At 71.3% G+C, this 57,671-nt stretch carries 42 protein-coding genes, 1 tRNA gene and 1 pseudogene (2 of these 44 cut by a window edge); 29 read left to right on the forward strand and 15 right to left on the reverse strand.

The window, feature by feature from the left end; translation table 11 throughout:
• Together purE and ASG71_RS13645 are read right to left on the reverse strand one after the other, a co-directional pair.
• Positions 1-398, reverse strand: the 5' portion of a protein-coding gene (purE, locus tag ASG71_RS13640; RefSeq protein WP_056740758.1) for a 5-(carboxyamino)imidazole ribonucleotide mutase. 127 nt of this gene lie to the left of the window's left edge; 398 of the gene's 525 nt are visible here — the first part of the coding sequence; the start codon lies at positions 396-398; its stop codon lies beyond the left edge, outside the window.
• Positions 399-469: 71 nt separating this feature from the next.
• Positions 470-1,615: a 5-(carboxyamino)imidazole ribonucleotide synthase gene (locus ASG71_RS13645; RefSeq protein ID WP_056740760.1), complete on the reverse strand. Its 1,146-nt coding sequence runs from the start codon at positions 1,613-1,615 to the stop codon at positions 470-472.
• Positions 1,616-1,846: 231 nt separating this feature from the next.
• On the opposite strand from ASG71_RS13645, the gene ASG71_RS13650 reads away from it, so the two are divergent.
• On the forward strand, positions 1,847-2,416 hold the full coding sequence (locus ASG71_RS13650) for a GtrA family protein (RefSeq protein WP_056740213.1): 570 nt from the start codon (positions 1,847-1,849) through the stop codon (positions 2,414-2,416).
• 32 nt (positions 2,417-2,448) lie between these two features.
• On the opposite strand, the gene ASG71_RS13655 is transcribed toward ASG71_RS13650, so the two are convergent.
• Complete coding sequence (locus ASG71_RS13655) at positions 2,449-3,174, reverse strand: TIGR03089 family protein (RefSeq protein WP_056740215.1); 726 nt, start codon at positions 3,172-3,174, stop codon at positions 2,449-2,451.
• Positions 3,175-3,572: 398 nt separating this feature from the next.
• Here ASG71_RS13655 and ASG71_RS17010 point away from each other — a divergent pair, with 398 nt between their 5' ends.
• The 3 genes from ASG71_RS17010 to ASG71_RS13670 are packed head-to-tail and all read left to right on the forward strand — an operon-like array spanning position 3,573 to position 9,359.
• Entirely contained in the window at positions 3,573-4,118 is a 546-nt protein-coding gene (locus ASG71_RS17010; protein WP_082575178.1) for a WhiB family transcriptional regulator, read from the forward strand.
• 29 nt (positions 4,119-4,147) lie between these two features.
• Entirely contained in the window at positions 4,148-7,567 is a 3,420-nt protein-coding gene (locus ASG71_RS13665; protein WP_056740217.1) for a glycosyltransferase family 2 protein, read from the forward strand.
• Positions 7,560-9,359: a DUF5719 family protein gene (locus tag ASG71_RS13670; RefSeq protein WP_056740219.1), complete on the forward strand. Its 1,800-nt coding sequence runs from the start codon at positions 7,560-7,562 to the stop codon at positions 9,357-9,359. The genes ASG71_RS13665 and ASG71_RS13670 overlap by 8 nt, the downstream gene beginning before the upstream one ends.
• Positions 9,360-9,421: 62 nt before the next feature.
• Here ASG71_RS13670 and ASG71_RS13675 read toward each other — a convergent pair whose 3' ends face one another.
• Positions 9,422-9,919 (reverse strand): metallopeptidase family protein, encoded by a 498-nt coding sequence (locus ASG71_RS13675; RefSeq protein ID WP_056740221.1) that lies wholly within the window; start codon positions 9,917-9,919, stop codon positions 9,422-9,424.
• Between the two features lie 155 nt (positions 9,920-10,074).
• On the opposite strand from ASG71_RS13675, the gene ASG71_RS13680 reads away from it, so the two are divergent.
• The 5 genes from ASG71_RS13680 to ASG71_RS13700 all read left to right on the forward strand — a co-directional run bounded on the left by ASG71_RS13680 (position 10,075) and on the right by ASG71_RS13700 (position 15,071).
• Entirely contained in the window at positions 10,075-10,464 is a 390-nt protein-coding gene (locus tag ASG71_RS13680) for a DUF3499 domain-containing protein (RefSeq protein WP_056740224.1), read from the forward strand.
• An 82-nt stretch (positions 10,465-10,546) separates the two neighbouring features.
• Positions 10,547-10,789 carry a Trm112 family protein gene (locus ASG71_RS13685; protein WP_056740226.1) on the forward strand — a complete coding sequence of 81 codons (243 nt, stop codon included), beginning with the start codon at positions 10,547-10,549 and terminating at the stop codon, positions 10,787-10,789.
• A gap of 96 nt (positions 10,790-10,885) precedes the next feature.
• Entirely contained in the window at positions 10,886-12,364 is a 1,479-nt protein-coding gene (ahcY, locus tag ASG71_RS13690; protein ID WP_056740228.1) for an adenosylhomocysteinase, read from the forward strand.
• A 216-nt stretch (positions 12,365-12,580) separates the two neighbouring features.
• Positions 12,581-13,807 (forward strand): L,D-transpeptidase, encoded by a 1,227-nt coding sequence (locus ASG71_RS13695; RefSeq protein ID WP_235564102.1) that lies wholly within the window; start codon positions 12,581-12,583, stop codon positions 13,805-13,807.
• A 67-nt stretch (positions 13,808-13,874) separates the two neighbouring features.
• Positions 13,875-15,071, forward strand: coding sequence for a L,D-transpeptidase (locus ASG71_RS13700; protein WP_235564103.1), 1,197 nt, complete (start codon positions 13,875-13,877; stop codon positions 15,069-15,071).
• Positions 15,072-15,108: 37 nt separating this feature from the next.
• Here the strand turns inward: ASG71_RS13700 and ASG71_RS13705 are convergent, their stop codons facing one another.
• The gene (locus tag ASG71_RS13705) at positions 15,109-15,915 is read right to left on the reverse strand and encodes an RDD family protein (protein WP_056740232.1); all 807 of its coding nucleotides are present in this window, start codon (positions 15,913-15,915) and stop codon (positions 15,109-15,111) included.
• An 81-nt stretch (positions 15,916-15,996) separates the two neighbouring features.
• On the opposite strand from ASG71_RS13705, the gene ASG71_RS13710 reads away from it, so the two are divergent.
• Positions 15,997-16,989 carry a stage II sporulation protein M gene (locus ASG71_RS13710; RefSeq protein WP_200948001.1) on the forward strand — a complete coding sequence of 331 codons (993 nt, stop codon included), beginning with the start codon at positions 15,997-15,999 and terminating at the stop codon, positions 16,987-16,989.
• 125 nt (positions 16,990-17,114) lie between these two features.
• Positions 17,115-18,311 (forward strand): annotated as a pseudogene (locus ASG71_RS13715) (TIGR01906 family membrane protein); the annotation flags it as partial.
• 412 nt (positions 18,312-18,723) lie between these two features.
• On the opposite strand, the gene ASG71_RS13720 reads toward ASG71_RS13715, so the two are convergent.
• Together ASG71_RS13720 and ASG71_RS13725 are read right to left on the reverse strand one after the other, a co-directional pair.
• Positions 18,724-20,553, reverse strand: a complete 1,830-nt coding sequence (locus ASG71_RS13720; protein ID WP_056740234.1) for an AMP-dependent synthetase/ligase — start codon at positions 20,551-20,553, stop codon at positions 18,724-18,726.
• A gap of 63 nt (positions 20,554-20,616) precedes the next feature.
• Positions 20,617-22,335, reverse strand: a complete 1,719-nt coding sequence (locus ASG71_RS13725; protein WP_056740236.1) for a dolichyl-phosphate-mannose--protein mannosyltransferase — start codon at positions 22,333-22,335, stop codon at positions 20,617-20,619.
• Positions 22,336-22,429: 94 nt separating this feature from the next.
• Between ASG71_RS13725 and rsmI the strand changes: the two genes are divergently transcribed.
• Both rsmI and ASG71_RS13735 read left to right on the forward strand, forming a co-directional pair.
• The gene (rsmI, locus tag ASG71_RS13730) at positions 22,430-23,356 is read left to right on the forward strand and encodes a 16S rRNA (cytidine(1402)-2'-O)-methyltransferase (RefSeq protein ID WP_082575184.1); all 927 of its coding nucleotides are present in this window, start codon (positions 22,430-22,432) and stop codon (positions 23,354-23,356) included.
• Between the two features lie 212 nt (positions 23,357-23,568).
• Positions 23,569-25,068, forward strand: coding sequence for an NAD-dependent succinate-semialdehyde dehydrogenase (locus tag ASG71_RS13735; RefSeq protein ID WP_056740238.1), 1,500 nt, complete (start codon positions 23,569-23,571; stop codon positions 25,066-25,068).
• Here the strand turns inward: ASG71_RS13735 and ASG71_RS13740 are convergent.
• Genes ASG71_RS13740 through ASG71_RS13750 form a run of 3 tightly spaced genes read right to left on the reverse strand, consistent with a single transcriptional unit; the run spans position 25,065 to position 30,024 of the window.
• Positions 25,065-27,560, reverse strand: coding sequence for a DUF3488 and DUF4129 domain-containing transglutaminase family protein (locus ASG71_RS13740; protein ID WP_056740240.1), 2,496 nt, complete (start codon positions 27,558-27,560; stop codon positions 25,065-25,067). The genes ASG71_RS13735 and ASG71_RS13740 overlap by 4 nt on opposite strands.
• On the reverse strand, positions 27,557-28,927 hold the full coding sequence (locus ASG71_RS13745) for a DUF58 domain-containing protein (protein WP_056740242.1): 1,371 nt from the start codon (positions 28,925-28,927) through the stop codon (positions 27,557-27,559). The genes ASG71_RS13740 and ASG71_RS13745 overlap by 4 nt, the downstream gene beginning before the upstream one ends.
• Before the next feature lie 14 nt (positions 28,928-28,941).
• On the reverse strand, positions 28,942-30,024 hold the full coding sequence (locus tag ASG71_RS13750) for an AAA family ATPase (RefSeq protein WP_056740244.1): 1,083 nt from the start codon (positions 30,022-30,024) through the stop codon (positions 28,942-28,944).
• Between the two features lie 162 nt (positions 30,025-30,186).
• Here ASG71_RS13750 and ASG71_RS13755 point away from each other — a divergent pair, with 162 nt between their 5' ends.
• The 5 genes from ASG71_RS13755 (at position 30,187) to ASG71_RS13775 (ending at position 36,546) form a co-directional block, all read left to right on the forward strand.
• Entirely contained in the window at positions 30,187-31,113 is a 927-nt protein-coding gene (locus ASG71_RS13755) for a TatD family hydrolase (RefSeq protein ID WP_056740247.1), read from the forward strand.
• 282 nt (positions 31,114-31,395) lie between these two features.
• Entirely contained in the window at positions 31,396-32,577 is a 1,182-nt protein-coding gene (locus ASG71_RS13760) for a resuscitation-promoting factor (protein WP_200948002.1), read from the forward strand.
• A 205-nt stretch (positions 32,578-32,782) separates the two neighbouring features.
• Positions 32,783-33,622, forward strand: coding sequence for a 16S rRNA (adenine(1518)-N(6)/adenine(1519)-N(6))-dimethyltransferase RsmA (gene rsmA, locus ASG71_RS13765; RefSeq protein ID WP_056740773.1), 840 nt, complete (start codon positions 32,783-32,785; stop codon positions 33,620-33,622).
• A 49-nt stretch (positions 33,623-33,671) separates the two neighbouring features.
• Positions 33,672-34,634 (forward strand): 4-(cytidine 5'-diphospho)-2-C-methyl-D-erythritol kinase, encoded by a 963-nt coding sequence (locus ASG71_RS13770; RefSeq protein ID WP_056740252.1) that lies wholly within the window; start codon positions 33,672-33,674, stop codon positions 34,632-34,634.
• An 82-nt stretch (positions 34,635-34,716) separates the two neighbouring features.
• Positions 34,717-36,546, forward strand: a complete 1,830-nt coding sequence (locus tag ASG71_RS13775) for an ABC-F family ATP-binding cassette domain-containing protein (RefSeq protein ID WP_056740254.1) — start codon at positions 34,717-34,719, stop codon at positions 36,544-36,546.
• 274 nt (positions 36,547-36,820) lie between these two features.
• On the opposite strand, the gene ASG71_RS13780 is transcribed toward ASG71_RS13775, so the two are convergent.
• Positions 36,821-37,420 carry a TetR/AcrR family transcriptional regulator gene (locus tag ASG71_RS13780; RefSeq protein ID WP_056740256.1) on the reverse strand — a complete coding sequence of 200 codons (600 nt, stop codon included), beginning with the start codon at positions 37,418-37,420 and terminating at the stop codon, positions 36,821-36,823.
• Between the two features lie 222 nt (positions 37,421-37,642).
• Between ASG71_RS13780 and ASG71_RS13785 the strand changes: the two genes are divergently transcribed.
• The 11 genes from ASG71_RS13785 (at position 37,643) to sufU (ending at position 55,901) form a co-directional block, all read left to right on the forward strand.
• Positions 37,643-37,714, forward strand: a tRNA-Gln gene (locus ASG71_RS13785).
• Positions 37,715-37,933: 219 nt separating this feature from the next.
• Positions 37,934-39,418 carry a bifunctional UDP-N-acetylglucosamine diphosphorylase/glucosamine-1-phosphate N-acetyltransferase GlmU gene (glmU, locus tag ASG71_RS13790; protein ID WP_056740258.1) on the forward strand — a complete coding sequence of 495 codons (1,485 nt, stop codon included), beginning with the start codon at positions 37,934-37,936 and terminating at the stop codon, positions 39,416-39,418.
• 5 nt (positions 39,419-39,423) lie between these two features.
• On the forward strand, positions 39,424-40,404 hold the full coding sequence (locus ASG71_RS13795; protein WP_056740260.1) for a ribose-phosphate diphosphokinase: 981 nt from the start codon (positions 39,424-39,426) through the stop codon (positions 40,402-40,404).
• Between the two features lie 295 nt (positions 40,405-40,699).
• Positions 40,700-41,323, forward strand: coding sequence for a 50S ribosomal protein L25/general stress protein Ctc (locus ASG71_RS13800; RefSeq protein WP_056740262.1), 624 nt, complete (start codon positions 40,700-40,702; stop codon positions 41,321-41,323).
• Positions 41,324-41,425: 102 nt separating this feature from the next.
• Positions 41,426-42,013: an aminoacyl-tRNA hydrolase gene (pth, locus tag ASG71_RS13805; protein WP_056740264.1), complete on the forward strand. Its 588-nt coding sequence runs from the start codon at positions 41,426-41,428 to the stop codon at positions 42,011-42,013.
• Positions 42,014-42,156: 143 nt separating this feature from the next.
• Positions 42,157-44,916, forward strand: a complete 2,760-nt coding sequence (locus ASG71_RS13810) for a helix-turn-helix transcriptional regulator (RefSeq protein ID WP_056740265.1) — start codon at positions 42,157-42,159, stop codon at positions 44,914-44,916.
• Positions 44,903-47,623 carry a helix-turn-helix transcriptional regulator gene (locus tag ASG71_RS13815; RefSeq protein WP_157366454.1) on the forward strand — a complete coding sequence of 907 codons (2,721 nt, stop codon included), beginning with the start codon at positions 44,903-44,905 and terminating at the stop codon, positions 47,621-47,623. The genes ASG71_RS13810 and ASG71_RS13815 overlap by 14 nt, the downstream gene beginning before the upstream one ends.
• Positions 47,624-47,963: 340 nt before the next feature.
• Complete coding sequence (locus ASG71_RS13820; RefSeq protein ID WP_157366456.1) at positions 47,964-50,693, forward strand: helix-turn-helix transcriptional regulator; 2,730 nt, start codon at positions 47,964-47,966, stop codon at positions 50,691-50,693.
• 30 nt (positions 50,694-50,723) lie between these two features.
• Positions 50,724-53,447, forward strand: coding sequence for a LuxR C-terminal-related transcriptional regulator (locus ASG71_RS13825; RefSeq protein WP_056740272.1), 2,724 nt, complete (start codon positions 50,724-50,726; stop codon positions 53,445-53,447).
• Between the two features lie 651 nt (positions 53,448-54,098).
• The gene (locus ASG71_RS13830; RefSeq protein ID WP_056740274.1) at positions 54,099-55,412 is read left to right on the forward strand and encodes a SufS family cysteine desulfurase; all 1,314 of its coding nucleotides are present in this window, start codon (positions 54,099-54,101) and stop codon (positions 55,410-55,412) included.
• Positions 55,413-55,424: 12 nt separating this feature from the next.
• Complete coding sequence (gene sufU / locus ASG71_RS13835) at positions 55,425-55,901, forward strand: Fe-S cluster assembly sulfur transfer protein SufU (protein WP_056740275.1); 477 nt, start codon at positions 55,425-55,427, stop codon at positions 55,899-55,901.
• Positions 55,902-55,970: 69 nt separating this feature from the next.
• Here the strand turns inward: sufU and ASG71_RS13840 are convergent, their stop codons facing one another.
• The 4 genes from ASG71_RS13840 to ASG71_RS13855 all read right to left on the reverse strand — a co-directional run.
• Positions 55,971-56,384 (reverse strand): VanZ family protein, encoded by a 414-nt coding sequence (locus ASG71_RS13840; protein WP_235564105.1) that lies wholly within the window; start codon positions 56,382-56,384, stop codon positions 55,971-55,973.
• A gap of 84 nt (positions 56,385-56,468) precedes the next feature.
• Complete coding sequence (locus ASG71_RS13845) at positions 56,469-56,690, reverse strand: SCO4848 family membrane protein (protein ID WP_056740279.1); 222 nt, start codon at positions 56,688-56,690, stop codon at positions 56,469-56,471.
• Positions 56,691-56,693: 3 nt separating this feature from the next.
• Entirely contained in the window at positions 56,694-57,191 is a 498-nt protein-coding gene (locus tag ASG71_RS13850) for a DUF2505 domain-containing protein (RefSeq protein WP_056740281.1), read from the reverse strand.
• A gap of 47 nt (positions 57,192-57,238) precedes the next feature.
• On the reverse strand, positions 57,239-57,671 hold the final stretch of the coding sequence (locus tag ASG71_RS13855; protein ID WP_157366458.1) for an SDR family oxidoreductase. The gene runs 1,094 nt beyond the window's last position; the window shows 433 of its 1,527 coding nt (coding positions 1,095-1,527); its start codon lies beyond the right edge, outside the window; it ends in the stop codon at positions 57,239-57,241.

Genomic DNA, 57,671 nt, shown 5'->3' on the forward strand with positions numbered 1-57,671 from the left:
AGCTGCCGGGCGAGCGCGTCCGTGCCCGAGGCCAGCATCCGGACCGCCAGCAGGCCGGCGTTGCGGGCGCCGCCGATCGAGACCGTGGCGACCGGCACGCCGGCGGGCATCTGGACGATCGAGAGCAGGGAATCCATCCCGTCCAGGGTCTTCAGCGGCACGGGCACGCCGATCACCGGCAGGGGAGTGACGGAGGCGAGCATGCCGGGCAGGTGCGCGGCGCCGCCGGCGCCGGCGATGATCACGCGCAACCCGCGTTCGTGCGCGGTCTGCCCGTAGCGGATCATCTCGGCGGGCATCCGGTGGGCGGAGACGACGTCGGCCTCGAAGGGGATGCCGAACTCGGAAAGTGCCTCGGCGGCGGCTTCCATGACGGGCCAGTCGGAGTCCGATCCCATGACCAGCCCGACGATCGGGGCCTCGCGGCCGGAGGGGGCCGCCGCTGCGGCGTCGGGGGCTTCGGTGCGGTTCACGCGTTCTCCTCGGAGGTTCCGGCGGTACCGGCCTGCGGCCGCCCGTCCCGGATGATGTTGGCGACGGCGCCTGCCCGCTGGCGGACGGCGTCGACGTCGGCGGTGGAGCTGCCGACCAGGTTGACGTGGCCGATCTTGCGGCCCGGCCGGACGGCCTTGCCGTAGCAGTGGACCTTGGCCGCGGGTTCGGCGGCGAGGGCGGCGGGGTAGGCGGAATACAGGTTCTGGTTCGCGCCGCCCAGGAAGTTCTTCATGACCACGACCGGTCCCAGCAGGTCGGTGGCGCCTAGCGGCAGGTTCAGGATGGCGCGCAGGTGCTGCTCGAACTGGCTGGTGACTGACCCGTCCTGGGTCCAGTGGCCGGTGTTGTGCGGCCGCATGGCGAGTTCGTTGATCAGGAAGCCGGCGCCGGTGCCGGGGGTTTCGAACATCTCCACCGCCATGACCCCGGTCACGCCGAGCTCGTTGGCGATCCGGATGGCGGCGTCCTCGGCCGCGGCGGCCACCTCCACCGGAATGTCCAGGGCGGGGGCAATGACTTCGTCGCAGACGCCGTCGACCTGGATGGTGTGCACCACCGGCCAGGCACGGGTTTCACCGTCCGGGGTGCGGGCCACCATGGCGGAGAGCTCCCGGCTGAAGTCCACCTTGGCCTCGGCCAGCAGGGGGGACATGGCCTCGAACCAGTCCGCGGCGGCGGCCGCCTCGTCGGCGGAGCCGACGATCCGCACGCCCTTGCCGTCGTAGCCGCCGCGGGGGGTCTTCAGCACGACCGGCCAGCCGGTGTCGTCCCCGAACGCGACCAGGTCCGCAAGGCTGTGCACGGCGGCCCAGCGCGGGTTCGGCAGCTCCAGCCGGTCGACGGCGGCGCGCATCACCAGCTTGTCCTGGGCGTTGACGAGCGCGTCGGGGCCCGGGTGGACGTTGACGCCGGCGTCGATCAGCGCCCGCAGATGCCCGGTGGGCACATGCTCGTGGTCGAAGGTCAGCACGTCGAGGCCCCGGGAGAACTCCAGCAGGTGGTCGAGGTCGGTGTAGTCGCCGACCGGGGCGTTCGCGACGGCGGCGACCGCCGAAACGTCCGGGCCCTCGGCGAGGACGCGCAGTTCGAAGCCGAGGGCGGTCGCGGCAGGGGCCATCATGCGGGCGAGTTGGCCGCCGCCAACCACGCCGATTACAGGAAAAGTCACATCTCCCAGCCTACCGAACACCTCGGCGGAACCGGCCCGCGCGCGCCCGGCCGCCGACACGGCCGGCAAAAACCGGGGCATTCCGGGTCCCGGGAAGCCCGCTGGCGGGCGCCGGCACAGGGAACGGCGCTAAAATGGGCCGTCGGCCGCCTGGCCGCCGGATTCTATGGGCCTCGGAGGGTCATGACTAACTCACTAGCAGATCGTGCGCGCGGACTCGTTTCGCTCTTTTGGCGCGAAGTGGCCAAGTTCGGCGCCGTCGGCGGTGTCGCCTTCGTCATAGACAACGGGCTGACGTATTACCTGATGCACGGGCCCATGTCCGACAGCGAGGCCAAGGCCCGCTTTGTCGGGGCCACGGTCGCGACGATCTTCTCCTGGATCGCCAACCGCTTCTGGACCTTCCGGCACCGCCGCCAGGAGAACGTGTTGCGCGAGTTCGCCATGTTCGTCCTGATCAACGGCATCGGCATCGGCATCTCCACCGGCCTGACCGCCCTCGCCAAGTACGGCATGGGCATCACGGACAAGAACATGCTCTTCCTGGCCGGCGTCGTGGGCATCCTGGTGGCCACCGTCGTGCGCTTCTTCGCCTACCGGTTCCTGGTCTTCAATAAGGAACTCGACGACGAGCCGGAGTTCTCCCACGACCACGAGATCATCGAACGCCACCCGCACGGCCAGGAGCCGCTCGGTGTTCCGGGCCAGCGCGGCCGGGACGCGGACACCCCCGGTTCCACAGACCCCAGCTGACCCGCCGCGGCACGCGTCGCGCGCGACGCTGCTCAGCCGGCGTTGATCCGCTCGTCGGCAAGCAGCCGCTCGGTCACCGCAACCTCAGGGTGCACCAGCACCACTGAACCGTCCCGCCGCCACGCTCCGAGCGCCTGGGCGAGCACGGGACCGACGCCGTCCGCTGCCCGGAGCAGCACCCGTTCGGGCTCGTCCGTGCCGATCTGCCCAGCTTGTCCGGTCGCGGCAAAGTCCGTCAGCAGCGCCCCGTGGGCGTACGCCGTCCCATCGGCCCCGCGCACTGCGGGGCGGTCCGCCTCCGGTTCGACGAAGGGCATAAAGAAGTCACCGTGGGAGCGCACCTCCGCGGCGTAGTCCACGACGCCGGAGGGCAGGTCGCCGGGCCACCGCATGGCCAGCCCGCCGAGGGCCACGGCCAGGACGGCGTCGGAGCGGGCAGCGGCGGCCGCCGGTGCCGGATCCGCCGTGGCGAGCAGTTCCGCCTCGCCGCCGTCGAGCACCACTTCCATCCCCACCTGCCAGGCGCCGAGGGCGAGCACTACCGTTTTCCAGTGCGCCGGAAGGTCCAGGGACAGTCGCGTGCCCGGTTCGGCATCGAGTTCGTCCTGCAACAGGTTGCTGGTCTTGGCCACCCAGTTATCCAGCACCCGGCCGGAAAGCTCGACCCGTTCGGCGTCGGGGCCGTACCAGGTCAGCCGCGGCGCGGTGGACCGGCCCGAACGCAGGGCGGACATCAGTTCAAGGGCCGGGATACTCATGACCTCATCTTGCCACGACGGCTATGCCGCGGCTCCGGCGCCTGTGACGTTCGTCACCGCCGGACGCCGGCCGCGGGTGGCTGGCGCGGCGGCGCCGGATGCCCGGTGGAGGAAAAAGGCCGAAAACGCAGGAAAATCCCAGCGGAGACGCATCGTTCGCTCAAGAAAGTGCTCAGCAGGCTGTCTTTTACGGCGCGCGGCCGCGGCAGTGTCCGGAAAAAACCGGGCGTGGCGTGCCCGGAAAATCCGCCGGCCGCTGATTATTATCTCCGCTGCGGCTTGACTCCCGGAGACTTACACGCGTGTAATTAGGTATCGAAAGCCAATGCGCAAAAGCCGGCACACAACCGAGTGTCCGAGGGTCAGGCAAAGGCTGCCAAATCAGAGAGGGAACGCCAATGGGGCTTGCAGAGCGTATCCATGAAGATGAAGTCGTCGCCGGCCAGGCGACGGCAAAGTACCGGTCACGCGGGGTGCCCAGCGACTGGTACGTGGACCCGGCCGATCCGGACGCCGCGCAGCGGTACAACGAACACACCCAGGACTCGCTGCAGGACCAGGCCACGGCCTTCCTCGCAGCCCATGAGGCACTTCTGGCCGGGGACGCGGAGCCGGACAACGACCCGCTTGACCCGCCCATGGAACTGCAGACGCTGCACGCCGGAACCACCGCCCAGCCGGTGTGGATCGGACTGCCGCTCCGACAGGACTTCGATGACGAAGGCGAACTCGGGTGGCAGACGGACGCGCTGTGCGCGCAGACGGACCCCGAGGCCTTCTTCCCCGAAAAGGGCGGCTCCACCCGCGACGCCAAGAAGGTCTGCGGCGCCTGCAACGTCCGTTCGCAGTGCCTGGAATACGCCCTGGCTAACGATGAGCGCTTCGGTATCTGGGGCGGACTCTCCGAGCGGGAGCGCCGCCGGCTTAGGAAGCGGGCAGTCTAATTCTTCATGAAGTACGGGTCACCGCCGTCGTGGTAGCCCACGACGGCGGTGACTTTCTTCCCCGGACCCTCGCGGCCCTGGCCGCGCAGACGCGCCCGGCCGACGCCGCGATCGGCGTCGACACCGGATCCCGCGACCACTCCCTGGCGCTGCTCGGACAAGCGCTGGGGGCAGCCAACGTCACCGCCGTCGACCCGGGCCGCAGCGGCCTGGGCGGCGCGGTCCAGGCCGGCCTCGCGGCCCTCGAGCCCCGACCGGCCGGGTCCCCCGGCTCCGAATGGATCTGGCTGCTGCACGATGACGCCGCTCCGGCGCCGGAGGCCCTCGCCGAACTGCTGCACGCCGTGGAGCGGGCCCCGTCGGTCACCGTGGCGGGCTGCAAACAGCTCGACTGGCACGCGGAACGCCGGCTGATCGACGTCGGTCTGTCCACCAGCCGCTGGGCCGAGCGGCTCTCCCTGATCGAGGCCGACGAACTCGACCAGGGCCAGTACGACGGGCGCAGCGACACCTTCGCGGTGAACTCGGCCGGCATGCTGGTCCGCCGCGACGTCTGGGAGGACCTGCGCGGCTTCGACCCCGCCCTGCCGGGGACCGGGGACGACGTCGACTTCTGCTGGCGCAACCGCTTGGCCGGACACCGTGTGGTCGTGGTACCGAGCGCCCGCATGTTCCACGTCGCCCACCGCCCGCACGGCGCGGGCACCGCCAAGGCCGCCCGCAAGGCCCAGGTCCACCTGCGGCTCAAGCACGCCGCGGCCTGGAAAGTCCCGCTGCACGCGGCCGGCGCCCTCCTGGGCAGCCTCTTCAAACTTGTCCTCAGCATCGCGGTGAAGGATCCCGGCCACGGGTTCTCCCAGCTGCTGGCCACCCTCGGCGCCCTGGCCCGGCCGGCCGCGGTGATCCGGGGCCGGCGCAACGCCGCGCGCACCCGCCGGATCCGGCGGTCCGTGATTAAGGGCCTGCAAACGCCCCGGCGGGAAGTCTGGGCGCACCGGCGGTCGCTGATCGAAGCCTTCGGTTCGGACGAAGCGGAGGACTCCGGCCACGATCCGCTGGCCGAACAGCCCACCGGCGATGCCGCCGACGACTTCTCGGCACTGCGTACTCCCGAGCGGGGCTGGGCCGGCAACGGCGCCCTGCTGGCCGTGCTGCTGGCCACGGCCGCGTCCGTCCTGGGCCTGCTGGGCCTGTTCCGGGCCGACGCCGTCACCGGCGGGGCCTTGATCCCGGTCTCGGCCCGGCTGGGCGACATCTGGGACCACGCCTCCGGCTGGTGGATCGCCCTGGGGGCCGGGCTGCCGGGGCACGGAGACCCGTTCGACTACCTGCTCTGGGTGCTCGGCGTGCTCGGCGCGGGCAACGCCAGCGGAGCCGTAGCCTGGCTGTTGCTCCTGGCCATGCCGCTGTCCGCCCTCGGTGCGTGGTTCGCCGCCGGTGCCCTGACCCGCCGCCGCCGGCTGCGGCTCGCGGCGGCACTGGTCTGGGCCGGGGCACCCGCCCTCCAGGTGGCCCTGAACCAGGGCCGGCTCGGCGCCCTCATCGCCCACATGCTGCTGCCCCTGCTCGTCCTGGCCCTGCTGCGCGCCACCGGGTCCGTTCCGGGCCGCGGGCTTTTCGCCATGCCGGCGCCGGGGGACCGCAGGTTCACGGAGAAGCCTCCGATCAAGCCCGGCATCAACGGCACCCCGTCCTGGACGGCCGCTGCCGCGGCTGGCCTGGCCCTGGCCGCGGTGACTGCGGCAGCCCCGTCCCTGCTGGTGCCGGCCGTCATCATCGTGGTGCTGTGCGCCGTCCTGCTCGGGCGCCGCGGGCGCACGCTGTGGTGGACGCTGCTGCCCGCCCTGGCCATGTTCCTCCCGCTCGCGCTCTCGGTCCTGGACCGTCCCCGGGCGCTGCTGGCCGACCCGGGCCTGCCCCTGGGCTTTGACGCCGCACCCCTCTGGCAACAAGCCCTCGGCCAGCCGCTGCGCTTCGACGCCGGCGCCGGGCTGGCCGGACTTCCGGCGTTCGGACCCGGTGCTGTCCCGTGGGCCCTGCTCCTGGCCCTGCTGCTCGGCCTGCCGGTCCTGCTCCTTGCCATCACGGCGCTCTTCCTTCCGGGCCGGCCCGCCGCCGGCCCCGGGCCCCGACTGGCCCGCTGCCTCTGGGCCGGCGCCCTGCTGATGCTGGCCGGCGGCTGGCTCGCCGGGCACGTCGCCACCGGCGCCAGCGGCGACGTCCTGGTCACCCCCTTCAGCGGCCCTGCGGTCTCCACGGCGGCTTTCGCGCTCCTGGGCGCTGCCCTGATCGGTGCCCAGGCCCTGCTCGACGCGGCCGACGCTCCAGATACCCCGGCCCCGGGCCGCCGCATCCTGGTCCGGCGCCTGGTGATCCGCGGCACAGCGGCCACGGCGACTGTCCTGCTGATCGCAGGCCCGCTCACCGGCCTCGCCGCGTGGGCCGCCCACAACCTGCTGCAGTCCGGCCCGGACCCGACGGCCACGGCTGCGGCCACCCCGGCTGGCGGGATCGCCGGTGCGGACGCCGGCGCCGCGGAGGCCGGCACCGGCACAGACCCGGCGCGCGCCGCCTCCCTCGGGGTGCCGCGGCTGGTGCAGGGCGGCCGCGCCCGGACCCTGCCGGCCACGGCCGTCGACCGGGGTGAAGGCACGGAACAGACCCGCACCCTCGTCATCTCCACCCGGGAAAACGGGACCTTCGCCGCCGCCCTCATGCGCGGCGCCGGCACCCGGCTCGACTCCCTGTCCGCCGTCGCCTCCGCCCGCCAGATCCTGGGCGGTCCCGGCGAAGAGACAGTCCGCGACGACGATGCCGTGACGGCTGCCCTGCGCGGCGCGGTCGCGACGATCGTGGCGGCCGACGGCGTCGATCCCCGGCAGCGGCTTGAACAGCTCGGCGCCGGCTTCGTGGTCCTGGAAGCCGCCGACGACGCCGCCGAACTGCTGGCCAGCCGCATGGACGCCGTGCCCGGCCTCGTGGCTGTCGGCCGAACCGAGTCCGGCTGGCTCTGGCGGATCACCCCGCTGAACGAGGCGGCCGCCGAGGCCGCGGACGTCGCACACCGGGTCCGGATCGTCGACGCGGCCGGGAAGTCCGTGGGCTTGCTGCCTTCCGGGCCGGTCAGCGCCGACGCGCCGGTGCCCGACGGCCCGGAAGGCCGCCTGGTGGTCCTCGCCGACCGCGCGGACCCGAACTGGAGCGCCTGGCTGGACGGCCGGCGGCTCACCGCCACCACCTCCGACTGGGCCCAGGCGTTCACCCTGCCCACCCACGGCGGCCAGCTCAGCATCCGCTACGACACCCCGTGGGCTCCCTGGACCGGCATCGCGCAGGCCGTCGTGATCGGCCTGACCGTGCTGCTGGCCATTCCGATGCCCGCCCGCCGCCGCAACGCCGGCTTCTCCAGGGACGAAGTCTCCCTGCGTAAGGATCACCAACATGCGTGAGGACCACCGCGACGACGACGCCGGGCAGCCGGGCGCAGACGCCCCGGCCGGCCAGGCAACAGGCCCGGCCCGGCAACCGGACGACACGGCCGCGCAGCCCGGTTCCACTCCGGCGCAACCCGACACCGCCCCGGTCCGCGGCCGGGCAGGCAGGCCGGGCCCGGCGCCCCGGACCCCGGCCGCGCGCCGGCTGCGGTCCGCGGCCGCGGCCGTGGGCGGCCTCGCCGCCGCCGCCGTGCTGGTCGCCGCCGGCGGGGGACTGATCGCCGCGGACCGGCTCGCCCCCCAGGGGCCGGGCAGCCGGCAGCTCCAGGCGCCGTTGACCGCGGTGCCGGCCGGCAGCAGCGTCGGCATCTGCCCCGGACCGGCCCGGTTGCTCCAGGGAACCCCGGTGGGCACCGATCCGCAGTTCAGCCCCGAATCGGCCACCGCCCGGAGCGCCGTGACCGCCGTCGTCCTCAGCTCCGGCAACGGCACGCTGCCCGGCAGCCGGCTGGCCGCGCTCGGCGGACGCACCCTGGCGGAACTGGCCAAGCCCGTGCCGCCGGCCAGCGCCCCCGCGCCGTCGGCCACTGTCGCCGGCCCGGCCGCGTCGGCGCCCGTCCCGACGGCCGCCGTCGAACCCCAACGCGGGGTCCAGTCCGCCACCGTGCTCAGCGCTGATGCGCTGGCAAACCAGCAGCCCTCCGCCGCCGGACTGCTCAGCTATACCGCTGCCGACGGCGACCTCCGCGGCGCCGCCGCGGCCGCCTGCCAGCGGCCCTCCAACGACCAGTGGCTGGTGGGCGCGAACACCGCCCTTGGCCGGACCGCGGTGCTGCACCTCAGCAACGCCTCCGGCACCCCCGCCACCGTCAGCCTCGACCTGTTCGGCGCCAAGGGCACCATCCAGGCCCCCGGAAGCCGCGGGCTGCTGGTGGCGCCCGGAAAGACCCGGTCCATCATCCTGGCCGGTCTCGCCCCCGGACAGGACCGGCTGAGCGTGCGGGTGCGCAGCACAGGCGGGCCGGTCTCGGCCATCATCCAGCAGAGCGTGCTCCGCGGGCTGACCCCCGGAGGCGTCGACTTCATCGCCCCCGGCGCGGCCCCCGCCGCGCGGCAGGTCATCTCCGGCATCGATATCCAGAACCCGGCCGCCGTGCGGGCCCTCGGCGGGAAGACCGGCTTCGCCGACGCGACGCCCGGGCTGCAGATCACCGTGCCGGGCGCCGCGGACGCCGTCGTGGAAGTCAAGTTGTTTGGCCGGGACGGGCAAAAGCCGCTGCCCGGCGGCGGCGTCGTCACCGCCAAGGCCGGGGCGGTCACGGAGATCCCGCTCGCGGGGGTGCCCGCGGGCCACTACACCGTCTCCGCCACCTCGGATGTCTCCTTCGCCGCCGCCGCCCGGATTACCCGCGGCCTGGACGCCGGGGAAGCCGCGGATTTCGCCTGGGCGCCGTCCTCGGGCAGGCTCGGCAGCCAGCACGTCGTGCCGATGCCGCAGAAGGGGGAGCGGTTCCTGGTCTTCGGCGCGCCGGAGGGCCGGGCCAGAATCAGTTACACGCCGATCACCGCGGACGGCAAGGTCCGGGCCGCCGCCACCGCGGACATTGCCGGCGGAACCACCGCGTCCGTCCGGGTCCCGGACGACGTCGGAGGCTCACCCGTGGCGGGCTACCTCGTCTCCGCCTCGGGGGACGCCGCCTACGGCGCGGTGCTGCTGCAGCAGGAGGGGCGCGCGGACATCGCGAGCGTCGCCGTCACGCCCGGCGCCGCCGGGAGTCAGGAAGTACCGGTCTCGCTCGGCTACTAGGCCCGCCCGCCGGCGCGCCCTGCCGGCGGCGCTTCTGAGGCGGCGCCGCTCCCCGGGCAGGGTCAGTAGCGGCGGCGGTACACCGGGTCCAGCGATTCGGGCGGGACGCCCAGCATCTCCGCGGTGCGCTCGACCACGACGTCGTGCACGAGGTCCTGGAGTTCCTCGCGGCTGCCGCAGGCCTGTTCTACGACCCTGCGGTAGAGCGTGATGACCGGGCCGTCCTCCGCCGTCGCCGGCGTGTACTCGCCCATCGGGGCGGGGGTGCCCTCGGCGACCAGCTGTTCGAGGCCGGGCGGGATTTCCTCCACCGCGAAGCGCACCCCGTCCAGCGGCTTGCCCCAGATGTCGTGCAGGCGCTGGGCCGAATCCAGGACGAAATCATCGAACCGGTCCGAGCGGGTCCGGTAACCGGGCAGCGTGGGCAGCATCAATTCCCCGCGGAGGCCCCGGCCGTGCCGGTTCCTGCGGCGTTGCCGGAAGCTCTTCCCCTTGCTGCCGCTGCCGGCGGGGTCAGCCAACCGGACCGTAAAGCCGGAATCATGGTGCGATGACTGCATATCTCGACTCTAAACCCGGCGCCTGAATTCTGCGAGACGGCTGCCCTGCGGCCGTTCTTCCCGCCCGCATCAGCGGTCAACCGGTAAGCGGTTTCCGCCCGGACCAGCGTTTCAATGCGCGGCTGCAGCCCCCGGGCGGAGTAACCTGTGATGTCGTGGGTGCAATTCGTCAGTGTTCAAGGTCAGCCTGCCGCAATTCGGCGGTGGCGACTTTGACGTACGTCTATGCTGACTCCACGGCCGTCCTCGGACCACTGGCCACCTACGCGGAACCGCACTGCTACGACCTGTGCGAACAGCACGCCGACACCCTCACCGTGCCGCGCGGCTGGGAGGTCCTGCGGCTCGCCATGCCGGCCACGCCGCCCGGCCCCGGACCCGACGACCTGCTCGCCCTGGCCAACGCGGTCCGTGAAGCCGCCGCCCGGCCCGCAGCTGCGGAGCCCGCCCAGGGCCGGCGCGCCGCGCACCCGGCGCTGGAAGCCCCGGCCCCGGCCGAGGGAACCCGCCGGGGGCACCTGCGTGTCCTGCGCGAACCCTCCTGAGCGACGAACTGGCGGTAGGCTGGGAACCGAACTTTCCGAACGCCACCGGCGCCGTCGGCGCCGCCCCCAGGGAGCCTTTACCATGTCGCTGATCAGTCCCGAGCTGCTGTCCGTCCTGCGTTGCCCCGTGACCGGCTCCGCGCTGGTCCAGGAAGGCGAGGAACTCGTCGCCGCCGCCCCCGACGCCGAGGGCCGCCAACTGCGGTACGCAATCGAAGACGGCATCCCGCTGCTGCTCCCGCCGGAACTGCTCGCGGCGGCCACCGCCGCCCCCTCCGACCAGCACGACGGCGGCCGCAGCGGCGGCCGCCACGCCGCGGAGTAGGCACCCGGCGGCGCGGCAGCCGCCCATCGGAGTCCGCCTCGGCTCCGAACCACTCCCAGCCCCACGCTTCCATTCCGGCTAGTACAAAGGATTCCCATGACCTTCGATTACAAGATCGCCGACATTTCCCTGGCCGAAGCCGGCCGGCACCAGATCCGCCTCGCCGAGCATGAGATGCCGGGCCTGATGGCCCTGCGCGAAGAATTCGGCGCGAGCCAGCCGCTGAAGGGCGCCCGGATCGCCGGGTCGCTGCACATGACCGTGCAGACTGCCGTCCTGATCGAGACCCTTACCGCCCTGGGCGCCGAGGTCCGCTGGGCCTCCTGCAACATCTTCTCCACCCAGAACGAGGCAGCCGCCGCCGTCGTCGTGGGCCAGGGCACCGTCGAGGACCCGCAGGGCGTGCCGGTGTTCGCCTGGAAGGGCGAGACCCTCGAGGAATACTGGTGGACCGCCGAACAGATCCTGACCTGGCCCGGCGCGGACGAAAACCCGGACCTGGGCCCGAACATGATCCTCGACGACGGCGGCGACGCCACCATGCTGGTGCACAAGGGCGCCGAGTTCGAAGCCCTCGGCGCCGTGCCCGCCGCCGGCGACGACGAATCTGAGGAAGGCCGCGTCTTCCTCGAGGTGCTCCGCGCCTCGCTGCAGAAGGACCCGCAGAAGTGGACCCGGATCGGTTCCCGTCTGCTCGGGGTCACCGAGGAAACCACCACCGGCGTCCACCGCCTCTACCAGCTCGCCGAGCAGGGCAAGCTGCTGTTCCCGGCGATCAACGTCAACGACTCCGTCACGAAGAGCAAGTTTGACAACAAGTACGGCATCCGCCACTCGCTCCCGGACGGCATCAACCGCGCCACCGATGTGCTCATGGGCGGCAAGGTCGCCGTCGTCTGCGGTTACGGCGACGTCGGCAAGGGCGCGGCCGAGGCCTTCCGCGGCCAGGGCTCGCGCGTGATCGTCACCGAGATCGACCCGATCTGCGCGCTGCAGGCAGCCATGGACGGCTACCAGGTGGCCACGCTGGAGAGCGTCCTGGCCGAGGGCCACATCTTCATCACCACCACCGGCAACAAGGACGTCATCATGGCCGAACACATGGCCGGGATGCGCGACAAGGCGATCGTGGGCAACATCGGCCACTTCGACAACGAGATCGACATGGCCGGTCTGGCCCGGATCCCCGGCATCCAGAAGGTAGAGATCAAGCCGCAGGTGCACGAATGGGTCTTCGACGCCGGCACGGACGAGCAGCGCTCCATCATCGTGCTCTCCGAGGGCCGCCTGCTGAACCTCGGCAACGCCACCGGCCACCCCTCCTTCGTCATGAGCAACTCCTTCGCGAACCAGACCATCGCGCAGATCGAACTGTTCACCAAGGCAGGACAGCCGGAGGGGGAGCGCGAATACGACAAGCAGGTCTACGTGCTGCCGAAGATCCTCGACGAGAAGGTCGCCCGGCTCCACCTCGAAGCCCTCGGCGCGGAACTGACCGAGCTCACCAAGGAACAGGCCGCCTACCTGGACCTCGACCCCGCCGGCCCCTTCAAGCCGGAGCACTACCGCTACTAGCAGCACGCCCGGCGGGCGGCGCGGTTGCGAAAAGGGGGTTCCGGACCTGCTGGTGCGGAGCCCCCTTTTTCGTAACCGGATCGTGCCGCAGCCTGCGGCTGCCACCGCCGGAACGTCGCCTATGCTGGCAGGGTAACGCCTGCATCGGCGGTGCCCGTGGAGGCCAGGAGCGCCCGCCACCCAGCCGATGTCCGAGGCCCGGAAGGACCGAGTATTGTGAACGCCCCCAAACGCTGGAGTACCGGCCGGAAAGCCGCCGTGCTGGCTGCAGCGTGCGCCCTGGCCGCCGGAGGCGGCGTCTTCGCCGCGGCCGGGCCGCTGGCCCACCCGTCCTTCGCCTCCGAGGCCGCCACCCCGGAGCGGTCGACCCAGGGGCTGGCCTTTCCCGTCGTGCCGCCGCTCCAGCTCGCCGCGGCACCCGCGGACTCCGCCGTGCAGGTCAACCCGGCCGCGCCGGTGACCCTGAAGGTCGGCAACGGGCGGATCGAGCGCGCCGCCCTGACCAGCGAAGCGGGCAAGGCCGTGACCGGAACGCTCGCCGCCGACGGCTCCACGTGGGCCGCCACCGGGCCGCTGGACTTCAACACCCGCTACACCTACAGCTACTCCGTCGTCGACGCGGCGGGCCGCAGCACGGACGCCACCCGCAGCTTCACGACCGTGACCACCGCGAACGAGGCGGACGCAGCCATCTACCCGCTGGACGGCATGAAGGTGGGCGTGGCGCAGCCGCTTCAGCTGACCTTCAGCGAACCGGTGCTCAACCGCGCCGCCGTGGAGAAAGCGATCAAGGTCCGCTCCACGTCCGGCCAGCCCGGGGACTTCCACTGGTACAGCAACACCATGGTCCGGTACCGGCCGCAGACCTTCTGGGCGGCCAACAGCACGGTCACGATGGACATCAAGCTCTTCGGCGTCGACCTGGGCAAGGGGCAGATCGGCAACTTCAACAAGGTCGTCACCGTGCACATCGGCGACAAGAAGATCGCCTACGCCGACGCCAAGGCCCACACCTTCACCGCCACCATCAACGGCCGGAAGGTCGGCCAGTGGCCCGCGACCCTGGGCGACACCAGGTTCCCCTCGGCCCGGGGCTACCTGGTCTTCATGGAGAAGTACCGGGTGGAGCACATGGACGCCTCCACGATCGGGCTCAAACCGGGGGACCCGGCCTACTACGGCCAGTTGGACGTCAACTACGCCACCCGGCTGACCCCCAGCGGCGAGTTCATCCACCAGGCCACCGACTCCGCGATGCCGTTCCTCGGCAAGGCGAACCTCTCCCACGGCTGCGTCGGCCTGGGCCCCGCCGGGGCGAAGTGGGTTTTTGAGAACATGACCACCGGCGACGTGGTCCAGGTAGTCAACACCGAGGGTGACTACGCCGCCTTCGACGACGGGTTCGGGGACTGGAACATCCCCTGGGCCAAGTACGCCAACTGATCAGGACGGACGAATAATCATGGGGACCGGGGGCGCCGCGCGCGGCGGACGCAGTAACACAGGCAAGATGCTGGCGGTGGCAGGGCTCTGCCTGGCCGTCGGCGCCGGCGGAATCGGCGTCGCCACCGCACCGGTCTGGGCGGACAGCGAGCTGCCCTCGGAAGCGGCATCGCCGCTGCGCAACGTCGCCGGCCTGGCCGCCCCGGTGGTCAAACCCGTCGAACTCGGCGTCACGCCGACCGACGGCGCCCGGGACGTCAACCCGGCGTCGCTCCCCGCGGTCAAGGCCGTCAACGGCGCCGTCAAGGACGTGGTGCTGCAGTCCGAGAGCGGCGCCCCGGTCCCCGGGACGGTGAGCGCCGACGGTTCCACCTGGACCGCGGGGGAGCCCCTGGACTTCAACACCCGGTACAGCTACCGCTTCACCATCGTCGACGGCGCCGGCCGGGAAACGACGAAGGAACAAAGCTTCGCGACCGTCGGCACGGCCAATGAGGCGGACGCCGCCGTTTATCCCCTCGACGGGAGCACCATTGGCGCCGGGCAGCCGATCGAGATCGTCTTCAGCGAACCGGTCCTGAACAAGACGGCCATGGAGAAGGCCGTCGCCGTCAAGGTTTCGTCGCGCCAGGCCGTCGCCTGGCGCTGGTATTCGGACCGCCGCGTCCGGATCCGGCCGGAGAAGTTCTGGGCCGCGAACACCAAAATCACGGTGGACCTTAAGCTCTTCGGCGTCGACTTCGGCAATGGCATGGTCGGCAACTCCAACGTCCCGGTCTCCTTCACGGTCGGGCCGCAGCGGATCGCCGTCGTGGACGACGTCACCAAGACCATGAAGGTGTACTTCAACGGGAAGCTGGTCCGCACGGCGCCGGTCACCCTCGGCGGCGAGGACTGGCTCTCGCCCTCCGGCTATGCGGTCATCATGGAGCAGGAGCGCCGGTCCAAATTCAACGCCGGCAGCATCGGGCTCAAGCCCGGCGACAAGGGCTACTACCCGCCGCTGACGGTCGAGTACGCGAACCGGCTGACGACCTCGGGAGTCTACGTCCACCAGGCGCTGAAGTCTGCCTGGGGCGCGGTGGGCCGGTTCAACGTCTCGCACGGCTGCGTCGGGCTGCTGCCCGCGGACGCCCAGTGGTTCTTCAGCAACATGAAGACCGGCGACGTCGTCCAGACCCTGAATACCGGGGCCGCGCCGGTGGAACCGCTCGAAGGGTTCGGCGACTGGAACATCCCCTGGGCGCAGTACGCCAAACGCTGATTGTCGGTCCGGCGGGCCGCGCTTCGGCGCGCCGCGGTCAGCGGCTGCGGGCGTGCGGCAGCCGGCGGAGCCGGGCGCCCAGGCGCGTGCTGCGCTCCCGTGCCGCCTCCAGCCGGCCCAGCTCGCGCCGGCTGCGTTCGCCCAGGACTGCCGCCAGGTAGTCCTCCGGCCCCGTTCCGGCCGGCGGCGGGGGAGCGACATGGGCGGCGACCTCGGTGGCCAGCGACTGCGCCAGCGCAGCGCGGGAGGCCGGGGCCATCCGGCCGGCCTGGCGCAGGAAGAGCGAGGCCCGCCGGGCCGCAGCATCCGGAATCCGGCCGATGTCCGCGGCCGCCACCCACGGCTGCAGCTGGTATGGAACCCGGTGCAGCACCGGCGGTTCGGCCCGCACCCGGCGCCGCAGCGCGTAGGTCCCCGCCACGAGGTCCCCGAGCCGCTTTGACTTGCCGTTGAACAGCGCAACGGCCACCGCCAGGCCCCCGAGCGTGGCATAAATCTCCAGGAAACCGACCAGCCCCCGGATCAGTGCGTGCCGGAAACGGATGGAGCCGCCGTCGTCGCGCACAATCCGCAGCCCGGTGGCCAGCTTGCCGACCGAGAGGCCGCGGCTGAGCGTCTCCACGCCGACCGGGACCACCACGAAGCTGAACACGACCGCCACCGTGAACAGGGCACGGAGGGCGGCGTCATCCAGTTTGGGGGCGGCCGCGGCGACCAGGGACACTATGATCCAGAGCAGGGCAACATTCACCACAACATCGAGCAGCAGCCCCAGTGCACGGGCCGCGAACGACGCCGGACGCAGCTCAAGGACGACGGCCTCGCCGGTGATGATTGAACTCAATGCGGCCCCCGCTCCTCTGCCAGTCAGGCACAGTCTAACCACCCTCCGCGGCAGGCTTGGGGGTGGGGCTATGGTGGTGCCGTGGACATCGAGGCGTTCGCCCTGGTCAACGGGGCCAAGTGGGCCAGGCTGCACGCCCTGGCGCACCAGCGCAGGCTCAGCGGCGCGGACGCCGACGAACTGCTCCGGCTCTACCAGGAGGCATCGGCGGACCTGTCGCTGCTGCGGTCCCTGGAACCGGAGAGCACACTTTCCTCGTCGCTTTCAGCCACCCTGGCCCAGGCCCGCACCCGGTTCACGGGCGCCCGGTCCAACTTCACCGAAGACCTGGCCCGGTTCTTCGTCATCGCCCTGCCCGCCGCCCTGTACCGGATCCGCTGGCTGACCCTGTGGTGCGGGCTGGCCTTCTGCCTGATCGCCGCGGCCTACGCGGCCTGGATCGGTACATCCCCGGAGGCGCTGCGCGCACTGGGCTCGGATGCGCAGGTCCGCCGCTACGTGGACGAGGACTTCATCGACTACTACTCCGAGAACCCTGCCGCGTCCTTCGCCGGCCTGGTCTGGACCAACAACGCCTGGATCGCCGCCCAGGCGGTGGCCCTGGGGATCACCGGGTTCTGGGTCCCGATGATCCTGGTGGCGAACGCGCAGGGCGTGGGCGTCGCCGCCGGAGTCTTCGCCGCCACCGGCAAGCTCGACGTCTTCTTCAGCTACATCCTGCCGCACGGGCTGATGGAACTGACGGCGGTATTCGTCGCCAGCGCGGCGGGCCTGCGGATCTTCTGGGCCGCCGTGGCGCCCGGACCGTACCGCCGCTCGCAGGCGATTGCCGCCGAGGGCCGGTCGCTCGTCACGGTCGCCCTTGGGCTGGTCCTGGTGCTGCTGGTCTCCGGCGTGGTCGAAGGGTTCGTGACCCCCAGCGGGCTTCCGGTCTGGGCCAAGATCACCATCGGCGCCGGGGTCCTGGCCGGCTACTGGTTCTACGTCCTGCGCTACGGCGGCGCGGCCCACCGCGCCGGGGCCCGCGGGGACCTCGACGGCGGCGACGCCGGCTACGCCGAAATATCCGCCTGAATCGGCCCGACCCCGGGGTGGCACCTCGCCCGGGCTAAGGCGCGGACGGTAGGCTCGGTGTCAGATATGTGGCGGTGCCGGGCCCAGCCCCCGGCAGCGCGGAACCCTACGGAAGCGAAGCTGCAGTGACTGAACAGAGTCCCACCCCTCCGAACCGGCAGGATCCGGAGACGGACCCTGCCGGGGACACCGACGAGCCCGCCTTCGAATGGATGAAGCCGGCAGCCGGCAAGCGCGCCGGAACGCCCGAGGCCGGAACGCCTGAGGCCGCGGCTGATTCCGGCCGGGCCCCCGACGCCGCATCCCCCGAGGCCGCGGCGCCTGCCGCGGCCGCTTCCCGCCCGGGACCGGCTGGAAATGCGGCCGCTCCGGCGGCGGCCAGCCGGGAGAGCGCGGCAGGCTCCGCTCTGACCGGGCCCGGCGAACGGCAGGGCCGCCGCGCCGACCGCAGGGCAGTGGATGCCGCGCCCGCCGGCCGGAACGAAGCGGTCTTCAACGAGTCGCTGCCGACCTCCGCGCTGCAGGTCCGGCCGCCGCAGGAGGAAGTGGAACGCCGCAACGCCGAACGCGAGCAGGCCGCCCGGGCCAAGCCGGTGGCGCCGCGCGTGATGCAAGTAATCCTGGCTGTCTGCTTCCCGATCATCCTGCTGGTCGTGGCCGTCCGCGCCGTGACCAGCCCGCTCTTCCTCTGGGTTGAGTACAACCGGCCCGGCTTTCCCGGCGACGGGTACGGCTTCAACACCGATGACCGGATGACCTACGGCTCCTACGCCGTCGACTACCTCGGCAACTGGTCCGGCCCGCGGTACCTCGGCGAACTCGTCAACCGCTCCGGCGAGCCTCTCTTCCGGGAGGGCGAGGTCAGCCACATGGCCGACGTCAAACTCGTCATCCTGTCCGCTTTCGGCGCCGGCGTCCTGCTGGCCCTGCTGAGCCTGATCGCCATCCTCTACCTGCGCCGCCGCAGCACGGGAGGGGTCCGCCGCGGCCTCTTCGCCGGGTCGATCGTGACCCTGGTGCTCATCATCGGCCTTGGCGTGCTCGCGGTGCTCGGCTGGGAGCAGTTCTTCACCGACTTCCACCGCATCTTCTTCGCCAACGGCACCTGGACCTTTGCCCTGTCGGACACCCTGATCCGGCTGTTCCCCGGCCAATTCTGGGTGGACGCGGGAATCGTGATCGGCGCCCTGGTGCTGATCGCATCGCTGCTCACCCTGATCCTCACCTGGCCGACCCGTCGCCGCCGCGGCCTGCCGCCGCGCACCCGTAAAGCGGCCGCGGCCGCCGATCCGGAGGCAGGCTCCTTCGACGGGGCCAACGCCGCCGACGGGGCCGCCGCCGGCGAGGCCGCCGGGCCCAGGGGCCGCCGCTTCAAGCGTGCCCAGCACGGCGCCGGAGACGCGACCGCCACGCCCGGCACCGGTGACGACAGCCATGCCACCCCTACGGAAACCGCCGCCAGAGAGCGCCACACGGCCGGAGAGCGCCCCGGTTCCGCGGAACGACCCGCCTCCGCTACGACCGCGGCCGACGGCGCCTCGTCGCCGGAGCCCGCCACGGCCGCGGACCGGAAACCGCAGTAGGCAAGCCGGCGGGGCCCGGCGGGAGGTTGGCCCCGGCCGGCTCCCGCCCGGCCCGCACGGCCTCCGCAGGAGCACGGACGCACAAGAGCGGCCGGCACACCCGTGCCGGCCGCTCTTGCGTTTCCTGCGGGACGCCCGCGGCCGGCCCGGCCTAGCCGTAGATCCGGTTGATCTGCGCTTCGAAGTCCCGCACCACGGCGGCGCGCTTGAGTTTCAGCGACGGGGTCAGATGCCCGGACTCGACGGTGAAGTCGGCGTCGAGCACGACGAAGCTGCGGATCGACTCGGCCTTGGACACGAGGGTGTTCGCGTCGTCGATGGAGGCCTGGATGGCCGCGCGGATGCGGTCGTCCTGCGCCGCCTCGGCGGGCCCCATGGCGGGGAGGCGGTGCGCGGCGCACCAGTTTTCCAGCCCCTCGGGATCCAGATTGACCAGGGCCGAGACGAACGGCCGCCCGTCGCCGACCACCACCGCCTGGGCCACGAGCTGGTGCTCGCGGATCTTTTCCTCCAGCGGCCCGGGGGCCACATTCTTCCCGCCCGCGGTGACCAGCAGGTCCTTCTTGCGGCCGGTGATGGTCAGGAAGCCGTCCGCGTCGAGGCTGCCCAGGTCTCCGGTGCGGAAGAACCCGTCCACGAACGCCTCGGCGTTGGCCGCCGCGTTGGCGTGGTAGCCCTTGAAGACGCCGATGCCCTTGACCAGGATCTCGCCGTCGTCGGCGATCCGGATGGTGGTGCCCGGAACCGGAATGCCTACCGTCCCGACCTTGGTCCGCGAGGGGATATTGGCCGTGCACGGCGCCGTCGTTTCCGTCAGCCCGTAGCCCTCCAGCACCGGCACTCCGGCGCCCCGGAAGAAGTGCGCGTCGTGGGCGCTGAGCGGGCTCGCCCCGGACACGGTGTAGCCGAGGCTGCCGCCGAACGCCTGCCGGAGCTTGGGATAGAGCAACCGGTCAAACAGGCGGTGCCGGGCGCGCAGCCCCCAGCCGGGGCCGGGTCCCTCGCCGCGGGCGGCGGCGTCGAGGGCCTGCGAATATCCGACGGCGACGGCGGCGGCCGCCCCGAAGAGCCGTTCCTTGCCGGCCTGGGCCGCCTTCTGGGCGGCGCCCGCATAGACCTTCTCGAAGATCCGGGGCACCACCAGCAGGAACGTGGGCTTGAAGGTGCCCAGGTCCTCGAGCAGTTCCTTGGCGCTGGAGGTGTGGCCCAGCGTGGTGCCGGCACTGAGGCAGACGACCTGCACGGCGCGGGCCAGGACGTGGGCCAGCGGCAGGAACATCAGGGTCCGGGTGTGCTCCTGCAGCAGGATCTCCTGCAGGAACAGGACAATGTTCTTCGCGACGAGCGCGAAATTGCCGTGCGTGATCTCGCAGCCTTTGGGACGGCCCGTGGTGCCGGAGGTGTAGACCAGGGAGGCGACGTCGTCGAGCCCGGCCATGCTGCGGTGCCGTTCCAGCTCGGCGTCGCTGACGCCGCTGCCGGCGGCCGCCAGGCTGGCGAGGTTGGGGGCGTCGCCGTCGTAGTCCATCCGCACGACGCCGAGCACGCGGCCGGCCAGCAGCGCCGAGGCGTCCACCACGCCGTGGACGAGGGCGGCCTTCGCCCGGTCCTCGACGAAGACGTGCCGGGCGCCGGAGTCGTGCAGGATCCATTCGACCTGGCTGGCGGAGGAGGTCTCGTACACCGGAACGGTGACACCGCCGGCGAACCAGATCGCGAAGTCCACCACGGTCCATTCGTAGCGGGTGGCGGACATGACCGCGACCGTGTCGCCGGGTGCGAGCCCGCCGGCAATCAGCCCCTTGGCCAGGGCCCGGACCTGGTCCAGGAACTGCCCGGCGGGCACATCGGTCCACCCGGAAGGCCCCTTGCGGGCATAGAGCGCGTGGCCGGGATCCTTGGCGGCTTGCTCCAGCAGCAGGTCCGTCACGTTGCTTTCCGGGTCCAGCTCCACGAGCAGCCCGGTGCTAGCTTCTCTCACAACCCAAAGTCTCCCGTTCCGGTCCGCGGCCCGGTGGTCGCGGCATCCGCTAGTAATCCTGCCCTAGATCCAGGAGGGCATCCACATCCGGAGCCGCCAGTCCTGGTACGTGATCAGCTCCGCGGTCCACACCGGGTAGAAGAACGCCGACAACAGCACGGCCGCCACCACGAACAGCGCCACCAGGAACAGCCCGGAGCGGCGGCGCCAGAGCGGGTCCGTGCGGCGGCCCAGGACCAGGCCCAGGCAGTACACGAGGGCCAGGATCAGGAACGGTTCGAAGGACACCGCATAGAAGAAGAACATGGTGCGTTCCGGATACATGAACCAGGGCAGGTACCCGGCGCCGACGGAGGCCAGGATGGCTCCGGCGCGCCAGTCGCGGCGCCCCGCCCACCAGAACAGCAGGATGCCGAGGCTGACCGCGGCGCTCCACCAGATCAGCGGATTGCCGACCGAGAGGATCGCCGAGGTGCAGCTGGGCAGCTCGCAGCCTTCGGAGCCCTGTTTGGCTGATTCGTAGAAGAACGACGTCGGCCGGCCCAGCACCAGCCAGCTCCAGGCGCTCGCCTCGTAGGGGTGCTCCGCGCTCAGGCCCTGGTGGAACTTGTACGCCTCGAGGTGGTAGTGGGCCAGGGACCGGAGCGAATCGGGGATCCAGCCCCACGCGGCTGACGGATTGGCCTCGGCCCAGTGCCGGAAGTAGGCGTTGCCGGAGCGGAACCAGCCGGCCCAGGTGGCGGTGTAGACCAGCCCCGCGACCGGAACCATGCTCAGGAACGCCACGATCCCGTCCTTGAGGATGCCGCCGCTGATCCAGCCGTGCACCCCGGCGATGCGGCGCGTGCTGAGGTCCCAGAGGACGGTCAGCAGCCCGAAGCCGGCCAGGAAGAACAGGGCGGACCACTTGGTGCCGACGGCCAGGCCCAGGCACACCCCCGCGGCGATCCGCCACCAGCGGATCCCCAGCCACGGGCCGGCGGCGAGCTGCAGCCGGGAGGGGACGCCGTCGGCGGACGCTGCGGCCTGCCGGCCGAGCCGCACCGCGAGCCTGCGGCGGCCGTCGTCGCGGTCCATCAGTAGCGCCCCGAAGGCCGCCAGGACCCAGAACATGAGGAAGATGTCCAGCAGCGAGGTCCGGGACATCACCAGGTGGTGGCCGTCCACCGCCAGCAGCACCCCGGCCACCGCACCGAGGGTGAGCGAGCGGAACAGTTTCTGCGCCACCAGGGCGAGCAGGAAGATCGAGAGCGTGCCGGTCAGGGCGGCGCCGAAGCGCCAGCCGAAGGGGTTGTCCGGGCCGAAGAGCCACATCCCGGCCGCGATCATCCATTTGCCGACGGGCGGATGCACGACGTATTCGGGGCTGTCCAGCAGCACCCCCGGGTTGCCGGCGATGAAGGCGTCGTTGGCTTTCTCCGGCCAGGCCCGCTCGTAGCCGCTGACCAGCAGGGAGTACCCGTCTTTGACGTAGTAGGTTTCGTCGAAGACCAGCTTGTGCGGCACGTCCAGGCGGACGAAGCGCAGGATGCCGCCGAGCAGCGCGGTCAGGGCGGGGATGAGCCAGAACCAGAGGCGCAGCGACGGCGGGTAGTCCCGCCAGCTGCGGAGGCTGCCGATCAGCCGCTCCTGCAGCGCCTCGACGGTGTACGCCTCTCCCGGCCGGGCGATCCAGCGGTGCCCCTCGAGGTTGCGCCTGGTGCCGTGGGGGTGGCTGATGCCGTCCGGGCGGGCAGCGGCGGGCGGCGCCGATGCGGCTGAACCGGGCCCGGCAGGCCGCATGGGGGTCTGCGTCACCCTGCCATGCTACCGTCGCCCGCCGCAATCGAGGGCCGGGCCCGTCGGGCCGCGCGCCCGGCGGCAGTAGGCTGGTGGTGTGGATTCCGATCAGAGCACTTCCCCCGCGCCCGCCTCCGAGAACGCCGCTCCGGCAGAAACAGCCCCGGCAGACGCTGCGCAGGCGGCCGGCGGCCCGGGCCGGATCGTCCTGGCCGCCACCCCGATCGGCAACGTCGGCGACGCTTCCGCCCGGCTGATCGAACTGCTTGAGACAGCGGATATCGTCGCGGCCGAGGACACCCGGCGTCTGCACCGGCTGGTACAGAGCCTCGGCGTCACCGTGGCCGGGCGCGTGATCAGCTACCACGAGCACAACGAGGCGGCGAAGACCGCGGACCTGCTGGACCAGGTGCGTTCCGGCAAGACGCTGGTCATGGTGACCGACGCCGGCATGCCCTCGGTTTCGGACCCCGGTTTCCGACTGGTGGAAGGCGCTGTCGCGGCCGGCCTGACGGTCACCGCCGTGCCCGGCCCGTCCGCCGTGCTGACCGCCCTGGCGCTGTCCGGCCTGCCGACGGACCGTTTCTGTTTCGAAGGCTTCCTGCCGCGGAAGGCCGGGGAACGCGCCTCGCGGCTGGCGGACCTCGACGCCGAGCGGCGGACGATGGTGTTCTTCGAGGCCCCGCACCGGCTTGAGCCCATGCTCCGCGCCTTGCACGAGCGGTTCGGCGCCGACCGGCGCGCCGCGGTCTGCCGCGAACTGACCAAAACTTACGAGGAAGTCATCCGCGGCACCCTGCGGGAGTTGCTGGAATGGGCCGAAACCAATGAGGTGCGCGGCGAGATCGCCGTCGTCGTCGGCGGCGCGCCGGAGCGCGAGCCCGGCAGGCCGGAAGACCACGTTGCCGCCGTCAACGCGCTGATCGCGCAGGGCATCCGGCTCAAGGAAGCCGTCGCCGCCGTCGCCGACGACACCCGGGTCAGCAAGCGGGAGCTCTACGCGGCCGTCCTCGCCGCCCGCTAGGGCCGCCGGCCGCCCGATCGACGCCCCGGCCCCGCCTTGGCACAGGCTTGCCGTGCTTGTGCAGCTGCACAGCGGAAGGCGCCGCGCCTAGTGCGCGCAAGCGTAGACACCCCGAAGAATCCGGCAGTACCGTGGCAGTAGCCCGGCCCCGCGGCACCAGCCGCGCGGAGCCGTCCAGAAATTCCGAACCCATTGCTGACGAGGGAGTCATTGTGACTGTAACTGCCCAGCCCACCGTTACCGCGGAGCGTGAGGCCGCGCTGCTGGCCTCCGTGCCGACGGGCCTGCTGATCGACGGACAGTGGCGTCCGGCCGCGTCCGGGAAGACCTTCAATGTGGAGGATCCGGCGACCGGGAAGGTGCTGCTGAGCCTGGCCGACGCCGGCCCCGAGGACGGCGCGGCCGCCCTCGACGCTGCCGCCGCTGCGCAGGAGTCCTGGGCCAAGGTCCCGCCGCGGGAGCGCGGCGAAATCCTGCGCCGCGCCTTCGACCTGGTCACCGAGCGGGCCGAGGACTTCGCCCTGCTGATGACCCTGGAGATGGGCAAGCCGCTGGCCGAAGCCCGCGGCGAGGTCACCTACGGCGCCGAGTTCCTGCGCTGGTTCTCCGAGGAAGCCGTCCGCGCGTTCGGCCGCTACTCGGTCTCCCCGGACGGGAAGTCCCGGCTCCTGGTGACCAAGAAGCCCGTAGGCCCCTGCCTGCTGATCACGCCGTGGAACTTCCCGCTGGCCATGGCCACCCGCAAGGTCGCCCCAGCGGTCGCCGCCGGCTGCACCATGGTGCTGAAGTCCGCGAACCTGACCCCGCTGACCTCGCAGCTCTTCGCCGCCGTCATGCTCGAAGCCGGGCTCCCGGCCGGCGTGCTGAACCTGATCCCGACCTCCACCGCCGGCGCCACCACCGGCCCGCTGGTCAAGGACTCCCGGCTCCGCAAGCTCTCCTTCACCGGCTCCACTGAGGTGGGCCGCCGCCTGCTCGCCGACGCGTCCGAGACGGTGCTGCGGACCTCGATGGAACTGGGCGGCAACGCCCCGTTCGTGGTGTTCGAGGACGCCGACCTCGACGCCGCCGTGGCCGGGGCGATGCTGGCGAAGCTGCGGAACATGGGCGAGGCCTGCACCGCGGCGAACCGGTTCATCGTGCACGAGTCCGTCGCGGACGAATTCGCGGAGAAGTTCGCCGCCAAGATGAAGGACATGACCACGGCCCGGGGCACCGAGGCCGAGTCCAAGGTCGGGCCGCTGATCGACGCCAAGAGCCGGGACAAGGTCCACGAGCTCGTCACGGACGCGGTGAACTCCGGTGCCGTGACGGTGCTCGGTGGCTCCGCCGTCGAGGGTCCGGGCTACTTCTACCAGCCCACGATCCTCAAAGGTGTCACCGAGGGCACGCGGATCCTGGCCGAGGAGATCTTCGGGCCCGTCGCCCCGATCATCACCTTCGACACCGAGGATGAAGCGGTCCGGCTGGCCAACAACACCGAATACGGCCTGGTGGCCTACGTCTTCACGAAGGACCTCAACCGCGGCCTGCGGATGGGCGAACGCCTCGAAACCGGCATGCTGGGCCTGAACGCCGGCGTCGTGTCCAACGCCGCCGCCCCGTTCGGCGGCGTCAAGCAGTCCGGCCTGGGCCGCGAAGGCGGCCTGGAAGGCATCGAGGAGTACCTCTACACCCAGTACGTCGGCATCGCCGACCCCTACGCCGGCTAGCGCCCGCGTAGCCTGCGCGCAGCGCCGCGGAGCCCGGACCCGGGCCGCGCGGCGCCGTTCCGCGTTTTCCCGGCCAATCCAGCCCGTCCGGCCAGTCCCGTGACCGCGAGGCGCGGCCCGGCGGCCCGGTGCCGCCAGCGGGCCGCGAGCGACGGCGGCAGCCAGAGCGCGCGCAGCCGCGCCCACCACGTGGCCCGCTCCCGCAGCCGGCGCCGAACCAGCAGGAGCCGGTCGGCGGCCGGATCCCCGGATGCGGGCGAGGCGTCGGGCCGGCCGTAGCGCCAGCGCTCAAAGTCACCGGTCAGCGCGGACACCGCGGCCGCCGCCTCGCCGTCACGGCTTCCGGGTCCGCCCAGCGCCGCGGATCCCCGGAGCCGGGCGGCGAAGTGCCGCGGGGTTTCGCTGGCGTGCGGCGGGACGCCGTAGTCGGCGGCGAGGTCCTGCAGTTCGTCCCATGCTGCCGCTGCCGCGTCCGGGCCGCCGGCGGCCTTGAGCCGGCGCCGCCGCATCCCCGCGCGCGCCAGGGCGGGGGAGGCCAGCAGCAGCGCCAGCAGGGCCGCAGCGCCGGTTGCGTACAACACCGGGACCAGCCGGCCGGCGGCCTGGTCGCCCTGTCCGACGGCGGGCACCGGCAGCGGTGCCGGAGCCGGCGCCGCTGAGGGCCGGGGGTCCGCCTCGGGAATCAGCCCGTCGTTGTTCTCGTTGGTGCTGGCTCCGCTCGGGGCCGAGGGCTCCGCGGCGTACGCGGGCACCACGCCGCGGGAAGGGGTCGGTTCAAAGGCCACCCAGCCCACGCCCTCAAAATACAACTCGGGCCAGGCGTGCGCGTCACGGGCATCAACCTCGTACTCGGGCAGGGCACCCCGCCCGGCCACCGATACCGTGGCCCCAGTGGCGCGGCCCGGCGCATACCCCACGGCGATCCGGCTGGGGATGCCCTCCAACCGGGCCATCACGGCCATGGCCGAGGAGAAATGGATGCAGTATCCGCTCTTCTGGGCCAGGAAGTCCGCCAGCACCGACAGGCCGTTGCCGTCGTAGCCGTTCTGCACAGGGGACTGGAGCGAGTAGCTGAATTCGGCGGAGCGCAGGTACGTCTGGATGGCCATCGCCTTGGCGTAGCTGGTGGTGCTGCCCGCGGTGACGGTCTCGGCGCGCTGGCGCACGATTGGCGGCACGTTGGCGGGGACCCGGGTAAAGGTCTCGGACACCCCCTCGGCCCCGGACCCCGCCTGGGCGAGCACAGCCCGGGAGAGCCGCGGAACGACGGACGTCACCACATACTGCTGGTTCCGGGAGTTCGTGTCCACGCCCTTGATGCTCAACGTTGCCGGGTCCCAGCTCCAGCGGCCGGTCAGGCCGTTCACCGACTCCGGGGCGTAGGGCACGGGCAGGTACGGGCTGGTGAACTGGCCTGCATTCACGGCGGTCACCACGCGCAGCTGTTCCTCGGCGGCGGAGTCGGTGCCGGGGTCCATCCGGCCGGTCCCGATCCGCCTGCCGGCGTCGCGGTCATCGGGGGACCACGCGTCGCCGTCGAAGTTGTCCACGGTGACCGAACGCAGGTACGGCGCCTGGGTGGCGCTGGTCGCGTAGGTGATCCGGCCGTCGCCGCTGGGGGCGCGGAGGTTGTTGCCCAGGCTGATCATGGGGTTCAGGCCGCTGGCCGATCCCCAGGGGTTCAGCCGCGAGCCCTGCGGGAAGAGGCCCTGGTCGAAGCCGGGGATGGCCAGCTGGAAAACCAGCGTCAGCACCAGGGCCGCGGCACCGGTGCAGGCGGCGCGGCGGAGCTGGCCGGGCCCGCGCGCGGTGTCCACCCGGGTCCGGGAGTTCGGGTGGAACCAGTGGCTGGCGGCGAGGATCGCCAGGTACCCCGCCGCGGCGGCCGCGAAGCCCAGCCACCCGACGCTCTGCGGCTTCACCATGGCTGGTACGACCAGGATGGCGAGGATCCCGAGGCCGCTGGTGGCCGGCAGCGCGAGCGGGACGGCGAGCGTGTCGACCAGGATCACCAGCAGGCCCAGCACGCCGCAGGCCAGCAGGACGATGCCGGCGTTGGGCGCCACCGGCGAGCTTTCGGCCAGCACGGTTTCGCTGGCACGGCGCAGGTACCGGGGCAGCTGGGCCACGGTGTCGGGAGAAGGGATGAACCCGGCAATGCTGTGCTGCCGGAAGAACGTGCTGGTCAGGACGAAGAGCAGGGCCGCCAGGCCGCCGGCGGCAACGACTACTCCGCGCAACCGCAGGGCCCGCAGGCCCGCCATCGCCATCGCCACGGCGACGACCGTGGTGAGTACGGACGGATACCACGCCCAGCCGCGCAGCACTCCGTTGAGTCCAAGCGCCGCGCCCGCGACGGCGGCGGCGACGGCCACGCCCATCACCCAGGGCTCGAGGCGCGCCGTGCGGCCGCCGCCGGGCGCGCCGGCGGAAACTTCGGGGCCCGCCCCGGACGGCCCCGGGGCCGTGCTGCGCTGCGCCGCCAGGGTCATCGCCGCACCTGCTCGGGCCGGACCCCGGGGGAGGGGCTGCCGGCCTCATCGAACGTCGACCACGCCGCCGGCAGGGGCGTCGCCGGGGACACGGCCACCGCACGCCAGCCGCCGCGCCGCAGGATCTCCAGTACGGCGGCGGCCTCCGCCGGCCGGTCGGTGGCCAGCAGGGCGAAGGCGTTGGCGCCGAAGCCGGCGGCCGGGGCCAGGGCCCGCGCCTCCGCCGTCGTCAGCCGTCCCAGTACCGCCAGGATGGGGCCCCGCAGCCGGTGCGCGGCGAGCTTGTCCATGAGCCGGTCATCGAAGGCTCCCGATTCGGCGTCCGGGGCGGCGTGGCGGGAGCCGCTGAGCTCGATGGCGGCCAGGCTCTCGGCGATGGACAGCAGGCCGCCGGCTCCGCTGTACTCGTCGGCCGCCGGTTCCGGTGCCGAGGGCGAATGCAGGAAGGCCGGCCCACCCGCCGCGTCGAGGCAGCGCAGCGCGTAGTTGCGTTCGGCGAGGTGGGCGCTGATGGACATCGCGGCGGTCACCGCCCACTCGAAGGTGTCGCTGCTGACCAGGTCATGGCCGTCGGCCCGGGACCCGCCGGAGACGTAGCCGGCGCCCTGGGCGTAAGCATGGAACCGCTGGTCCAGGATGATCGTGGCCTCCGGGGTCGTCACGGACTCCTCCTGCCGCACCATGAGGGAGCCGTGCCGGGCCGTTGCCGCCCAGTGCACCCGGCGCATGGGGTCGCCGTGGCGGTACTCGCGGGTCATCGCGTCGTCGTCGCTCGGGTTGGCCCGGATGCGCGTGGCCGTGACCCCGTCGTGGCCGCGGGCGCCGGCCAGCCCGGTCACCGGCAGGTCCACCGCGGCGGGCGTCACGGTGAGGACATCGCCGCCGTCGATCGCGTGCCGGTGCACGGAGAGCCCGAAGGGGTCGCTGAATTCCGCCGTGACCGGACCGATCAGGAACTGGCCGCGCTTGGCGCTGCGGAGCTGGTATTCGTAGCGGCTGGTCCCGCCGGCGGCGCTCCGGGCCGGGAAACGGAACACCGGGGAGTGGCCGAACCTGGCCGGCAGTTGCTCCTCCATCAGCGCCTGGCCGCTCCCGGGTCCGGTGCGGGCCACCGCCAGCCGGACGGTCGTCGTGGCCGAGGTCACCACCGGAGACGGATCAAACTCGCGGTACACCCGGAACCGCGGCTTGAGCACCCGGGTTCCGGCGAGGGAGAGCAGCGGCAGGATCAGGAGCAGCAGGGCCAGCGCCAGCAGGTCACGACGGCCCAGCAGCTGGGCGGCCAGCAGGGATGCGACGCCCGCGGCCAGCAGGCCCCAGCCGCGCGAGCTGAAGATGTGCCCCGGGAACCGGTCCAGCAACGCCACGGCCGCGTCCGCCCCTAACGTCCGGCGGGCGGGGCGGCGGGCCGCACGTTGTCCTGTACCACCGGGACCTTCGCAATGATGGACCTGATAACGCTCTGCGCCGTCTCGCCGGTGCCGGCGGCCTTGCGGTCCAGGATGATCCGGTGTGCCAGGACCGGTTCGGCCACGCTGACGACGTCGTCGGGCAACACGAAGTCGCGGCCCTCCAGGGCTGCGGTCGCTTTCGCCGCCCGCAGCAGCTGCAGCATGGACCGGGGGCTCGCGCCGAGCCGGAGCATCCCGCTCTCCCGGGTAGCCCGGCCCAGGGCCACGGTGTACTCCTTGATCGCACGCGAGACGTAAACGTGTTGCACGGTGGCGATCATGGACGCCACCTCGTCGGCGCTGACCACGGCCGTGACCCGGGCCAGCGGGGACGTGGCCTGGTGCGTTTCGAGCATCTCCAGCTCTGCATCCCGGTCCGGATAACCCATGGAAATCCGGGCCATGAACCGGTCACGCTGCGCCTCCGGCAGCGGATAGGTGCCTTCCATCTCGATCGGATTCTGGGTGGCCACCACCATGAACGGCTCATCCAGCCGGTACGATTCCCCGTCCACCGTGACCTGGTGCTCTTCCATGCACTCCAGCAGGGCCGACTGGGTTTTCGCGGACGCCCGGTTGATCTCGTCCCCGATCACGATGTTCGCGAACACCGCCCCGGGCCGGAACTCAAACCTCCGTGAGGCCTGGTTGTAGATGGAGACGCCGGTGACATCGGAGGGCAGCAGGTCCGGGGTGAACTGGATCCGGCTTACCGAGCAGTCGATGGTGCGCGCGAGCGTCTTTGCCAGCAAGGTCTTGCCCACGCCCGGCACGTCCTCCAGGAGCAGGTGGCCCTGCGCCAGCAGTACCGTCAACGCCAGCCGGGCCGCTTCCGCCTTGCCATCGATCACCGTGTTGATCGCGCGCAGGATGCGCTCGGTGGCGGCATGGAACGCCGCGGGCTCCATGGCCGGGGGGAGCGCCGGCGCGGCGGGGGCAGGCGAGCGGGCACCGGCGAAGCCCTCCGGTTCCGGCAGCGCTTCGTCCACGGAGGTGCTTCGGTGGTAGTCCATCGGCAGCCTTTCAGCCCTGGAGCGGCTCCGGCGGAGCGGCTGACTATGCCCGGTCCCGCCCCTGGTATCCGCCTGTTTGGTCCTAGCGTACTAACACAACTGCCGAAGCAGACAGAGAGTTCCGGGGTAATTCCCTGACCCGGCCGGGACTAGGCTGGAAGAATGTGCGATCCGCTGACCCCCGCCCCCTACCGCGAGCCCGGGGAGACCGGCACCGACGGGACCGGCAAGGCATCCGCCGGCCGGAAACCCTACCCGCCGGCGCCGGAACCGCTGCCCGTCGCGGTGTTCGACAATCACACCCACCTGGACTTCCCCGACGGGGGCGACGCCGGGGGGCGGCCGGCGGTCGGCATCAAGGAGGCCCTTGACGCCGCGCAGGCCGTCGGCGTCCGCGGCGCCGTGCAGGTAGGCTGCGACCTTGAATCGTCCCGCTTCACGGTCCAGGCGGTGGAGCAGGACCCCAGGCTGCTGGGCGCCGTCGCCCTGCACCCCAACGACGCCCCGCACTACGCCGCCCGCGGCGAACTGGAAGAGGCGCTCGCCGAGATCGAGGCACTGGCCGGGCACCCCCGGGTCCGGGCGATCGGTGAAACCGGCCTGGACTTTTTCCGCACCGAAGGCGAGGGGCTGGCGCACCAGCGCTACTCGTTCCGCCGTCACATCGACATCGCCAAGCGGCTGGGCCTGGCGCTGCAGATCCACGATCGCGACGCCCACGACGACGTCGTGCAGGTCCTGCGCGAGGAAGGGGCCCCGGAGACGGTGGTATTCCACTGTTTCTCCGGCGACGAAGAGCTGGCCCGGACCTGTAACGAGGAGGGCTGGTACCTCTCCTTCGCGGGCACCGTGACCTTCAAGAACGCAGCGAACCTGCGCGCCGCCCTGGCGCTCGCGGAGCCCGGCCGGATCCTGGTCGAGACGGACGCCCCGTTCCTCACCCCGCACCCGCACCGGGGCCGGCCGAACGCCAGTTACATGGTGCCGTACACGGTCCGCGCCATGGCCGAATTGACAGGACGGGACCTGTCCGAACTCTGCGCCCGGCTGGCCGAAAACACGGTGCGGGCGTACGGATCCTGGGACTAAAACCAGTCCTTCCCGTCACTCTGGAAACATACCGGGTATGCACAAATTCTTGGCCGCTTTATAACGCTACGGTTACAGTGGTCAACTATTAGCCGGGGTCGGGGAAGGCCTTCGGAGAATTTCACCACCGACGGACGCGCACCGTGGCCCACAAATCCACGTGTGCGCTCTCGTTTGGCGGTGAGGCGGTGCCCGCGTTTTCCGCGAACATCCGGACCCGGTCCGGACCTGCCCTTAGGGTGTTCGCGCCGGGGAGACGCGTGGACTTTTCCCCGTGCCCGGATGGTCCAAAAGATACGGGCAATCGTGGTCAAGTTCTTCACATCGGACGGCAAGTTCAGTTTCGTCAAGGTCGGTTCGCAGCTGGTAGTGCTCGTTGCGCTCGTGCTCGGCCTGGTCGCCTTCGTTGGCAACAACAAGACGGTCACCCTCAACGTCGACGGGAAAGTGAGCTCCGTCCAAACCTTCGGCGGCACCGTGGGCCAGGTGGTCCGTGCCGCCAAGGTGGAGCTGCAGCCGGCCGATAAGGTCTCCCCGGCGGCGGACTCCAGTGTGCAGGACGGCGCGGTGATCAACGTCAACCTCGCCAAGGACGTCAAGGTCAGCGTCGACGGTGCGGAACGGACCATCAGCACCACGTCGCCGACGGTGGGCGGCCTCGTCACTGAGCTCGGCCTCGCCAGCGCCTCGGAAGTCTCCGTCCCGAAGGACGCCCAGCTCGCCGTCTCGGGATCCTTCGTCAGCATCTCGACCCCGAAGGCCGTCACCCTGGTCGCCGACGGCAAGGCCACGAAGACCACGACGACGGAGGCCACCGTGAACGGGCTGCTGGCCGACGCCGGCATCAAGCTCGGTGCCAGCGACCGCATCTCGCAGCCCCGCAATGCCCCGGTGGTCAACAACATGGTGGTCAAAGTCTCCCGGGTCGACCTGACCAAGACCGCGTCCACCACCGAAGCGATCCCGTTCGAGACCCTGACCTCCGCCGATGCCGACATGCTCAAGGGCGAACAGAAGGTCACCCAGGCCGGTGCCGCCGGCAGCATCAGTAAGAGCTTCAAGCTGGTCCTGGTCGACGGCCGGATCGCCTCCCGGACCCTGGTGGCCCAGAAGATCACCCGTGAGCCGGTCACCGAGAAGATCGCCGTCGGCACCAAGGTCAAGGAAGAACCCAAGGTCGAGGCGGCCGCCAACACCGGCGCCGCGGCCCCCGCCATGATGAACGAAGCCATGTGGGACAAGATCGCCCAGTGCGAGTCCGGCGGCAACTGGTCGATCAACTCCGGCAACGGCTACTACGGCGGGCTCCAATTCGACATCCAGACCTGGCTCGGCTCCGGCGGCGGCGCGTATGCGCCCAACGCCAGCCAGGCTTCCAAGGCCCAGCAGATCGCCATCGCCAACCGCGTTTACGCGCAGCGCGGCCTCCAGCCCTGGGGCTGCGGCTGGGCTGCCTCCAGCTAGTCCCTGATCCGGCCGCCGGGCCGGACACACCGCCACGGTTCACCCGCCCGACCACGGCGGGACTGCATCATCGAAGGCCGGTTCCGCACCGCGGGACCGGCCTTCGGGCTCTCCGGCCGCGGGATAGGATACCTAGGTGACTGAACCGACCGCTTCCGCCGCCGGGGCCGCCGGGCCCCCGCCCGCCGCCGGCCCCGCTCCGCTCATGGGCGCCTCCGACATCCGCAGGCTGGCGGAGGAAATCGGGGTCCGGCCGACCAAGACCCTGGGCCAGAACTTCGTGATCGACGGCAACACCATCCGCCGCATCGTCGCGGCCGCCGGCATCGGCCCGGACGAAACCGTCCTGGAGGTCGGCCCCGGCCTTGGCTCACTGACCCTCGGCCTGCTCGACGCGGCCCGGTCCGTCGTCGCGGTCGAAATCGACCCGGTCCTCGCCGCGAAGCTTCCCGACACGGTCGCCCGCTGGCGCCCGGACGCCGTCGGGGACTTCCACCTGGTCCTCGCCGACGCGATGAAGGTCACCGAACTCCCGGTGCAGCCGACGGCGCTGGTAGCCAATCTCCCGTACAACGTCGCCGTGCCGGTCGTGCTGCACCTGCTGCAGCACTTCCCGGGCCTGCGCCACGGCCTGGTGATGGTGCAGGACGAGGTGGCCGACCGGCTCGCGGCCGGCCCCGGCACGAAGACCTACGGCGTCCCGTCGGTCAAGGCCGCCTGGTACAGCGGGATGCGCAAGGCCGGCGTGATCGGGATGAACGTCTTCTGGCCGGCCCCGAAAATCCACTCCGGACTGGTGGCCTTCACCCGCCGGGAACCGCCGGCCACCACGGCCAGCCGGGAAGAGGTGTTCGCCGTCATCGACGCGGCCTTCGCCCAGCGCCGCAAGACCCTCCGGGCAGCGTTGGCCGGCTGGGCCGGCAGCGCCGCCGAGGCCGAACGCTGCCTCCGGGCCGCCGGCGTCGACCCGACGGCCCGCGGTGAGGTGCTGGACGTTGCCGCGTTCGCCCGGATCGCCGAAGCCCACGCCAGGTCCGCGTCCTGACCGCCACCCTTGCTTGGAGCCTCAGCCTGCCATGCCATAGCGTGGAGCCATGAACGCAGTGAGAGGGCGCTTTTCGGCGAGGACTGTCCGGGTCAAGGCGCCGGGGAAGGTGAACGTCTCACTGGAGGTAGGGCCGCTGCGTGCGGACGGCTACCACTCGGTGGCCAGCGTCTACCTGGCCGTGTCGCTCTACGAGGAAGTCGCCGCCACCAGCACGGACACCGGCCGGATCACCGTCAGCATCAGCCCGGCCAGCACCCTGGACCTTGACGGCGTCGACATCCCGCTCGACGAACGCAATCTGGCCTACAAGGCCGCGGCCATCATGGCGGACGTGTCAGAGCATTCCACCGGCGTCCACCTCGAAATCACCAAGCGCGTCCCGGTTGCCGGCGGGATGGGCGGCGGCTCGGCCGACGCGGCGGCCACCCTGCTGGCCTGCGACGCGCTGTGGAACAGCGGGCTCTCCCGCGACGAGCTGGCCCACCTGGCGGCCGAACTCGGCGCCGACGTGCCCTTCTCGCTGCTCGGCGGCACCGCCGTCGGCCTCGGGGTGGGGGATGAACTTTCCCCGGCGCTGGTCAAGGCCCAGACGGACTGGGTGCTGGTCACGGCAGATTTCGGGCTGTCCACACCGGAGGTTTTCCGCACCCTCGACCGCCTGCGCGCCGCTGAGGGTGCTGAGATCGAGGAACCCGCAGCGGTGGATCCGCGCGTCCTCGCCGCGCTGCTCGGCGGCGACGCCGACGCCCTCAGCCGGGTCCTGGTCAACGACCTGCAGCGGGCTTCGATTGAGCTGGCCCCCGGCCTGCGCGACGTGCTCGGCCTGGGGGAAGCCTGCGGCGCGATCGCCGGGATCGTCTCCGGCTCCGGCCCCACCGTGGCGTTGCTGGCCCACGGCCCGGCCGCGGCCGAGGGGCTCGCGGGGGAGCTGCGCCACCACGGCCTCGATGCCCAGGCGGTGCACGGCCCGGTGCACGGCGCGCGGATCATTTCCGATACGCTCCTTTAGTAACTTTGACTGTATATACGTCAGTTCACCGCGGGCCCCGAAGCGCCGGCCCGACCCATTTCATCTAGGAAAGCAGTTCCCAGTGGCACACCTGCTCGGCGGCGAGAACCTCACGGTTTCGTATGCAACCCGCACCGTCCTCGACGGCATCACCCTCGGCCTTGAAGAGGGTGACCGGATCGGCATGGTGGGCCGCAACGGCGACGGCAAATCGACCCTGATGCGGCTGCTGGCCATGCGCTCCACCCCGGACTCCGGCCGGGTCACCAAACGCGGCGACGTCAACATCGGCTACCTCGACCAGAGCGACGTGCTCGACGGCGACCTCACCGTCGGGGCCGCGATCGTCGGCGACCAGGCCGACTACGAATGGGCCCGCAACCCCCGCATCCGCGAAATCATGGGCGGCCTGGTGTCCGACGTCGACTGGCACGCCAACGTCCACGCCCTCTCCGGCGGCCAGAAGCGCCGCGTCGCGCTGGCCAAGCTCCTGATCGAAGACCACGACGTCATCATGCTCGACGAGCCGACCAACCACCTCGACGTCGAAGGCGTCGCGTGGCTGGCCCGGCACCTGAAGACGCGCTGGCGGGCCAACCAGGGGGCCTTCCTCGTCGTCACCCACGACCGCTGGTTCCTCGATGAAGTCTGCAACAAGACCTGGGAAATCCACGACGGCATCATGGACCCGTTCGAGGGAGGCTACGCCGCCTACGTGCTGGCCCGCGCCGAGCGGGACCGGACGGCCGCCGTCGTCGAATCCAAACGGCAGCAGTTGGTCAAGAAGGAACTCGCCTGGCTGCGGCGCGGCGCCCCGGCCCGCACCGCCAAGCCCAAGTTCCGGATCGAGGCGGCCAACGCCCTGATCGCCGATGTCCCGGAGCCGCGCGACTCGACGGCTTTGAGCAAGATGGCCACCGCCCGGCTCGGCAAGGATGTCCTGGACCTCGAGAATGTTTCGCTCGACTTCTTGGGCGGGGACGCCGGACGGAAGCTCTTCGACAACATCACGCTCCGGCTTGCCCCGGGCGAGCGGCTGGGCCTGGTCGGCGTCAACGGCGCCGGCAAGACCACCCTGCTGAAGCTCCTCAACGGCGAGATCCAGCCGACGTCCGGGAAGGTCAAGCGCGGCAAGACCGTCGTGACCGCGGTGCTCAGCCAGGAGGTCAAGGAGCTCGACGACGTCAAGGACCTGCGGGTCATCGAAGTGATCGAGCGCGAGAAGCGGTCCTTCAATGTCGGCGGCAAGGAGTTCACCGCCGGCCAGCTCGTGGAGCAGCTCGGTTTCACCAATGAGAAGCAGTGGACCCCGGTCAAGGACCTCTCCGGCGGGGAGCGCCGCCGGCTGCAGCTGCTGCGCCTGCTGGTGGGGGAGCCCAACGTCCTGATGCTCGACGAGCCCACCAACGACCTGGACACCGACACCCTGGCCGCCGTCGAAGACGTGCTGGACGGCTGGCCGGGCACGCTTGTCGTGGTCAGCCACGACCGCTACCTGCTGGAACGCGTCACGGACCACCAGATGGCGCTCCTTGGCGACGGCAAGATCCGCGCCCTCCCGCGTGGCGTGGACCAGTACCTGGAGCTGCGAGACGCTGCGCTGGCCGGATCCACCATCACCGGCGGCGGAAACCCCGTCACGGCCGCCGGCGGCGGTTCGGCCCCCGCAGCAGCCGGGCCGTCCGAGGCTGAGAAGCGGGACGCCCGCAAGGCGAAGAACCGCATCGACCGCCAGCTGGGCAAGCTCAAGCAGCAGGAAGACAAGATCCACGCCCAGATGACCGCCGGCGCCGGCGATGCCAGCAAGTTCGACGAACTGGCGGCCCTGAACACCAAGCTGCAGGAACTCGCCGCCGAACGCGAGGAACTGGAAATGGAGTGGCTGGAGGCCGCCGAGGTCCTCGGCGAGTAGCCGGCTCCGCCCGGGCGGCCACCTCCGGCGGGCAAGTCCTGTGGGTGGGCCGGGGACTGGGCAGAGTGCGTTATGCCCAATGTTCGCGGCAAGGGCTGGGCATGTCCGACGCCGGACGTGCTTCCAACTCGGTGTGCCCCGACGGGCATGTCCTGTGGGTGGGCCGGGGACTGGGCAGAGTGCGTTATGCCCAATGTTCGCGGCACGGGCTGGGCATGTCCGACGCCGGACGGGCTCCCGCCGCCCGGGCGGCCCGGCCCGGGCAGGGCACGCCCTACCCGTCGACCTGGAGCTCCGGGTCCTTGCGCAGCCCGGTGAGTCCGTTCCAAGCCAGGTTCACCAAGTGCGCGGCAACCTCGCGCTTGTCCGGGGTGCGGCTGTCCTGCCACCACTGGCCGGTCATCGCGACCATCCCCACCAGCATCTGCGCATACATCGCACCATCCGCGGCGCTGAAACCGCGGCGCGCAAACTCGTCGGCAAGGATGTACTCGACCCGTGCCGTCACCTGGGACAGCAGCGAGGAGAAGGCGCCCTCGGGCTGGGAGGGCGGAGCGTCCCGCACCAGGATCCGGAAACCGTCGGTCCGGTCCTCGATGTAGCCCAGCAGCGCCAGTGCCGCCCGCTCCACCAGCACCCGAGGTTTGGCCTCCTCGGAGAGCGCGTCGTTGATCGCGCCGAGCAGGATCCGGAACTCGTGGTCCACCACCTGGGTGTACAGGCCTTCCTTGGAGCCGAAGTGCTCATAGATCACCGGCTTTGAGACCCCGGCGGCGCCGGCGATTTCTTCGATGGTAGTGCCGTCCAGACCGCGCATGGCGAACAAGCCGCGGCCCACGCCGATCAGCTGCGCCCGGCGCTGGGCCCCGGTCATCCGGGCCCTCGGCAGCTGTCCTGCCGCCCGGCCCGGTCCGCCGGGAGGGAGGTCCGCCCTTCCGGACACGCCTGCGCTGTTGCTCACAGCTCCATCATGCCCTACCGGCACCGCAGCCCGGCCGCAGCCCGGCCGCCAGCCGGCCGCCGTCCGGAGTCGCACGAGCCGCGGCGTTCGTGGCAGAATTGGCTCTTGTGCCACAGGCTAGACGCCGTGGCACGGTCCGCTCTGGTGTAATGGCAGCACCCCGGCCTTTGGAGCCGTGGAGTATAGGTTCGAGTCCTATGGGCGGAACTGGCCCGGCGGCCCGCCCGCCGGATCCGGCCTCGTGGACGCATGCGGAGGAACCGGACCGCGGCCGTCCAGTAGGATGAAGAGGATGCCGCGACCGGTACGCGGTCCGGCGCGGCCGCGCGGAGCCGGCAACGAGGTGGACCACCTGGCTGTCGCCCCGGGTCAACCGAGATCGAACAGCGGCACCGAACCAGGCCGCTGAGCAAGGAGAGCCCGTACGTGAGCCCCGAGAAGACCGGCCCCGCGGCCGTCATCGTCCTAGCTGCAGGCGCCGGTACCCGGATGAAGTCCCGTACCCCCAAAATCCTCCACGAGATCGGCGGCCGCTCGCTCGTCGGCCACGCGCTCAACGCCGCCCGGGCCCTCGCCCCGCGGGAGCTGGCCCTGGTCGTCCGGCACGAACGCGACCTGGTCGCCGGGCATATCGCCGAGATCGACCCGCAGGCCCTGATCGTGGACCAGGACGAGGTGCCCGGCACCGGCCGCGCCGTCGAAGCCGCCCTCGACGCCCTCGACGCCCGGCACCCCGACGGCCCGCTGGCCGGAACCGTCGTCGTCACCTACGGCGACGTGCCGCTGCTCACCGGCGAGCTGCTCGCCGAACTGGTCGCCGCCCACGAAGCGGACCGCAACGCCGTCACCGTGCTCACCGCCGTTCTCGACGACGCCACCGGGTACGGCCGCATCCTGCGCGGCACCGACGGGACCGTCACCGGCATCCGGGAGCACAAGGACGCCAGCGACGACGAACGCGCCATCCGGGAAATCAACTCGGGCATCTACGCCTTCGACGCCGCCGTGCTGCGGGACGCGCTGGCGCAGGTCACCACCGACAACGCCCAGGGCGAGAAGTACCTCACCGACGTCCTGGCCCTGGCCCGCGCCGCCGGCGGCCGGGTCGCCGCCGTCGTGACCGAGGACCGCTGGCAGGTCGAGGGGGCCAACGACCGGGTCCAGCTCTCCGCCCTCGGCGCCGAACACAACCGGCGCACCGTCGAGGCCTGGATGCGGGCCGGCGTCACCGTCGTCGATCCCGCCACCACCTGGATCGACGCCACCGTCACGCTCGACGAGGACGTCCGCCTGCTGCCGAACACCCAGCTGCACGGCACCACCACGGTGGCGCGCGACGCCGTCGTCGGCCCCGACACCACCCTGACCGACGTGCAGGTGGGGGAGGGCGCCAAGGTCATCCGCACCCACGGCTCCGGCTCGGTCATCGGCGCAAACGCCAGCGTCGGGCCCTTCACCTACCTGCGCCCGGGTACCGTCCTGGGCGAAACCGGCAAGATCGGTGCGTTCTACGAAACCAAGAACGTCACCATCGGCCGCGGCTCCAAGCTGTCCCACCTCGGCTACGCGGGCGACGCGGAAATCGGCGAGGACACCAACATCGGCTGCGGAAACATCACCGCCAACTACGACGGCGAGAAGAAGCACCGGACCATCATCGGCTCCGGCGTCCGCACCGGCTCCAACACCGTCTTCGTCGCCCCCGTCCAGATCGGCGACGGCGCCTACAGCGGCGCCGGCGCCGTAATCCGCAACGACGTTCCCGCGGGCGCCCTGGCCCTGTCGCTGGCCAAGCAGCGCAACTCCGAGGGCTGGGTCGTCTCGCACCGCCCGGGCTCCATCTCCGCGGCGCTGGCCGAGGCCGCCGCCCCCACAGCTTCCAGTACTCCGGCATCGACAGAAGAGGGCTAGCAATCATGAGCGAAATTACGGCACACGGCGAAAAGAAGCTGGTGCTCGCCGCGGGGCGCGCGCACCCCGAACTGGCGCGCGAGATCGCCAAGGAGCTGGGAACCGAGCTGCTGCCGCTGGATGCCTATGACTTCGCCAACGGCGAGATCTACGTCCGGGCCGGCGAAAGCGTCCGCGGCACCGACGCCTTTGTGATCCAGGCGCACCCGGCACCGCTGAACAACTGGCTCATGGAGCAGCTGATCATGATCGATTCGCTCAAGCGGGCCTCCGCCAAGCGCATCACCGTGGTCTCTCCCTTCTACCCCTACGCCCGCCAGGACAAGAAGGGCCGCGGCCGCGAACCCATCTCGGCCCGCCTCGTCGCGGACCTGTACAAGACCGCCGGCGCCGACCGCATCATGAGCGTGGACCTGCACACCTCACAGATCCAGGGCTTCTTCGACGGTCCCGTGGACCACCTGATGGCGATCCCGCTGCTCGCCGACTACATCCGCACCCGCGTCGGCTCGGACAACGTCACCGTCGTGTCGCCGGACACCGGCCGTGTCCGGGTCGCCGAGCAGTGGGCCGAACGCCTCGGCGGTGCGCCGCTGGCCTTCGTCCACAAGAGCCGCGACCTGACCGTGCCGAACCAGGCCGTCTCGAAGACCGTCGTCGGCCAGATTGAGGGCCGTACCTGCGTGCTGATCGACGACATGATCGACACCGGCGGAACCATCTCCGGCGCCGTCCAGGTGCTGAAGAACGCCGGCGCCAAGGACGTCATCATCGCGGCCACCCACGCCGTGTTCTCCGACCCCGCCGCGCAGCGCCTGGCCGAGTCCGGCGCCCGCGAGGTCGTAGTCACCAACACCCTGCCGATCGCCGCGAACAAGCGCTTCCCGCAGCTGACCGTGCTCTCGATCGCGCCGCTGATTGCCCGGGCCATCCGCGAAGTGTTCGACGACGGTTCGGTCACCAGCCTCTTCGACGGCAACGCCTAACCGGCTTCACCGCCGCAGCGTCCGGCGCCGCCGGAACTCCGGCGTCCGGGACCCCGGCCTCTGGCGCCGGTGCCGGGCCCCGTTTTCGCGACGGGGCCCGGCACTGCTAGACTCGAGGGCGATACCTTGGCGAGGGAGAGCGCCGGCGGGCCGCGTGAGCGAACTCCGCCGAACTGCTGGTCTCCGTTATCGACTGGGTCTGAATCTCCTTCTGAAGGGCGGCCATGCCGCCCGGCGTTGAAGGTCGCTGACAGACCTCCGCCCTTGCTACACCGATCACCCACAGGAGATATCCATGTCTGAGCAGAAGCTCGCAGCAGAAGTACGCACCGAATTCGGCAAGGGCTTCGCCCGCCGCGCCCGCATGGCCGGCCGCATCCCCGCCGTCATCTACGGCCACGGCGCCGAGCCGGTCCACATCACCCTCCCGGCCAAGGCCACGACGCTCGCGGTCCGCACGGCCAACGCCCTGCTGTCCCTGGACATCGACGGCGAAGAGCGCCTCGCCCTGGTCAAGGACATCCAGCGCAACCCGATCAAGCAGATCGTCGAGCACATCGACCTGCTGACCGTCCGCAAGGGCGAAAAGGTCACCGTCGACGTGCCTGTCCACGTCACCGGCGAGGTCGCCCCGGGCAACGTACACAACCTGGAGACGACCACCATCTCGCTCGAAGCCGAGGCCACCCACCTGCCGACCGCCGTCGAGGTCAGCGTCGAAGGCCGCGCCGCCGGCGAGCACATCCACGCCTCCGACGTCGTGCTGCCCAAGGGCACCGTCCTGCTGGCCGACGCCGACGCCCTGGTCGTCAACGTTTCCGAGGCCGTCGAGATCGTCGAGGAAGAAGAGACCGCGGAAGAGGCCGCTCCGGCCGAAGGCGCGGAAGCCGAAGAGCAGTCCGAGGCTGCTGCCGAGTAATTCCGGCAAATCCTCCGGCGGCCGGGTCCCAGTGGGGCCCGGCCGCCGTCGTCTCCGCCCGGCCCGCCCCCGGCCCGGCGCCCTGCCCCGAAGGATGGACCCATGACCGATACCTGGCTGATCGTAGGCCTCGGCAACCCGGGCGCCGAATACGCCCACAACCGGCACAACGTCGGCCAGATGGTGCTGGACGAACTCGCGCAGCGGGTGGGCGGCAGCTTCAAGTCACACAAGTCCCGTGCCCAGGTCCTCGAGGGCCGGCTGGGAATCGGCGGGCCGCGGGTCGTGCTGGCCAAGCCGTTGAGCTACATGAACGTCTCCGGCGGCCCGGTCTCCGCGCTGGCAAAGTTCTACGGCATCGAGCCGGACCGCGTGGTCGCCGTGCACGATGAAATCGACATTCCTTTTAATACGGTCAAACTTAAGCTCGGCGGCGGCGAAGGCGGCCACAACGGCCTGCGTGACATCTCCAAGGCGCTGGCGACCAAGGACTACCTGCGTGTCCGCGTGGGCGTCGGCCGGCCGCCGGGGCGGATGGACACCGCCGACTTCGTGCTGCGCGACTTCGCCGCGGCGGAAAAGAAGGAGCTGCCGTTCCTGATTGACGACGCCGCCGACGCCGTCGAGGCCCTGCTGCGCGACGGACTGCAGGCCGCCCAGCAGAAGTTCCACCCCGCGAAGGCCGAGTAACCCAGAGTATTTCCAGTCATTTTCCTTTCCAACCGCACTACTCGGCCGTTATGCTCTGTCTACTTGTCCGGGGGAGGGGTTACCCTACTTCTGGATGGACGGTCCTGGGGTTGCCGTCCGCGAAGCGGTGCGAAGGAAACTTGATGTCGAGGGATTCACTGGGCTGGGGGAATGTTTCCACGGCACCGGCGCCAGCCGGAATGCGGCAGGCGGCCGGACCGGCTAACAAGCACGCGTGGTCGGGTCTGGCCCGCGGTGCCGATGCCGGGCGCGTCCGCAACGCCCTGGAGGCCCCCGGCAGCATGGGCGTGGTCGTCACCGGGGACCGCGGCGTCGGCAAATCCCTGGTTGGCCGCAGCGCCCTCGCCGGCCTCGGCCCGCAGGTCTTCGCCCTCCAACTGCGCACTTCCGGAGCCGGCGCCAACACGCCCTACGGCTGCCTGGCGTTTACCCTGGCGAGGCTGCCGCAAAGCGCACTGGGTTCGCCGACCGCAATCCTGCACGGCATCACCTCGCTCATCCGGGACGACGCGGCCGGCCGGCCGTGCGTGATCCTGCTGGACAACGCCGGCTCCCTCGACGAACAGAGCACGGGGGTCCTGCTGAACCTGCTGCAGACCGGCACCGCCAAGCTGATCGCCACCGCGCAACGCACCACCGACCTGCCGCCGGATTTTTACTGGCTGATCAACTCCGGCCAGCTCGCGGAGGTCCGGCTGGCCGCGATGACCGAGATCGAAACCCGGGAGGTCCTGCAGGCCGCGCTCGGGCACCGGGTATCGACCGCACTGGCCTCCCAGCTGCATCAGCTCGTCGGCGGCAGCCCCACCCTGCTGCAGGCGGTCGTCTCCGAGCAGATCGAGCGCGGCAACCTGGTGCTCTCCGGGTCGGTCTGGACCCTGCTCGACGAGGTAGTGCTGGACGGGAAGACAGCGCTGGAGGACATCGTCCGGGCACGGTACGCCCGCGAGACCCCGGAAGCGCGTGAGGTGATCGAGGTGCTCTCCTGCGCCCGCACCATGTCACTGTCCCGGCTCGCCCGGATGTTCGGCCCGGGCCTCATCGCGGACATGGAGGAGGCCGGCCAGATCGTCGTCGACCGCACCGACCAGCACCTCGTGACCCTGGGCGACCGGTACCTGGGTGACATCGTCCGGAACTGGCTCAGCGTCGAACGCCGGCTGGAACTGCGCGACAAGGTGCCCGGCCACCAGGAGCAGGAACTCGAGGAACTGACCATCGAGGACCTGCTCGGCTACGCCGCCTGGACCCATGACTGCCACGCCGAACTCGCACCGCCGCACGCCCTCGCCGCGGCCCGCGCCGCGGTCCGGCTGTTCGACCCGAAGTTCGCGCTCAAGTGCGCCGGCAGCATCCGGCCCGGGGACAACGAATGGCCCGAAGGCCAGTTGCAGAAGGCCGCCGCATACCTCCAGCTTGGCCTCCCGCTCCAGGCGATGGCCGCTTTGGACGATATTACCGAGGCCCAGGCCGGCCGGCTCGGCCCGGTGGCCTTCGCCGAGCTCACGGCCGCCCGGACGGACTGCATGGCCTGGCTGCCGGACCGTTCCGGGAAGGTCCCGGAACTGATCCGCCAGGCCAGGCTCCGGCTCCAGGAACTCGGCGAGGGCGGCAACTACCGCCCCGACAGTGACGAAGCCCGGGCGCTGGCGCGGGCCGGGCTGTGCATGGACCTCTGCGAGTTCAATTACCTGTCCTTTATCGGCGACTACGAGCCCATGATGGACCGGCTCCAGGCCGCCGCCACCTCCGCCGACGCGGACACACTGGACCCGGCGCACCGGCTGCGGGCATCGATCATCCTGATGGAAGCCCTCTGCGTGACGGGCAAGGAACTGGACGCCCGCCGCCTGATGCGGGAGCTCGGCGGCACCCTGGGCGAATGGTCCCACGTGCCGCGCATCCGGGAAAACTTCGCCTGGCGCGCCTACAACGTGCTGCTGCTCTCCGGCCAGTGGCGCCAGGCCATCGACATGCTCAAGGACGCCAGCGGCCGGGCCGGACACGGCCTGCACTCCGGCAGCGCCGCCACGGACCTCGCCGTCGGCGTCGCCTATGTGTACGCCGGCCGCGGCCATCTCGCCCTGGATCCGCTGCTGGCCGCCATCGCCCAGCTCGAGGTCAGGACCAGCCTGCATGCGCTGCGCCAGGCCTACGCCGCGACGGCGTTCGCCTACGCCCAGACCGGCAACTCCGTCCAGGCCACCGTCTACCTCGACCGGGCACGGTCCGCGGACGGCCCCGCCCGGTTTGTGATCAGCAGCTCGGCGGACTTCTGCATGGACATGGCCTCCCGCTGGCTCGGAGATCCGGACGCGAAGGACCGGCTGGTCCGGGCCGCCGAGCAGCACTTCCGCGCCGGCCGGTACACCCCCGCCGGCATCTGCATGCTGGGCGCCACCGTCAACGGCACCGCCAAGGACTTCCAGTTCATGGAGGACATCGCCGCGCACCGCCAGGGTCCGCTCGCCGAACTCTCCCGGGCGGTGGCGGTGGGAAGCCGGAAAAAGGACGCGGCGCTGATGCTGGAGGCCGCGCGGCTGGCCGATGCCATGGAACTGGACGCGGTGCAGGCCAGGTGCGCTGCCCTCGCCTACGATTTCGCCAGGTCCGCGGGCCTGACGGCGACCGCCACCGCGGCCCACACGATGCTCGAGTCCCTCGCCGAGTCGGTGCCCACGCTGCCGGTGGTGCCGAAGACCAAGGGGCCGCTGCTGACCGACCGGGAGCGGCAGATCGCTGCCCTGGCCGGGAACGGGGTTTCGAACAAGGACATCGCCCAGGAAGTGGGCATTTCAGTCCGGACAGTGGAGGGGCACTTGTACCAGGTCTTCACAAAACTCGGGGTGTCCTCGCGGAGTGATCTGCTTGGACTCATCTAAGGCCCGCGCCGTGGCGCCCGCCGGCGAGCAGCCCCGCGTGCCCACGGGCAGGTCCGACGAAACCCGGTCCGCGGTGGAAGCCCTGCAGGGCGGCTCCCACGCCGCGGTCCTGATCCTCGGCGACCACGGTGTGGGCAAGTCGACCCTGATGGAGGCGGTAGCCGACGGGCTCGGCGGGCAGATCACGCCGGTGCGCCTCCACGGCAGCCCCGCCCTCCGCCATGTCCCCTACGGGGTGCTGGCGCCGTTCATCGTGGACCTGCCCGTGGAGGAAGCGACGTCCCAGCTGGCGGTGCTGCGGGTTTTCTGGAGCTACCTCGAAGGTGAGCGGCGCACGACCGGGAAACCCCTGCTGCTGATCGTCGACGACGCCCACGACCTCGACGACGCGACGGCAGGAGTCCTCGTGGAGCTCGCTGCCGCCGGCTGGGCCAAGCTGCTGGTCGGCGCGGCAGCCCGCCCGGGCCTGCCGGAGCCGCTGCTGCAGCTCTGGTTCGAAGGCGTCGCCGAACGCCATGACCTCCGACCGCTCACCCGGGACCAGACGGCAGAGCTCCTGGCCGACCGGCTGGGCCCCCAGGTGCTGCCCAACGTGGCGGAGGTACTCTGGGAGGCGTCCGCCGGCAACCCGCTGTTGCTGAGCTGCCTTGTCGATGACGCGACCAGCGACGGGACGCTCCTGCAGTGCAACGGTGTGTGGCTGCTCGCCCGGGCGCTGAACAGCCACGGTGAGCGGCTGACCGACGTCGTCCGCCGCCAGCTGCTGCGGCGGTCCGCGGAGGAGCGCACGGCCCTGAACCTGGTGGCGTTGGCCGAGCCGGTCTCCCGGAGCCTGATCGAGGCGGTGGTGGACGAGGCGACCGTGGCCGGGCTGATCGACCAGGAGCTGCTGCGCGTCGGGGACGGGCCCCGGGCCGAGCTGCGGCTCTGGCACACGGTCTACGGTGACACGCTGCGGAACCTCATTTCGCCCGCGCGCAGCCTGCAGCTCCGGCAGAGCCTGCTGCGGCTGATGGACCGGGAGCCCGTCACCGCCGAGGGCCTCCTGCGCCAGGTGAGCTGGTCGCTGGAATGCGGCGTCGACGTCGAGGACCGGCAGCTGCTGCGGGCGGCGGTACTGGCCAGCCGGCTCTTTGAAGACGACCTCGCCCGCAGGGCCGCGTCGCACGTCAAGGACCCGGAACTGCAGCTCACAGCGCGTTCGGTGATCGCCCGCACGCATTACAACACCGCCAACCACGAGGCCGCACGGGACATCCTGGAAGCGGACTTCGCCAAGGGGCAGACGGTGGCGGGAGTGCTCGCGGGCTCCCTCCTGTGGGCCGCGGTCCTGTCCGCGCTGGGGCATTCGCCGGCCGAGATCATCCAGCGCGCCGAGGCCCTGCTCCGGGCCGGCGAGCGGCTCGCCGCGCAGCACCCGGAGGACGCCGAAGGCATCCTCGCTGCCGTCCGGGACCGGGTGCAGACCATCGGCAGCATGGTCCTTGCCCTCGCCGGGGAGGATGACGGGGACGGGACCGGCGACGGCGACCCGGACGACGGCGCGCACCCCGGCGGCGCACCGGCGGGCAACCACCTGGAAAAGGCGTTCAGGCTGGCCCTTCACGCGGAGCGGCTGCTGATCCGGGGCCTGCCGGACAGTGCCTCCTCCGCTGCCGCCGCGGCGCTGGCAGCCGCGGGTGCCGACCACGACGAGCTGTACTTCCTCAACGACTTCCTCGCGGTCCGGGCGATGACGGCGGCGATCCACGGGGGCGACTGGGAGACGGCGGAGCGTCTGATGGGCGGGTTCGTGGCTGCCTACGGCCCCAGCCTCATCTCCTTCGGCGGCGGGGTCCACGCGGCCACCGGCATCATCCTGCTCTACCAGGGGCGGTCGGCGGAGGCCAAGCGGACCCTGCGGGCGGCGCTCGAATCACTCCGCGTCGCCGACCCCCAGCAGCTGTTCTCCGTGACGGCCGCCATGGCCTTTGCGGCGGCTGCCGACATCGGTGCCCGGGACAAGGCCGCGGGGCTGCTGGCCGACTACCAGTCCGCCCGGCCGGCCGTCTCCCGCTACCTGCGCACCCTGTCCGAAATGGCCGTGGTGTACGGCAAAGCCCGGCTCGACGGCCCGGGCGCTGCGGCGGAAGAACTGGACCGGCTGGGACAGCCCGACGGCGGCCCCCGCACGGCGGGACTGCAGTTCGATGCGCTCGCCTTCCGCCTGGCCCTGGGAGACCTGACTGCGGCCTCCCGGCTGCGCGAGCTCAAGCCGGACCTGCAGGGCCGCCGCGCAGCCGCCGTCTGCGGCTACGCCGACGCGCTCGGGTCCGGCGATCCCGGCGGCCTGCTCGATGCCGCCAAGGCCTGCGAAGCGGCCGGCCTCTGGGGCTTCGCCGCCCAGGCCTACGGCTCCGCCGCCGCCGCCTACCAGGCAGCCGGGGATACCCTGCGCGAGCGGATGGCGGCATCGCAGCGGCAGCGCTGCCGCGACCGGGCGGACAGCCAGGACGGGGCGGAAGCGGATGACGAGGACAGCGGCCTCGGGCTCCTGACCCGGCGGGAACGGGACATCGTGGCGCTCGCGGTCCGGGGCCTGAGCGACCGGCAGATCGCCGCCGAACTTCAGGTCTCGGTCCGGACCGTGGAGGGCCATCTCTACCGCAGTTACGCGAAGTTGAACATCAAGGGCCGCGACCAGCTCCGGCACATGGCCTCGGACTAGGTAGGCGCCCGCGCAGGTAGCGGCCGCCGTTCCCTGACTCCGCTCCGAAGAACACGCGGAGAACACCCGGAGAACACCCGCAGGGCAATCCCGCGGACACGCGTGCGGCCGTCCCACAGCTACCCGGCGGCCACCCGTTCCGGGGCACACTACTTGGGCGGGGGCGCCCGGCGGCCCGCTTTTTCTGAGTACAGGCACGTAATGGCCGCCTCCGTACCCGCTCCGCAATCGAGTAGTACTTACGGATGCTGTCGCCCGTACGAGTGCCTAGCGTGGATTTATCACTGGTCCATTGATTGCGAAGGTCTCGAAGGTCTCTCCAGATTGCGAAGGTCTCTCCATGTTTCAGCAGGAATCCGGCGTGTCCGCCGGAAGCGGTAAAACCGAAGCGATTCCGCAAGCACGCCGGCCGTTCCAGGAGCGGCACGAAAAGCCCTTCACCCGCCAACACATCGTCACGGATATCGTTTCCACGCTGAAGTCCGGCGTCGGCTGCGGCGTCGTGCTCGTCGGCGAGCACGGGGCCGGCAAGTCGTTCATCGCCCAGCGGGCCCTCGAACAGCTCGGCGGTGACCACATGGTGGTCCAGGTCCGGGGGAGTTCCATCGCGTCCAAGCTTCCTTACGGGGCGCTCAGCGTCCTGCTCAACGACCTCGACGCGTCCCACCTTGAGCATCCGCTGATGGTGCTCCGAGGCCTGACCCAGCTGCTCCATGCCAAGGCCCAGGGCCGCGGCGTGGTCCTGTTCGTGGATAACATCCACGACCTCGACGACCTCTCCTGCATGATGGTGGCCCAGCTCAGCGCCGGCGGACACGTCACGCTGCTGGCCGCCTGCGTGGACCTGCACCACGTCGGAGGAGACATCATGGGGCTGTGGAAGGATGACCTGCTGCGCCGGGTTGACCTGGCCCCGTTCGACTTCGCCGAGACGGCCGCGACGCTCAACCAGGAGTACGGCGGCCACTTCTCGCACTCGGCCGCCCGCGCGCTGTGGAACGCCAGCGGCGGGAACGCCCTGTTCCTGCACTCGCTGGCGCGGGAGCAGATCAAGCTCGGCACCATCGTCCGGCAGGACGGCGTCTGGGTCCTGGGCGGCCGGCCGATCGCCCTCACCGGGGAAGTGCGGGACGTGGTCAAGGCGCGGTTGAACCGGCTCGCCCCCGGACAGCGGGACGTTTTCGAGCTGCTGGCCCTCGCCGGCTCCGTGCCCCTGCAGGTGCTGATGCGGATCTTCAACCCGCAGGACATGGACAGCCTGCAGGAACGCGCGCTGATCCAGGTCAGCCACGACCACCCGCCGATGGTGGCGGTGGCCAACCCCGTGACCGCCGCGATCGTAGCCGGCGTCGTGCCTCCGGGCCGCAGCGCGGAACTGCGGCGGCGGCTGACCGCCGTGCTCTCGGACGCCGAGCAGGATGCACCCCGCAGCCCCGCCGGCGTGGCCTGGGCGCTGGACTGCGGGGAATCGGTCAGCGCTGAAACGGCCCTCGCGGCCGCGCGGGCCGCCAATAACGTCTCCGACCCGGCGCTGGCCCTGCGCTTCATCGCGGAATCCGACGGGTGCCGGCAGCTGGCCGGGGCGGCGGTCGAGGCGGTGCAAGCGCACATCGCGGCAAACGACGCTGAAGCGGCGCGGCGCGTCCTCCACGGCGTGGCCGGTGCACCGGGCGCCGATGTTCCGTTGGGCGAGTGGGTGGCCCTGCAGCTGCTGCGGATCGAGCTGGACCTCCGCGGCACCGGCGCCGCCGCGGATGCCCGGGCCCGGCTCGAGCTCGTCCGGGAGCGCGTCGACGGGGAGTCCGACGGGATGGCAGCGCAGGGCGTCCGGGCCCAGGTGCGCCTGGCCGAGGCCCGGCTGGCTGCTTTCGAGGGCCGCTACGACGATGTCCTGGCGATCCGGAAGGACCTCGACCCCCAGCTCGGCACGGAGACCGGAATCCTCACCGCCAGCCTGCTTTGCGAGGCCATGGCCGTCAGCGGGAACGTCCTGGGCGCCATGGGGCTGGGCAAGCAAATCATCGCGGCCGCCGCGGCTGTGCCGCTGGCAGACCGAACGGTGCGCGAGATCCGCGGCCGCTTCCTGCTCCTGTTGCTGCTGTCCGCGAAGTTCCGCGAGGCCAGCGCCTTCATCGCGTCCGCATCCGGCACGTCCGAGCCCCAGGCGCGCCTGGGCGGCATGTTCGAGATCGGCCAGGGCGTCATTGACCTCCACGCCGGCCGACTCGAGCTCGCCGCCCCCTGGCTGGAAGCGGGGATGTGGCAGCTGCGCACGAGCGATCCGGACGGTCTGTCCGCACTGGCGACGGCGGCCTGCGCGTACGCCGCAGGACTCGCCGGCGACGAAGAGAAAGCGGCCGGGCTGCTGGCCGACGTGGCACAGCCGCAGGGCAACAGCTCCTGGCTGGTGCGGCGGATGACCCGGTACTTCGAGTTGTGCGCACTGGCTGAGCTCGGGCAGCGGGCTTCCGCGATCCGCACCCTCGTCGACGAGGCCGGGAGCGAGGCCGACGCCGGATCACCGGCCACCGGGCTGCTCTTCCTTTCCGCCGCGGCCCGCCTCGGGGACCGGCAGCTGTGCCAGAAGCTCGCCGGGCTCGCCAGCCAGGTCACCGGGCACTTCGCCATGCTGTGCCTGCGCCTGGCGGAAGGGGTCAAGGACGGTTCCAGCGAGCAGTTGCTCGCGGTGGCCAAGGACGCCGACGCCGCCGGAAACGCAGTGTTCGCCCGCGACGTGGCCCGGCGGGCCGTGTTCTGCGCCAACGAGGCCGGCAACCGGATCGCGCTGCGCGTCGCGCAGCGGACCGAGCAGTCCCTGGACAGCAGGTTCGGCAATCCGGGCAACGGGCTGCATTCCCTCACCACCACCACGTTGACCGCCCGGGAATGCGAAGTGGCGGTCCGCGCCGCGGCCGGAACCCCGAACCGCAAAATCGCCGAGCAGATGCACGTGTCGGTCCGCACCGTGGAAGGGCACCTGTACCAGGTTTACGCGAAACTCCACGTGGCCAGCCGGTCGGAGCTCAAAGATGTCATCTCGGGACCGGCCGCCAGCGCGCGCATCGGCTGACCCGGGCAACGGCGGCGGGTGAGGAGCCCCGTGGAAAGCCTGACAGATGCCGCCATCCTGATCGGCCGTTCCGGGGTGGTCAAGGATGTGGTCCGCTGCCTGCGGGATGAGGGCAGGCCCGGGGCCCTCATCCTGGGCGGGGCCGGGTCGGGAAAAACAGTCGTGGTCAAGGCCGTGCTGGCCGAACTCCACGGGCAGGGCTCCATCATCCGGCTCACCGCAACCCAGGCTCTCGCCTCGGTCCAGTTCGGGGCGCTGGCCCCGTACCTGGCCGGGCTGCCGGACCACGACCTCGATTCCTCCAGCGCCGTCCTGGCGGCGGTGACAGCGGCCCTCAGGTCCGAGCCGGTGCTGGCGCTCTTCGTCATCGACGACGCCCAGTACCTGGACCGGGGGACCACCCGGCTGCTCGCCCAGGCGGTCGCCACCGGGGCGGCGCGGCTGCTCGCCGCCTGCCGCCCGGGTACGCAGGTCCCCGAGGAGTTCCTCGCCCTCTGGAGCGACGGCGTGGTCGCGAAGTTCGATCTCGCGCCGCTGAGCCGGGCCGAAGTGCACCAGCTGTGCGAACAGGTGCTGCACGCGGACGTGTCCCCGTGGGTGAGCGAACTGTTCGCCAGCGCAACCGAAGGCAACCCCTACATGCTGATGTCCCTGATCGAGCATTCCCGTGCCACCGGGGCCTTGGCCAAGCGCCGGGGAACCTGGTTCCTGCTGGCGCCCCCCGACCTCGGGGACGTGCCGGCAGCCGACCTGCTGGACCACCACCTGCGCTCGATGTCCGATGAGGAGAAGACCGCCGCCGCAATCGTCGCCCTCGCCGGCCCGCTGTCCCTGGGCCAGATCCTGCGTTTCAGCAGCCCGCGCTCGGTCGACGCCCTGGAAGGGGCGGGCATCATCACCGTCTCGCGGGAACCGGACCGCATCGTCCGTCCAGCCAGCCCGCTGATCGGGGAAATCATCCGGCGGCGGGTGCCCGCGGGCCGCAGCGCCGGCCTGCGTGCCAGCATGCTGGCCCTTCCCTGGGCGGGCAAGGTCCTGCCCGACGCCGTCCTGAACCAGCTGCGCTGGGCGCTCGACTCCGGTGCCGAACCGCCGGCCGGGGACCTGCTGGAGGGAGCCATCGCGGCCAACGCCGGCCTGGACACGGACACGGCCCGCCGGGCCGCCGAGGCCATAGGCCCCGGCCCGCTCCGCTCTGAAGCACGGCTCCAGCTGGCCTACTCCGACTACATCCTCGGCCGGCGCGCGGACGCCGCGGACCTACTGCGGGCGGCCCAGCCGTTGCGGTACGGGCGGGCGTCCTATCTGGCCGCGCTCCTGGCCGGCCGGCTCAAGGACCTGACGGCCGGGCTCGACGTGCCGCTGGCCCCGACGGAGACCGACGCGCAACCGCCCGGACAGGGACCGGACGAACCCGGCGGCCCGGACGCTCCCGGCGGCGCGGACGCGGCCGGCCCGGGCGCGGCCAATCCGGGCGCGGCGGGGCGGTCCGCCTGGATGTCGCCGGGGGTGGGCCTCGCCTCCGCCCTGGCCCTGGAGGACTGGGACGGCCGGACCGCGGAGCTCGCGGAGCGGCTCCAGACCCTGCTCGCCGCGGCGGACAACAACCCCGACATCCGCATCCCGGCCGCCTCCCGCCTGGCCGAGGCGTGGATGGCCGAGGGCAGGGTGCTGGCGGCCCTCGGCCTGGGCCGCGAGGCCTGGCATGCAGCCCGGGCCGACGGGCTGGCCCTCCCGCTCAGCTACGAGGACGTGCTGGCGCGGCACTGCCTGGCCCTGGCCCGGGCGGGGGAATGGGAGGAACTCGCCACCGTCCTGGATGATTACGCCTCGGGAATGCCGGCGCGGCTGCTGTACAGCGGCGGGCTGCTGCACCTGATGCGCGGGTACTCCCGGCTGCGGCAGGGCCGGGTCCCGGAAAGCCTGGCCGAGCTGTTGCTCGCCGTGGAGGAGCTGCTGATCGCCGACCCCTGGCAGGTCCTGGCTTTCGGACGCGCGCTGGCCGCGTATGCCGCTGCCGCCGCAGGCCAGTTCGACGAAGCCGTCGAGCAGGCCCGGGCCTTCCGGAGCTCCGACTACCGGGCACCGGAGACGCTGAGGCTGCTCGCCGAGGCGTACTGCGCCGCCGCCGAGCAGGGCGCAGGCGGGGACGCCGGGGCCGCGCGGCGGGAACTGGTGCGGCTCGCGGACGAAGCGCAGCGGCAGGGACTCCGCACCGTGGAGACGGATATCAGGCGGCTTGCCGTCCGCGCCGGCGACACCGGGGCGGCCGAGCATCTGGCGGCCAGCAGCGCCGCCCTGGAGGGGCAGGAGGCGCGCCTGCTGCACACTTACGCGCTGAGTGTCGCCGCAGGAGATTCTCCCGGCCTCATGGCCCTCAGCGACCAGGCCATGAACGCCGGGCACCTGCTGCTGGCCCTCGAAGCCGCCCAGCAGGCCGCGCGGCTCTTGAAGGACGACCCCGAGAAGTGGAAACTGACGGCGGTCCAACGCAAGGTGCACCACCGGATGGTCGCCGCCGGCATGTCCGGCCAGCTGGACATCGTGCACGGCGAAAACCACGCAGAGCTCACCGCCCGCGAGTCCGAGATCCTTGACCTGGTGGCGGGCGGCGCCACCAATGCGGAAATCGCCGCCAGGCTGACCCTCTCCCAACGCACCGTCGAGGGACACCTTTACCGGATTTTCGGGAAGCTCGGCGTGAGCCGGCGCGGGGAACTCCTGAATATCCGGAACAAACAGCAGCCGCCGTAGCGTCCGGGACGCGAATGCCGCGGGCCACGCCGCCCTTACGCTCCCCGCACCAGGGGAAAAGCGAGTGGCGCGAGTACGGGCAAGTAGTCGACCCTTGGGGATCCGCGACGAAGTCGGGTAAACCCTACTCGTGTGCGGATTGGGCCATCACGATTGACTTAAGCCAGTCCCCGGAACGGGAGAGCCTTACCGGGGACGACCACTGTGGGGATGAGTACAGGGGGACCGGACCGGGGGACGGACCACCCGCGCATTCGCAGGGCGAAGATCTAAAAAGTATCAAAGTCGCGTTCTAAAATAGTGATGAGCGGGCGGACTTGACCGCCCCTTCCCGAACTCCTTCATTGGAGCCGTACGGTGCCCCTGGCAGCCGTACCCCAAAGTCGGAGCCGGTGGCGTCAGAGCCTTCTGAGACCGAGGCTCTCCCCCCAGCCGCCGCCGGCTCCCTTAACCCGGTCCCACCCGCAGGGGACCTGCAGGAACTCCGCGGAACCGACGCCCCGCCCGGGCCCCAAATCCGGGCGGGGCGTTCGGCTGTCCGCCGCCGCCGGACCGCCGTGGGATAATTAGGATCAATCTGCGTGACGTATTTCCCCGCGCCGGCGCCACGGCCGGTCCGGGGCGTCCGCGTGAGGACCGATCCAGGAGTATCTGCCCATGGTTGCCACCCCAGCCCACCTCCTCCGCTCCGCCACGGCGCTGGGCAACGAGGAAGTCATGCGGATCCGCAACGATTTCCCCATCCTGCAGCGGACCGTCAACGGCCGGCCGCTGGTCTACCTGGACTCGGGAGCGACGTCGCAGAACCCGCTGAGTGTGCTGGAGGCGGAGCAGGAATTCTACGAGCAGCGGAACTCCGCGGTGCACCGCGGCGCGCACCACCTGGCGGTGGAAGCCACCGACGCGTTTGAGGACGCCCGGGAGACGGTCGCCGCCTTCATCGGCGCGGACCCGGATGAGCTGATCTGGACCTCCAACGCCACTGAGGGCCTGAACCTGCTCAGCTATTCCTTCCTGAACGCCTCGTTGCCCGGCTGCCCGGCGGAGTCCCGGCGCTTCGCGCTGGCCGAGGGCGACGAGGTCGTCGTCACGGAAATGGAGCACCACGCCAACCTGATTCCCTGGCAGCAACTGGCTGCGCGCACCGGCGCCGCGCTGAAGTACATCCCGGTCGATGACGCCGGCAACCTGGACCTCGACGCCGCCGCCGGCCTGATCGGCAGCCGCACCCGGGTCCTGGCGTTCACCCACGCCTCGAACGTCCTCGGCACCATCAACCCCGTATCAGAGCTGGTCGCGCTCGCCCGGGCTGCCGGCGCCCTGGTCGTGCTGGACGCCTGCCAGTCCGCCCCGCACCTGGCCCTGGATGTGAAAGCCCTGGACGTCGACTTCGCCGTCTTCTCCGGACACAAGATGCTCGGCCCCACCGGGATCGGCGGCCTCTACGGGCGGGCGGAACTGCTCAACGCCATGCCGCCGTTCCTGACCGGCGGGTCGATGATCACCACTGTCACCATGGACCGGGCCGCGTTCCTGCCCAGCCCGCAGCGCTTCGAGGCCGGCACCCAGAAGATCTCGCAGGCAGTGGCGCTCGCCGCCGCTGCGAACTACCTGGGTGAGACGGGCCTGGACCGGATCCACGCCTGGGAAACGACGCTGGGCCAGCGGCTCGTGGAGGGCCTCGAGGCCATCCCCGGAATCCGGGTGCTGGGTCCGGCCGCCGGGCGGGAACGGATCGGACTGGCCGCGTTCGACGTCGCCGGCGTCCACGCCCACGACGTCGGCCAGTTCCTCGACAGCCGGGGCATCGCCGTCCGGGTGGGCCACCACTGCGCTCAGCCGCTGCACCGCCGCCTCGGCCTGACGGCCAGCACCCGGGCCAGCACCTACCTGTACAACACCACTGACGACGTCGACGCCTTCCTCGAGGCGGTCGCCGGCGTCCGCGGATACTTCCAAGCCTAAGGACACCCCAGCATGAGCCTTGACCAGTTGTACCAGCAGATCATCCTGGAGCACTCCAAGCTGCGCCACGGCAGCGGCCTGGCCGGGGCGGACCTGCCGGCGGGGGCCGCCAGCGGCCAGTCGCACCAGCTCAATCCGGTCTGCGGCGACGAAATCACCGTCCGGGTGACGGTGGCGGAGGGGAAGGTCAGCGGGCTGCGCTGGGACGGCGAAGGCTGCTCCATCTCGATGGCGTCGGCCTCCGTGCTGACCGACCTGGCCGACGGCCTCGAAGCGGCCGAACTGCAGCGCGTGATCGACAGTTTCCGTGAGGTGCTGCGCTCCCGCGGCAAGGTGCCGGCCGATCCGGAGATCCTGGGCGACGCGGCGGCTTTTGAAGGCGTGGCGCGCTACGCCGCCCGGGTCAAGTGCGCCATGCTCTCCTGGGTCGCCGCGGAGGACGCCCTGGCCCAGGCGCTGGCTGGCCAGGACCACCCCGCCGGACCCTGAGCCGCCGGGTCGGACACGCACCCGGCCCGCGGGCGGTCCGCCGGCACCCCGCCGCGCGGGCACCGGGCGTCAGGGACGCCGTCGCCGGCCCAGCAAGGCGGCGAGCAGTGTCCCCAGCACGGCGCCGAGGGTGTTGGCCAGCACGTCGGCGGCGGTGGGGTAGCGGGCCGGCAGGAAGAGGAACTGCGCGGCTTCGATCGCGCAGGAGGTCAACAGTCCTGCGGCTGTTCCCAGCCACCAGAAGCCGGGGCCCGCGAGCCGGGACACCAGCAGGCCGAGCGGGATGAAGAGCAAGACATTGGCGGCCGACTCGACGGCGCCGTAATCCACCCAGCCCGGCGCGCCGTTGCGGTGCAGCCAGCGCAGCGCGGAATGCAGCAGCCCGGCCATAGGCCGGTCCACGGGCTGCGGCCAGAACGCTACTGCAGCGAGCAGGCCGAGGTAGGCCAGAAGGGCCCAGAGGGCCGCACGGTGGGGCCGCACTGGCATCTTCCCTTCGACAGCGGACCGGCAATGGCCCGAGTCTAGCCCCGGCGGCCCGCCCTGTCCCGCGGCCCCGGGCGGCGCCTAGCCGAGCAGGCCCGCGACCCCGATCGCCGCCGTCGCCGCGCCGAGCAGCATCGAGACGCTGACCAGCACGACGTGGACGGTCAGGAACCGGGTGGCCTTCCCGGCGGCGTCCCGGGCCCGCGGGTCCTTCATGACCCGGCGCAGGAACTGCGGCCAGACGGCCAGGGACCAGACCCCGGCAATGACCAGGACGACGGCGAGGGCCGCGGGCAGCTCCATCGCCTAGTGGCTTTCGAGCCAGGCCTGGGCCTGGGTGGACTGGATGTTCAGGGCCTTGCCGACCATCGGCTCCGCGGCGTCGGCGATCTTCCCGCCCAGCAGCGGCACCGACGAGGTCACCGTGCCCTCAAGCTCGATCCGGGTGCTGCCGCCGTCGGCGACCAGGCGCTGCACGGCGTTGACGTCCAGCGGGGCGCCGGCGACCTTGAGCGAGATGCTGCTTTCCCGGGAGCCGTCGGCGGCCGGGGCGCCCCAGCTCTCGAGCTGGGTGACCTTCAGGCTCTCGCCGACGAACTTGCGGGCCAGGTCGGGCATCCGGGTGGTGGGGATGGTGCGGACGGTCGTGGTGTTGAACGCGCCGGCAAGGTCGCCGTCGACGGCGAACGATTCCAGGGTCCCGCCGACAAGTTCGCTGGTGTGCCGCAGGAAGTCCTCGTTGACGAAAACAGCCGTAACGCTCTCAACGCTGTGGGGCAGGGTGGTGGATGCACTCAGGGCCATGGGGGTCCTCCAAAAGGGTGAACTGGTCGTTTCGGGCTCCCAATATCCTACGCGGTGGGCCCGGCCGGTTCCGATTCGGCCTCTGGTCCCGTCTCTCGCTCGGTCTCTGCGAGGCGCTGCGCCGCAGCCGCGATATTCCTCGACATGGCAGGGAAAATGAGGCTGTGGAACGGCAGGACCGCGAGCCAGTACAGCTTGCCGCTGAGCCCCTTGGGAAAGAAGATCGCCCGCTGCCGGTAGCGGCTGCCGGCGCCGTCGGGCTCCACCGACAGTTCCAGCCAAGCCCGGCCCGGCGCGCGCATCTCGGCCCGCAGCCGGAGCAGCCGGCCGCGGTCGATCCGTTCGACCCGCCACCAGTCCACCACCTCGCCCTCGGCCAGCAGGTGCGGGTGCCGGCGGCCGCGGGCCAGCCCTGCCCCGCCGGTCAGCTTGTCCAGCCAGCCGCGCACGCTCCAGGCCAGCGGCAGCGAGTACCAGCCG

This window comes from Arthrobacter sp. Soil763 (genome assembly GCF_001428365.1).
GTDB lineage: Bacteria > Actinomycetota > Actinomycetes > Actinomycetales > Micrococcaceae > Arthrobacter.

What these genes read in the sequence shown, in the direction of transcription:
- ASG71_RS13845 (WP_056740279.1), bottom strand. Translation starts at nt 56,690, where the DNA reads ATGGAGCTGCCCGCGGCCCTCGCCGTCGTCCTGGTCATTGCCGGGGTC.
- ASG71_RS13780 (WP_056740256.1), bottom strand. Translation starts at nt 37,420, where the DNA reads ATGACCGGGGCCCAGCGCCGGGCGCAGCTGATCGGCGTGGGCCGCGGC.
- ASG71_RS13850 (WP_056740281.1), bottom strand. Translation starts at nt 57,191, where the DNA reads ATGGCCCTGAGTGCATCCACCACCCTGCCCCACAGCGTTGAGAGCGTT.
- ASG71_RS13675 (WP_056740221.1), bottom strand. Translation starts at nt 9,919, where the DNA reads ATGCAGTCATCGCACCATGATTCCGGCTTTACGGTCCGGTTGGCTGAC.
- ASG71_RS13725 (WP_056740236.1), bottom strand. Translation starts at nt 22,335, where the DNA reads ATGCGGCCTGCCGGGCCCGGTTCAGCCGCATCGGCGCCGCCCGCCGCT.
- ASG71_RS13795 (WP_056740260.1), top strand. Translation starts at nt 39,424, where the DNA reads ATGAGCGAAATTACGGCACACGGCGAAAAGAAGCTGGTGCTCGCCGCG.
- ASG71_RS13750 (WP_056740244.1), bottom strand. Translation starts at nt 30,024, where the DNA reads ATGGACTACCACCGAAGCACCTCCGTGGACGAAGCGCTGCCGGAACCG.
- ASG71_RS13655 (WP_056740215.1), bottom strand. Translation starts at nt 3,174, where the DNA reads ATGAGTATCCCGGCCCTTGAACTGATGTCCGCCCTGCGTTCGGGCCGG.
- ASG71_RS13700 (WP_235564103.1), top strand. Translation starts at nt 13,875, where the DNA reads ATGCTGGCGGTGGCAGGGCTCTGCCTGGCCGTCGGCGCCGGCGGAATC.
- ASG71_RS13800 (WP_056740262.1), top strand. Translation starts at nt 40,700, where the DNA reads ATGTCTGAGCAGAAGCTCGCAGCAGAAGTACGCACCGAATTCGGCAAG.
- ASG71_RS13650 (WP_056740213.1), top strand. Translation starts at nt 1,847, where the DNA reads ATGACTAACTCACTAGCAGATCGTGCGCGCGGACTCGTTTCGCTCTTT.
- ASG71_RS13770 (WP_056740252.1), top strand. Translation starts at nt 33,672, where the DNA reads ATGAACGCAGTGAGAGGGCGCTTTTCGGCGAGGACTGTCCGGGTCAAG.
- sufU (WP_056740275.1), top strand. Translation starts at nt 55,425, where the DNA reads ATGAGCCTTGACCAGTTGTACCAGCAGATCATCCTGGAGCACTCCAAG.
- ASG71_RS13670 (WP_056740219.1), top strand. Translation starts at nt 7,560, where the DNA reads ATGCGTGAGGACCACCGCGACGACGACGCCGGGCAGCCGGGCGCAGAC.
- ASG71_RS13820 (WP_157366456.1), top strand. Translation starts at nt 47,964, where the DNA reads ATGTTTCAGCAGGAATCCGGCGTGTCCGCCGGAAGCGGTAAAACCGAA.
- pth (WP_056740264.1), top strand. Translation starts at nt 41,426, where the DNA reads ATGACCGATACCTGGCTGATCGTAGGCCTCGGCAACCCGGGCGCCGAA.
- ASG71_RS13645 (WP_056740760.1), bottom strand. Translation starts at nt 1,615, where the DNA reads ATGATGGCCCCTGCCGCGACCGCCCTCGGCTTCGAACTGCGCGTCCTC.
- ahcY (WP_056740228.1), top strand. Translation starts at nt 10,886, where the DNA reads ATGACCTTCGATTACAAGATCGCCGACATTTCCCTGGCCGAAGCCGGC.
- ASG71_RS13685 (WP_056740226.1), top strand. Translation starts at nt 10,547, where the DNA reads ATGTCGCTGATCAGTCCCGAGCTGCTGTCCGTCCTGCGTTGCCCCGTG.
- ASG71_RS17010 (WP_082575178.1), top strand. Translation starts at nt 3,573, where the DNA reads ATGGGGCTTGCAGAGCGTATCCATGAAGATGAAGTCGTCGCCGGCCAG.
- rsmA (WP_056740773.1), top strand. Translation starts at nt 32,783, where the DNA reads ATGGGCGCCTCCGACATCCGCAGGCTGGCGGAGGAAATCGGGGTCCGG.
- ASG71_RS13755 (WP_056740247.1), top strand. Translation starts at nt 30,187, where the DNA reads ATGTGCGATCCGCTGACCCCCGCCCCCTACCGCGAGCCCGGGGAGACC.
- ASG71_RS13740 (WP_056740240.1), bottom strand. Translation starts at nt 27,560, where the DNA reads ATGACCCTGGCGGCGCAGCGCAGCACGGCCCCGGGGCCGTCCGGGGCG.
- ASG71_RS13760 (WP_200948002.1), top strand. Translation starts at nt 31,396, where the DNA reads ATGGTCCAAAAGATACGGGCAATCGTGGTCAAGTTCTTCACATCGGAC.
- ASG71_RS13810 (WP_056740265.1), top strand. Translation starts at nt 42,157, where the DNA reads ATGTCGAGGGATTCACTGGGCTGGGGGAATGTTTCCACGGCACCGGCG.